Source organism: Spirochaetota bacterium (assembly GCA_017999915.1).
Taxonomy (GTDB): domain Bacteria; phylum Spirochaetota; class UBA4802; order UBA4802; family UBA5550; genus RBG-16-49-21.
Map to the genome: position 1 here is coordinate 1 of JAGNKX010000012.1, position 57387 is coordinate 57387.

Here is a 57387-nt window from a genome sequence, read left to right on the forward strand (position 1 = left end):
GCTATATCAAGGAATTCCCGGTGGAGCGCCTCTACCGCGACGCGAAGCTGGGCGAGATCGGCGAGGGCACCTCGGAGATCCAGCGGGTGCTGATCGCCAAGGATCTGATCAAGAAGTACGCATCGTAATGCCCTCACCCCCAACGCGCCGAGTGTTTTTTGGACATCCTGTCCACACTCGGCACTGCGACCTCCTGTCGGGAGCCTCTCCCGATAGGGGAGAGGGGAGGGAATATATGTCTGGGCATGGCATGCCCTGCCTAGACTAAAACCAACAAGGAGACATGCATGGATTACGAACTCGGTAAATCATACGACGAAATCAACGTAGGGGACAAGGCGTCTTTTTCAAAGACCATCACGGAGACCGACATCGCGCTGTTCGCGGCCATAACCGGCGACTTCAACCCGATGCACATGAACGAGGAGTTTGCGAAGAAGACCCCGTTCAAGACACGGATAGCCCATGGCGGCCTGCCCCACGGCCTTATCGCGCCGGTCTGGGGAACGAAGCTTCCGGGCCTGGGCACCATAGCCCTGGAGATCAAGACCCGCTTCAAGGCTCCCACCTATCCGGGCGACACGATAACCGCCACGACCGAGGTTATCGAGAAGCTTGAGGAGAGGAAGTGGCTCAGGATGAAGCTGACCTGGACGAACCAGAAAGGCGAGATCGTGGGGACCGGCGAAGGCCTGGTAATGCCGCCCCCGAAGCTCAAATAATGCAATCACAGGCGCGGTATGTTGTGCTCCAACAAAACTGCGATCCGACGAAAACGCGCCTATAGTAAGGGCACGGCATGCCGTGCCCCAGAGAGTAAATCCATTAAAATAAACGCTTACAGGGGGGCCTTTATGACGAACAAATCTTCGCTAGAGATGAACCTGCTGCACAGGATGAACATCGGCGACCTCGCCAAGAGGACGGCGTCAAAATATCCGTCGAGGACCGCCATTGTCTTCAAGGACCAGCGGATTTCCTTCAAGGAGCTGAACGAGCGATGCTGCGGCTTCGCCCATTATTTCGAGGAGGCCGGCATCCGCAAGGGCGACCGTGTCGCCTTCATGACGCACAACTGCCTGCAATACATCTACGCCTGGCTCGGCCTCGCAAAGATCGGCGCCATCATCAACCCGCTCAACTTCATGCTGAAGGGCCAGGAGGTCGAAACGATCATAAGCAATTCCGAGCCGAAGATGTTCTTCATCGAAGACGCCCTGATCCCACAGTTGGGGGACTCCATAAAGAACATGAAGTCCGTGAAAACCTTCGGCTATATTCCCATATGGGGAAACGCGAAGCCCGAGGGATGGGTCAACATCAGCGACTACCTCAAGCCGAACCGCTGCTCCGAGGAGCCGGAGGTGGAAATAGAGGACGATGACCCGGCGACGCTGATCTATACGAGCGGGACCGAATCCCTTCCCAAGGGCGTCATGAACACCCACAAGAATTTCTTCATCACCGTCATGAGCGGCCTGGCCGACCTGGACGTCAACAGCGCGGACACGATCATACTTTCCATTCCCCTGTTCCACGTGGCGGCGAAGTTCCTCTTCCTCGAGGCGATAAGCATCGGCGCGAGGGTGGTGCTGGAGTACGCGCCGAACCCGGTGGAGATACTGGAGCTTACCCAGAATGAAAAGATAACCTACTGGGTGTACCCGCCGGCGCTGTACCAGTTCATAGCCGCCATGCCGAACTACACGAGCTATGACATCTCGTCCCTGAAGAAATGCATATCCTTCGGCGCCATGATGCCCCCTGTGCTGTATGAAAAATGGAAGACCATCGCCCCGGGGGCTGAGTGGAGGAACTACTACGGCATGACCGAGTCGTCTCCCCTCGGCTCGACCCTGCTGCCGAAGGATTTCGAGAGGAAGATAAACACCATCGGCGTTCCCCACGCGGGCATAGAGATCAGGATCGTCGACGACCAGGACCGCGAGCTCCCGGCCGGAGAGGCGGGAGAGATCCTCATGCGGGGGCCCTCGGTGATGAAGGGATATTTCCGGAATGAAGAGAAGACGGCGGAGGCGCTGCGCGGCGGCTGGCTCCATACCGGCGACATCGGCATGTTCGACGACGAGGGGTTCCTTTCCTTCATCGACCGCAAGAAGGACATCATCAAGTCCGGCGGCGAGAACGTTTCCTCACAGGAGGTCGAAGGCGTCCTCTACCGCCATGACAAGGTCGCCCAGGCGGCGGTCATCGGTCTTCCCCATGAATACTGGGGCGAGGTCGTCTCGGCCGTTATCGTGCCTAAGCCGGGAGCGGCCGTCACCAGCGAGGAGATCATCGCGTACTGCAAGGAAAATCTCGCCGGGTACAAGGTCCCGAAACGCGTGATCGTCATCGAAAAAATGCCGGTGAGCCCCACGGGTAAAATCCTCAAGCGGCTGTTAAAGGCCGAGTTCCTGAAAGAAGAGTCAGCGGGCAATGTCAACTGACATTCGTTAAAATTCCGAAGTCTCCTGGTTTGTCGGATAACGTTGTTGGAAGATAAGGCCCTGTATCCAGACGGCCCTGCCTTTTTGCCGCAGAGCAAATGGGCAGGGCTTGTTTTTATCTCATTAAACCGTGTCCAATGTTATGTACACTATGTGGATATTTTACAGATAATTTATTGATATTTGTATTGTGTACAATCAAAATAATATTGACTTATACATGCCGCAAAATAGTCTTATGTATTATCATATAACAGATAGCCAACGCGCCTGGACCCTATTTCATGGATCATCGATACCTGCCGCATAACATGTCTCATTGTGAATCCTTTCCCTGTAGACCGGTTATCATTACGACTATTTCCGAACATATACAGCCTGTTATATCCACTGCTCCCGCCGGAGGTATGTTATGGCCGCTGCCAAGATAGACCGGGAAACCGTAAATAGCACCTTTAAAAAGCTGTACCTCTACACCGATGGGGCCAATTACCTGTTCATCATCCCGTGCTTCACGGTTTACCTGGTCTTCCTCCTTGACATAAACAGATCGGGACTGCCGATTTTTTTCGCCATAGTCATCGTAGGGTGTGTTCTTTCATTTATCTTGTCCCGCCACATGTTCTACAACAAGCTCATCAAGCCCATTACGGTTTATCTGGACAAGCTGATCGACGGCCAGGAATTTTCCGAGGAGGAATATGACAGCGCGCGGGAGGCGATATTTTCGCTGCCGCGGAAGCACTCCGTATCCGCCATCGGGCGCTGGATCATCGCCCTTATCGGCGTTTTCGCGGCCGTTAACCTCGCTTTCGACGTGGACTTCCACCAGAATTTCAACAGCGTGGTGATCCTGCTCATCAACTGCATCCTCAGCGGCGTGCTCTTCTATGTAGCCCCGGACCTGCTCCTTGACACCATTTACCGTCACGGCGTGTTTGACAGGAGAATCGAGAAAACCTCCTACAAGGGAAGGCTTGCTATGCGGATATCCGTCATCGTGATGGCGGTCACCTCGATGCTTCTTATAGTCATAGCAACCGTGGTCTTCAACAGCGGCTACCGGTCCCTCAAGCAATCTTATACAAACCAGATGCGCAACATCGCCGGGATAATCAACGAGGACCTCGACCGCTTCTTGGGCGAGCGGGTCAGCGACGCCGAGATACTGGCCGGCAACAGGATCGTCATCAACGGCGCGGCCGGCGGGGACGGGGAATCCCTGGCCCTGCTGAAGAAGATCCACGGCTCCTATGGCGTGTACGAGAACGTCTTCATCGCCACGCCCTATTACGATTCGTCGATCATCGTCGGGACGGCCGCCGGGTCCGCCGGCGTCAGGTACCGACAGGCGGGATTCGGCGACAACATCGACGCGAGCCTGGAGGGGAACACCCGCGTTAGCGGCGGCGGGAAGTCGCCCATCACGGGACGTCCCATAATAATGATAACCGCGCCGATCAAGAACGGCGGACGGATTGTGGGCATCTTCGGGTTCATGATAGAGCTCGATAAGTTCGCCGACAAGATGATCAAGAACATTAAGATAGGCGAGACCGGGTATCCCTTTATTACGGACGGCAGGGTGATTCTGGCCCATCCCAATAAAAAAATGATCCTTACGCCCCTCAAGGGATACGCCTGGGGCAAGAGCGTTCTGTCTTTGAAGAGCAAGTCATCCTTTTCCTACCGCTGGAACGGTGAGAAGAAATTCCTTTACTTCCTGAAAAATGAAAAAAACGGCTTCAACGTGATATCCACCGCGAACCTTGCGGACATAAACAGCGAGGTCTGGTCGTCGCAGCTCTACATGCTGGTCATGAGCATTTTCGGCCTGGCCCTCGTGGGCTCCTTAATGTACTTCCTCGTAAACCGCAAGCTCCGTCCCCTCGTGACCTATCGGGAGATAATCGAGGGTGTTTCCCACGGGAACCTTGACCAGGATATCGTAATCGTGTCCGACGATGAGATCGGCCACATGTCGGCCATGCTCATCCTTTTCATCTCGCGGCTGAAGGATTCGATCAGGAACATCAAGGCCATATCCACGGAGATGGCGACCTCTTCGGGCGAGATGTCGGCGACGACGGTGTCGTTTTCCGATAACGCCCAGAGCCAGGCGGCCTCCGCGGAAGAAGTGACCGCGACGGTGGAGGAGGTGTCGGCGGGGGTCGAGAACATCGCCCACAACGCCTCAGCCCAGTACATGAACCTGACGGCCCTTATCGACATGCTGACCCGGCTTTCCGACATGATCAACTCAATGGGCGCCCGCCTGAAGGAGGCCTTCGCCCAGACCGACACCATAGCGGGGAAGGCGCGCATCGGCGAGGAGCTCATCCGCGAGATGGACACCAGCATGTCCAAGATAATATCGAGCTCGGCGGAAATGGCCAATATCGTCGGCATCATCAACGACATCTCCGACCGGATAAACCTCCTCTCCCTCAACGCCGCCATCGAGGCGGCCCGGGCCGGCGAACAGGGCCGGGGCTTCGCCGTGGTCGCGGACGAGATCTCGAAGCTCGCGGACCAGACCGCCCAGTCGATCAAGGATATCGACACGCATATCAGGAACAATAACGACGAGATCGGCCGCGGCATCGAAAACTCGAGGAAGACCGTGGAAACCATAAGCACGATCATCGACGGGGTTTCCGCGATCAACAACCTGATGAATTCGCTCCTTTCCTCCATGAAGGACCAGCTCGAGATCAACAGCACGGTCAACGCCAAGGCCGGCGACGTGAAGATCGGGGCCGACCAGATACGCGGCGCCACGGAGGAGCAGAAAACGGCGGTAAGCGAGATAGTGCGCTCCGTGTCCAATATCAACGAGCTGACCCAGTCGAACGCTTCGGGAGCGGAGCAGATGGCCAGCACCGCCGAAAACCTCGCCGGCATGGCCGAAACCCTGAAGCAGGCGACGGATTTTTTCAAGGTGTAGAAGACGCCGCCGTCCCATGGCGTCCGGCGGCACCGGACGGACGCGCCGGGTCAGAGGATATCCTCCTGCGGGAAGCCGCTCGGCGGCTGCACGGGGGCGGAGCCGATCAATCGTTTCTCACGCCACTTGCCCTTCTTGTAATACGCGAACATCAGGCCGAGACTGACCAGCGTGGAGAGGAAGATCCCCAGCCATATGCCCGTCTCCTTCAGGGCGGTGTGCCGTCCCAGAGCGTAGGCGAGGACTATCCTGGATGCAATAGATACTACCGAGAAGAGGAGCGGCGCCTTCATGGCGCCGGCGCCCCTCACGGCCGACTGCAGTATGAAAAACAGGGAGAGATCAAGATAGGCCCAGCACATGATCCTGAGATAGAGGGCCGCGTGATCGAGGACGGCGGGTTCGCCGGTAAACAGGGACGTGATCTGCCGCGGCAGGAAGGTGCACAGGATGATGACGGCGATCGATATCGCCAGGGTGAACCGCGAGGCGGAGCCGGTTATCTCCCTGACCCGCTCGAACTTTCCCGCGCCGATGCTCTGGGCCACCATGGTCGACACCGCCATGCCGATGGACATCGCGGGAAGAACCGCGAAGTTCTCCACGCGGAGGCCGATGCCGTACGCCGCGATCACGTTTTCGCCGAAGAGATTGACCAGTCCCATGAGCACGATGCCGCCGAAGGAAACGATGAGCATCTGGAGCGAGGTCGGGAGCCCCAGCGCCGCTATTTTCGCGATGATCGCCCGGTCAAAGCCCCATTCCCACCGGCCGATGTTCAGGAACTTGTTCTTCCGTGAAAGATAGAAATAACCCGCCGCTGTCGTCATCATGTTGGCAAGAACCGTCGCCAGGGCAGAGCCCTTCACCCCAAGGGGAGGGACGGGGCCCGCTCCCTTTATGAGAAAAGGGAGAAAGATGACGTTGAGGAGCACCGAGAGTCCGGTCAGGAACATCGGCGTGCGGGAATCTCCCAGGCCGCGCAGCACTCCCATGAGCCAGTTGTTGATGACCAGGAAGACAAAGCCGGCGGAGAACCAGGAGAGGAAGGCATAGGCGTCTTCCATGAGGTCATCGGGCGTGTTGATCAGGGCGAGCATGCCCCGGCCCCAGAGGATGATCGACGCCGTTATGACGACGCTCACCGACACGTTAAGTGAGAACGAATTCACCAGTATCCGGGAGAGGAGGCCGTGGTCCTTCGCGCCGTAGGCCTGCCCCACCAGGATGACGGCGGCCATGCCGAGACCGATGAGAACGGCGACGAGGAAGAAGATGAGGGGCGTGCTGATCGAGACGGCCGCCAGGGCCCGGGCGCCGATGATCCTGCCGACAAAGATACCGTCGATGATGCTGTAGGCCGACTGGAACATGTTCCCCACGATCATCGGGACGGAGAACGATATCAGCAGCTTGAATACATGTCCTTCCGAAAGGTCTCTCATGGCGCTTGTTGTCCGATTTCGTCACTATTGCGATGTGGAAAGATTATAACAAGAAGTTTTTTGCGATGGTCTGATTACCGAGCGGTTTATTGAATGAAATACTATTAATAAGTAGTAAAACAATTTTAAGTATCAAGGTTATTTATTTGTTTTCATATAATAATTATATTGGTTGAATAGTATTGATATTTATGTATATTAGATAAAACCATGAGTCCATCAATTGCCATTCTAAAGCGTAACCTTCTGCGGCTCGCGCCGATTTTGCCTCTCGCGTTATTCCTTGCCGGCATGCCGGGGTGCGCGAGTTTTTCGGTCGTTGCTCAAAACGATCCCTACAAAGGGGTAACGGATGTCACCGTGGACATGTGGCATACGGTCGTGGACAGCAGGATCGACAACGTCCGGGCCCTGTATCACAAGCAGATCTCCGGCGACAGGGTGTCCGATCCGACGGTCACCTTCGTGTTCGTGGCCGCCGTCGATCCCTACTATTATAATTACCAGGGCGAAAGCCTGAGCCGCGAGGCGTACCTCATGGTCGATTCCGAGCGGTTCCCGGTGACCCTGGTCGACAGCACCAATGTGCCCATGAAGCGCAATTCAGCGGTCTATGATTACTATTTTTACGGGTACAGCCATTTCTTCTATTATCCCGGCGTTATAATATGGAAAGAAACAAACAGCCGCGTCCTCACGGCGAAGATCAGGCTGGCCTCGGAGATCCGGAAGGCCCTGGCGGGCGCCTCATCGTATACCATGCGGTTCTATTGCGGCGATATGCCCATCACCCTCGAGGCCACGCAACAGCAGCTTGATGCCTTGAAGAAATTCCTGGCCTACGAAAAGCAGGCCGGTCCTCCACGGAAGAACCAGCCCGCGGAATGAGGGTAAACCCATTCCGGCTACTTCAGGGTGATCGCCTTTTCAGGGCACAGTTCCTGGCAGCAGAAGCAGGCTATGCACGCCGAAGGATCGACCAGGGGAAGGGCGTCCGCCATGGACAGAGCTTCAATTCACCGATGATTTCCATCCTGCCGATATCATGATCCCCCAGGCCGTATTCCTTCGCCTTCTGCAGAAAGCGGAGCTTCGCCGGGTCGCACCCCATCATGGTCGCGACCACGGCGTCCATGGCGACGGCATTATCCGAGGCAATGACGAGCCCGATCTCCCTGAGGTCCGGGGAGGCCGGCCCGTTCCCCTCCATGCCAACCACTGCGTCCATGATGAAGAGGTCACAGGTCCAGCGGGAACAGCTCGAAAACCCGGTCAACGGACTGGCGGATGCCTTCATAACCGGTGGGAGCTATCAGTACGCGCGCCATGAGCTTATTATCTTCCTTGTTTCAGATTAACGAGACACCGATGAGGTGCCCGATGGAATAAGTGATCGCGGCCGTGACCAGGCCGAAAAGGACCTGGCGCATTCCGGATATGAGGGGATTGCGTCCCGTCATGAGAGTAATAATGGCGCCGATCACGAAAAGTCCCAGGGCGCTGCAGGCCGCGCTTGCGACGATCCCGCTTACGCCGGAAAGGAAAATATAGGGCGTCACCGGGATCATGGCGCCGAAAACGAAAAGGGCAAGGGATGTGAAGGCCGCCTCCCAGGCGGACCCCCCGAGCTCATTCGGATCTATTCCCAGCTCTTCCCGAGCCAGGGTGTCCAGCGCGGTGGAAGGGTCGGATATAAGCCTGTCCGCCATGGCGCGGGCCGTTTCCGCGTCAATGCCCTTGGCCTGGTAGATGAGCGCCAACTCTTCCTTTTCCTCCTCAGGTATCGTGGCCAGCTCGTTCTTTTCCACGTCCAGCTGGTGCTGAAACAGCTCCCGGGAGCTCTGCACGGAAAGCCACTCCCCCAGGGCCATTGAAAAAGCCCCGGCCAGCATGCCGGCCAGCCCGGTCAGCAGGATGGTCTTCGAGGGAATTCCCGCTCCGGCCACTCCCATGACAAGGCAGAATACGGACACCAGGCCGTCGTTGGCGCCGAGGACCGCGGCGCGAAGGGCGTTTCCCCCGGCCGCTCGGTGCCGGCCCTCGAAGCGGGCCAGGTCGCTCCCCTGCAGGCCCCGGGACGTGCTGGCCAGGTAGCCGAAGACGCGGGCGTGGGATTGCTCATCGGAGGGCATGTTGGCTGATTCCGCGTCCTGCTGGCCCGCGTAGCTGGACGCGGCCGACGTTTCGATGGAGGCGAGGGTCGGAATAATGAAGGCCGTTCCGAAGATGCGCGCGAGCCATCCGAAGATCCTGGTGCGCCAGCCGGGCCTGAATTCAGGTATGGCGGCTCCGGCCTCGCGGAGCTTGCCGGTCCAGAATTCAGCGTGCTTTTTTTCAGTCTCGGCAAGCTTCAGGTAGACTGACGCCAGGTCAGGTATTTTCTCAGCTCCCGCCATCCGGGTGTACAGGGCGATGGCTTCCCGTTCCGCCTGGAGGTTCTGCCTGTATCTTTTTATGTCGTCCGATTCCGCCATGGTATAATCCTTAACTTTGGCACTGCCGCCCCGGCAGAGCGGTATATCCCGCCATGCCAATGCCTGTGATATTAAGCAATACTATACCCTCGTAATGAAACCAGGGCAAGAAAAAAATGGCCGCCTCTGATCAATCAAAAAAAGTATTTACAAAAGCCCCGGTGAGGGGTAGTGGTATAATGCCGATTGTCTATATGCCGATATTCCCGAGAGGCTGTCAAGCGAATGAGTATATGTATCAGGAGCCTTGCCGCCGTCATTATGCTGTCTCTGTGCGCTGCGGGTTGCGGCGCGTCGTACTCGGGAAAAAAATCTCCCGCCGCCTCATCGGGAATACTGGACCTCCGTGATTGGAATTTTGACAGGGACGGCTCTGTCCGCCTCTCCGGGGAATGGGAGTTTTACTGGAAACAGCTTCTCGGCCCCGATGATTTCGATCGTTTCGGGACCCCCCGATTGACAGCCTATATCACCCTTCCCGGATACTGGAATGAGCTTTCTGTAGGGGGGAAGGCACTCCCTGTAATGGGCTACGCGACGCACCGCTTGAAGATACTCCTCCCCGAACATACCGGCGCCCTTGCCGTGCGGAACACGGCCATGGCGACGTCATTCCGGCTCTTCGTCGACGGCAGGCAGGTCAGGAGCGCCGGCGTGGTCGGAACGGACGCCGGGTCCTCCAGGCCTGAATATGAACCGGGGGTCTTTCCGGTCGCCGGGGGCGGACGGGAGATAACCTTTATCATGCAGGTTTCGAACTTCCATCATTATCATGGCGGAGCCGGAGAAGCGCTTATTCTGGGAAAGGAGGACCAGCTGCTTTCCCAGTGGAAGAAGCTGGTATTTTTTGAGCTCTTTCTGTTCGGGAGCATTATCATCATCGGCCTCTATCACTTCGGCGTTTTTTTGCTGATGCGAAAGGACAAATCCCCGCTATTCTTCGGCTTGTTATGCTTCTGCATAGCTTTTTTCAACCAGTTTTCCGGCGAGCTTTTTTTCTATAAATTATTTCTTGACGACCTGGGATGGTCTTTCCGCTTCCTTGTCATAAACCTGTGCGTCTATTTCATGGTGCCGAGCCTGCTCATGTTCATCTCCTACCTGTTCCCCGAAGAGGTCCATAAGAGAATAATACCGGCGGCCTGGATCATCGCGGCCTGTTTTTCCGCGGTCGCGCTGGTCACCCCGACGCATATATATGCATGGGGATTCGCCCTGTTCCAGATTCTCATGATCATCGGGTTCACCTACTGCTTCATTTCGCTCCTGCGCGCTTCTTACAGGAGGCGCCATGGCGCCCTGATCATGCTCGCCGGGTTCGCCTGTTTTTTCATTACCGCCATAATAGACGCCTTGAGCTTTAACAATATCATTCCCTTCTACGTCATGAGCTCCGCCGTGGGTCTTTTTATTTTCATTTTTTCGCAGGCCTATCTTCTCTCGGACAGATACGCTTTCGCGTTCCGCGCCGAGGAGCGCCTTGCGCGGGATCTCCACAGCGTCATAGAGAACATCCAGGATGTTTTCTATCGCAGCGACGCCCGGGGCAATCTCATCATGGCAAGTCAGAGCTTCTTACTGTTGCTGGGATATGAATCACTTGATGAATGCCTGGGGAAGCCCATTGCCGAAACCTTCTACTTTGATCCGTCCAGGCGCGAGGAATTCCTCAGGAACGTCACGAATGCGGGAAGGGTCACTGATTATGAAGTTGTTTTAAAGCGAAAGGACGGCGCTCCCGTTCTCGTGGAAACGAACAGCCACCTCTTCTATGACGATTCGGGCGCAGTCGCCGGGGTCGAGGGAGTATTCAGGGATATTACCGAGCGGAAGCGGGCGGCCGAGGCCCTGCTCGCAAGCCAGCGCAAGATGAAGGCGATTGTCGACGGTTCCCCTGTCCCGCAGTTCGTCATCGACAGGAGCCACACTGTCATACACTGGAACCGCGCCCTGGCGGAATACAGCGGCATCAGTGAGGAGGATGTCGTCGGCACGAACCGTCAGTGGCGCGCCTTCTATGGAAGCGAGCGTCCCTGCATGGCCGACCTGCTGGTGGACGGGCTCACGGATGATATCCCCCGGTGGTATGCCGGGAAGTACAGCCGCTCCAGGCTTCTCAAGGACGCCTTCGAGGCCACCGATTTTTTCCCGGACATGCGGGGAGGGACCTGGCTCTTCTTTACCGCGGCCCCGCTTTATGACGAAGAGGGCGGAATCCTCGGCGCCGTGGAGACCCTTGTCGATATCAGCGAGCGCAAGGGTGCCGAAAAAAGGCTTGAGGTTTCCCTCAGCGAAAAGGAGACGCTGCTGCGCGAGCTGTACCACCGGACGAAAAACACGATGCAGGTGATCCGCTCAATGCTTTTCCTTCAGGCGGCGAAAAGCCCGGCCAACGGCGAGCTCCAGAAAATGGTCAAGGACATGGAAAACAGGATCCTGGCCATGTCCCTGGTCCATGAAAAATTGTATCAATCGGGCGATCTTTCGCGGATCGATATGCGGGATTATATCGACGGCCTGGCCCACCTGATCCTGGAGAGCTATAGCCTCACGGAAGAAAAGATCAGCCTGAAGCTGGACGTTCAGCCCATCAACATGCTCCTTGATACGGCCATTCCCTGCGGCTTGATCCTGAACGAGCTGCTCACCAACGCGATAAAGTACGCCTTTCCCGGGAGAGAACGGGGTGAAATATCGATACGATTGTTTCGGAATGAATCGAACAATCTGGAGCTGCGCCTGGCTGATAATGGCGTGGGGGTTCCTGAAGGCTTCGATTTCAGGATACAGGAAACCCTGGGGCTTCAATCGATCATCGCCATCGCCGAGCATCAAATGCAGGGGCGCGTCTCATTCACGGCGGACCATGGGGTGGCATGCGTGATAGAATTCCCTGATACGCTGTACAAGGAGAGAGTATAGCATGGCCCAATCGATTCGGGTGCTCATTGTCGAGGATGAAATATTCATCGCCATGTCCCTTGAAATGGAGCTCAAACAGGAGCGGTACGGCGTATGCAGGCGCGTAGCCACCGGGGAAGAGGCGGTGGCGATAGCGCAGGAAGAATCCCCCGATGTCATCCTGATGGATATCCGCCTGGCCGGCGCGATTGACGGCATTGAAGCGGCGAAACGGATCCGGGCATTCTCCGATATCCCTATTATTTTCATGACCGGGTATCAGAGCAAGGCCATCGAGGAACGGGCGAAAGCGCTTCACCCTCTCGGATTTTTCGTCAAGCCTGTCCAGGTCAACAAGCTCAAACCCCTCATTGATTCAACCGCATAATCACTTGACATGCAGGGAACGACACGGTCATGATATCTCCCGCGGGACCGCTTTGCTGCAACGCCCATGGGGCGCGACGCCAGCGCCTGGGCCCGCGCGGGGAGGCTGACAATGAAAATCATTCGCTATCTGGACGCCGAAGGCCGCATAGGCCATGGCGCGCTCCAGGAAGACGGAACGGCCCTTGTCATCGACGGGGATGTTTTCGGCGATTATTCCGTTACGCGGGAAAAGGCCCGGGTGCTGAAGGTCCTGGCCCCTGTCGCGCCTCCCGCCATCCTCTGCATCGGGCTGAATTACAGGCACCACGCGGCTGAGACCGGCGTAAAGGTCCCGGAGCAGCCCGTGCTGTTCATGAAATCCCCCGGGGCGCTGCAGAACCCGGGGGACCCCATCGAGATCCCGACGCGCCTGAAGAGCGGGATGGTGGATTACGAGGGGGAGCTCGCGGCGGTGATCGGGAAGGCCTGCAAGAACGCGCCGCGCCACAGGGCGCTGGAGTACGTGCTCGGATACACCTGCGCCAACGACGTCAGCGCGCGGGACTGGCAGATACAGCACGGCGGCGGCCAGTGGTGCAGGGGGAAGACCTTCGACACCTTCGCGCCCCTGGGTCCCTGCCTGGTCACCCCCAATGAGATCCCCGACCCCAACCGCCTGGCCCTCAGGACCATTCTTAACGGCGAGACGGTCCAGGACTGGAACACCAACGACATGATCTTCGATGTGCCGGCCCTCATCGAGTTCCTGAGCGGCAGCACGACCCTCCTTCCGGGCACCGTCATCATGACCGGCACGCCCCAGGGCGTGGGCATGGCTCGCAAACCGCCCCTCTGGCTCAAGGCCGGCGACAGCGTCAGTGTCGAGATCGAGGGGATCGGCGTTCTCACCAACCCGGTCGTCGATGAGGCGTGACGGCGCCCATGAATATGATCTCATTGCAATCGGGCAGCAACGGCAACTGCGTCTATGTCGAGGCCGGGGACGTGAGGCTTCTCTTTGACGCGGGCATCAGCGGTAAGCGGGCCGCGGAGCGGCTTTCCCTGGCCGGCCGGGACATGGCCGGCATCGACGCATTGATCATCTCCCACGACCACGCCGACCATGTCCGGTGCGCGGGAATTTACCAGCGAAAGTTCGGCATGCCGATCTGGATCAGCGAAAGGACCCTGGGGGCGGCGCGCTCGTCCCATGACCTGGGCGCCCTTCGGGAGGTATGCCATTTCAGGGCAGGCTGCTCCATGCGCTTCGGCGATGTGGTGGTCGAGACCATCCCCACGCCCCATGACGGCGCCGACGGCTCGGTCTTTATCGTCGACGACGGCCGATCGAGGCTCGGCATCTTCACGGACCTGGGCCATGTCTTCGACGACCTGAAGGGAGCCCTCGCCACGGTGGACGCGGCGCTGGTGGAAAGCAATTATGATCCTGAGATGCTGCGCGTCGGCCCCTACCCGCGGCATATTAAAAACAGGATAGCCGGCCCCGGGGGACACCTGTCGAACATGGAGTCCGCCGAGCTCATTGCCCGGTACGGAACGCGGCTCCGCTGGGCCTGCCTGGGGCACCTCTCCGGAGAGAATAACACACCGGGAATCGCGCTTCAGACCCACCGGCATATTAACGGGACCTTGACCTGCCACATGGCCGGGCGCCACTCCGCCGGTGACCTGCTGACGGTATAGACGCTAATCCTCCTGAAAAAAAATAGAGTATCCGCTGATGCTATTGGAATTCCTCTGTAGTCCAAAGGATTACACCTGATATGTTATCCGGTGTGATGGTTTGGGTCATAGTCTTACATATAACAGGGTAGCGGATCTCGTTTAAGAATTCAGAATCAAAAAAAAATTGAATTTTGGAAAAATAATTTTTAAAATATATTGTTTGTTCCATGAAAGTGTTACATTTTATAATTACACACTGGCTTCATTATCAAAGAAGAAAATAACCATGAGACCATATATACATATAAAAACACATTCATCCAATTCTAATTCTGGGCGACTTCTATGATGTATACGAACTAGTAGCCCATAGTAAAAACAGTTGATGCGTCTCACGTATCAGCGCCATTAAATCATGGGGCTATCCTATGAAAGCGATAAAACATTATATCAATGTGATATATGTTTTATATAACAGTGCGCTATCGGGATTCAGGGCGCTGCTTGAGAAGCGGTCCTATGAAACTCTCATCGGGATAATAGCGACCGGGTTCCTCCTCACGGTGATCCCCTTTTTCCAGGTGAGAAATTCCGCCCTGGATGCCTTCCATACAAGATTTGACCACAACACTTCCATGCGTGCCCACCTCGTCAAGGAGAGACTTGAAGAGTGCCTCCTTGCGCCTAGGACATTGAGACATTACATAAGCACGACGGGACAGATCCGGCAGCGGGCTTTTACCGCGATCATCAGGTCGTTTATCGCCGAACATGTGGAATTGAAGTTGGTTCAGTGGGTCCAGGGCCTGCCGGACCGGGAGCGGGCATCGTTTGAGCAGATAGCGCGGATGACGGACAACCCGGGATTCTTTATTTTTGAACATGATTCGAATAAGAACATGGTGCCGGCCAAAAAGCGAGATTACTATTACCCCGTGCTGTACGCCGAACCCGGGGATACAAAGATCATGTCGGTCCCGGGATTTGATATAGGTTCCACGAAGAGACGTTTCGACGCCCTTAAGCAGGCCCGTGATTCCGGCGAGACGACGGCCAGCGAACGAATACCACTGGCGGAAAAAGAAGGCCGCTTCGGGATCGTCGTGTTCGTGCCGGTGTACCGGAACGGGATGCCGGCGGTGACCATTGAAGACAGGCGGGCCTCCCTGATGGGATTCGTGATGAGCGTATTCTGGGTTGATCCGCTCATACGGTCCACCCTGGAAAAAACAGAGCCGCTGGGCATAAACTTCGATCTTATCGATTTTTCCGCGCCCCGGGATAAACGCCTCCTCAGCCGATGGACCGCCAGGCTGCAGACGATACCAGCCTGGACCTCGGTTCTTATCCCGTCGCCGCCGACGAAGCTGAAAAAATTCACCTTTGCCGGACGCACCTGGGGCATGGATTTTACCGCGACCCGGGGCTACATGGTGCGAAACTATCCGCTGGCCCACTGGCTCATACTGCCCTTCGGTTTTATCCTGACGGCGATCATCGCTTTCTATTTCCATCATATCTCCACGCAGCGCAGGGAGTTGGAGCACCTTGTCACGGTCAGGACAGGAAGGCTCAGGGAAAGCGAGGAGCGGTATCACCGCATCACCAACTCCATCACGGATTATATCTACACCGTTCATGTCGTCAACGGCCATGCGGTCAGGACGGTCCATGGAGACGCCTGCGAGATGATCACCGGGTACAGGTCGAAGGAGTACGACGATGATCCGTATCTCTGGTTCCGCATGATCCATGAGGATGACCGCGCCGCCGTGATGAGTCACCTGAACAGCGTCCTGGCCGGGGAACAGCCGCAGATACTGGAGCACCGCATCGTGCATAAGGACGGATCTATCCGGTGGGTGAGAAACACCCAGGTCCCGCACCGCAACGCCGACGGCGCCCTCGTATCCTGTGACGGGCTTATCAACGACATCACCGAGCGGAAGCGGGCCGAGGAGGCTCTGGCGAAAAGCGAGCAGAAATACCGCACGATGGTCGATTTCACCTATGACTGGGAATTCTGGATCGATCCGGCAGGCTCCTACGTATATGTGTCTCCCTCGTGCGAGCGGATCACCGGACACAGGGCGGAGGAGTTCATTAACGACCCGGCCATGTTCGAGAAAATCGTGGACCCCGAAGACCGCATGGCGGTCCACAGGCACATGGCTGAAAGCCAGAATGCCTGCGGGAATAATACCCTCGCGTTCCGCATACATACGCTTTCCGGCGAAACGCGGTGGATAGAGCACCAGTGCCAGACCGTGTACGATGACAGGGGCACGGTGCTGGGAAGGCGGGGAAGCAACCGCGATATCACGGACCGCAGGGAGGCGGAATGCAAGCTTGAGGAGAGCTACCGGCAGATGGAAGAGCTGCTTTCCGAGCGGACGGAGTCCCTCAAGGAAAAGGAAATGCTCCTCAAAGAGGTCCATCACCGCGTCAAGAACAACATGCAGATCATCATAAGCCTCATCAACATGAAATCCTCGCATATCGATAACGACGTTGTGGCCCGTATTCTCCATGATTGCCAGTGCAGGATCTACTCGATGGCCCTTATCCATGAGCAGCTGTACCGGTCGGAAAACTTCGGGAAGATCGATTTCGAAAAATATATTGTGCAGCTCCTCGACGAGCTTTTCAGGATGCTGGGCGTGGACCGCGGCAGGATAAAAGTCGATCTCGCCACGAAGGAAATCTATCTCGGCCTTGACCAGGCGATCCCCTTCGGCATCGTGCTCAATGAGCTCCTTACCAATTCAATCAAGTATGCCTTTCCACCCGATGTGGGCCGGGAAGGGAACATCAGCATTTCAATTCGAGAAAACGGGGAGACCCTGGAGGCGGTCGTGTCGGATAACGGGATAGGCGTCGGTGAACGGAGGGATGACATGCTTTCCGGAACCTTCGGGCTCACCATGGCCGCCATGATAATAGAAAAACAGCTCAAGGGGACCATGAGCATGTCCAATTCCCAGGGGACTACCTTCATCATAAGGATACCCATTGACGCCAATGCCGACAGCTTCAGAATGCGGAAACTAAGGAGTGCGAGAAGGGATGAAAACTTTGAGACTGCTGATCGTTGAAGATGAGATGATAATCGCCAGCATGCTGGCGGAAATTCTGACCGGCAGGGGACACGAGGTTATCGGCATTGCCGGCACGGGTGACGAAGCCATCGCGCTTATTGAAGCGCTGGGGCCCGATCTGGTCTTCATGGATATCAAGCTCAAGGGCAAAAAAGACGGCATTGAAACCGCGGAGGAGATTTACCTGCGGTATCGGGTGCCGGTAATATACATGACGGCGCACAGTGATAACGAGACGGTGCGGCGCGCGGAGACCACCGTTTCGTACGGCTATGTCATGAAGCCGTTCAGGGAAAACGAGATATTTACTTCTCTTGATGAAGCCCTGGTCAGGATAAAGTCCGAGCGGAAAAATCAGAAGGATTTTTTCGGAAAATAGGGTGGCACCGCGCCCGTTACGGCGGTGAGGGGAAGCAGGGGTGATGGGAATGGGACATTGCTTCCCGTGACTTTCGTCGATGGTTTTTTATTTTGTTAATGATGGAGGTGAGCCATGAAATGGTTCAACAATCTCAGGGTGGGTATAAAGGTCCTTTCCGCATGCATGGTGTTTCTTTTCCTCCTGGTGGTGATGGCGGTATTCGGCATTATTACCATTAATAGCAGCCAGAATGATTTTGACAATTTTTACGAAAACAAGTTTAAGGCGGTCGTTCAGCTCAATGATATCATGAAGCACATGCTTCAGATACGGATCAACATGGCCGTCGAGGAACAGGCGGCCAAGAACGGGGATATCAAGGAAGCCCTGAAAAGGCACGAGGATTCGAAAAAGCGCGCCAAGGAGTATCTCGGCATATGGGGAAATTACAAATCCTCAAAGCTGACCCCCGAGGAGACCAAGCTGGCCGAGGGATGGGTGAAGATGGGAGAGGGCTGCAGGGACGCCAGGGAGCGCTTTGCCAGGGCCATTGAGGCGAGAAATTTCCGAGAGACCGAGGCGGCGCTGAATGATTGGGTCGAAGGATACAGGCTGCTGCGCGACCAGACCGATAAGCTGATCCAATTGCAGAAGAGCGTGGGCGCCCAAATAAGCAGGGACCAGAAGGCCTCGTCGTTCAACATGAGGGTGCTGACCATATTGATCCTCGGTTTTGCCATAGCCATGGGGATCATGATCACAATGGTGCTGGCCCGTTCGGTGTCCCGGCCCGTAGTAAAGGGGCTGGAATTCTCCCGCAGACTCGCTGACGGCGACCTGACCGCCCGCATCGATATGAATCAGAAGGACGAGCTGGGGCAGCTTGCCGACGCCCTCAATACGGCGGCGGGAAGCCTGGACGGCCTCATCTCAAGCGTGACGATCGCTTCGCAGAACCTCTCCCAGGCCGTGGACCAGATCTCCAGCGGGAACCAGAACCTGTCGCAGCGCACCAGCCAGCAGGCCTCTTCCCTGGAGGAGATCGCGTCCACCATCGAGGAGGCTTCCGCCACGATCAACCAGAACGCGGAAAACTCGATCAAGGCCCAGGACCTCACCGAGGCGGGCTCAGCCAAGTCCATAGAGGGGAACAAGATCGCCCTGGAAGCCGTCGCCTCCATCGTCGATATGAATGAATCGAGCAAAAAGGTGGCCGACATCATCGCGGTGATCAATGAGATAGCCTTCCAGACCAACCTGCTCGCGCTTAACGCCGTGGTCGAGGCGGCCCGGGCCGGCGAGCAGGGCCGGGGCTTCGCGGTGGTCGCCGGCGAGGTGCGGAACCTGGCCCAGCGGTCGGGGAACGCCGCAAAGGAGATCGAGGCCCTCATCAAGGACACGGTGAGCAAGGTCTCGAAGAGCACCGATCTGGTGAACCGCACCGGCGAGTCCCTCAATGAAATAGCGGAAGCGTCGAAGACCACGGCCAGGATCATCACGGAGATCGCGGCGGCGAGCCAGGAGCAGAAGCAGGGCATGAACCAGATCAACACCGCCATTTCGGAGATGGACTCCATGACCCAGCAGAACGCGTCCCTGGTGGAGGAAACCGCTTCCGCCAGCGAGGAAATGGCGAACCAGGCCCTGGAGCTCTTGAGCATGGTGGAGAAGTTCAAGATCACCGGCGGCACGGTTGCCGACACCCGGCGTCACCGCGAGATCCATGTGAAGGCGGCCCATGCCCAAGAGAAAGCCCTGCCCGAGCCGCAGGCGCAGCGGATCAAGGACGACGGCAATGGAAGAAAGAAAGAGGCCGCCGCTCCTCGCGCGCCGCTGTTGCCGCACGACGCCAAGGAAGACAACCTCAAGGACCAGATGAAGATGGACGGGTTCGAGGAGTTCTGACAGGGTCCCGCCAAGGGGCGGCGGACGCCCCTTAGCGCGGGAAGGCGGTCCATCGGTCTATGACCTTCCCGCCGCGGACTATTGTTATCTCCCCGAATTCCCGCATGATCCCCTCGCTCTGGCCCGGCCTCAGGAAGATATAATCGTCGACGCCGATGGCGGTGCGAGCCGAGCCGTTGACAATGGACTGGTTCGTGCTCCTGCCATAGAGAGAATTGTCCTCGAGACCGGCCGGGGAGCGGTAAGAGGCGCGCCATCCTCCGCCGTAAATAAAGAATGTCTTCTCCTTGTTCGGGTCCCATAGCCGCCAGGGCCCGGAAAGGAACTCCAGGAAGGGAATGGCGGTCCCGTCAAGCTTCTTCAGCACGGGCGTGGCGATAAAGAGCGCCTCCTCGTGGTCCCTCAGCAGGGGCGCGTCAAAATCAACGGGCATCACCAGGCCCGAACCCACGGCGATATCGTTGATCGGCTCCCGGCCCCGGAAGAGCCGGTAGGTCTGGCTCCCGCCGCTGTTGAAGGTGAGGGCGCCCCGGAAGAGCCCGGGATACTTTTCCCGCCCGTGTTTATGGAAGCCGCGGTACCGTTCGAGCATCTCCTTGAATGCCGAGGCGACGGCCCTTTCCCTGGTGGTGAGGAACGGCGGCGCCGACGCGGTGTAGACATCATACCCCATAAAACCGCTGAAGAGCAGGGCGCCGCCGCTCGAAGCTATGGCGCCGAGCATAGCGTCAAGGTCGGCGTAGTTTGTCACGCCGCCGCGGTGGAGTCCCACGTCCAGCTCGACATTGATCTTCATCGATATTCTTTTTTCCCTGGCGAAGGCAAGATACTGCTTCAGCCGTTCGGGGGTGTCAACGAGCCATTGAATCTGCGCGGCGGGGTTGAATCCGGACCTGCCGGTAAAGGTGCGGTAAAATTCCCGTACGGCGTTTATCGGCATCGGTTTCCCGAAGAGAATGTCGACGCCGCCGCCGAGCTGTTCGGCCAGGAGAGAGCAATCCGGCTGATGGAATACCATGAGACTTCCCGTGCCGGTGTTATCCATGATGTAACGGACCAGCCGGGCGGAAGGCAGGGACTTGACCACGATACGGTACCTCAGGGGCGGCCTGATGACCGATCTGAGGATGGCGAGGTTTTTGTCAAGGCGGTCCAGGTCCACGATGACGCAGGGCCTCCCGGTCCCATTATTTTTCAGATCGGCATTCAACGCGGCGAAATAGGGCCTGTGGGGAGCGCCATGATCAGCGGGCTTTGCCAGGATTAATAACAGTACTGCCGCAATGATAAGGCCTGGGGCCAGGTATTTCCTGCGGATATGTTTTTTATTCATGGATGCGGTCCTCCACGGGTATTTGCCTTAGGGTGCGTCCCAATTTTTGGACGCGCTCTGACTATCGCGGATAAATCGCCCTGTGTCAATTCTTTTGCCGCTCCCTCTGATGCGCGAGGGCCTGGCCGGAAATATTCCAGCCGCCGGATTGAAAATATTCCCATTGACAAATAGTCGGCGGGGGATTATCTTTAAACAGCATTGATTTGTTCCACTTTCCAGCATCATGCCTATGGCTTATTTGCGGAGACCATGCCGGACCTGTTGAAGGGATAATGGATACGCAGCTGATAACCATACCATTGATAATGTCACTATCCGCCCTGTGCGGCATACTCCTCGTGGCGAGCGGACTCTACGTGGGCGTCTTCACCTTCACCAGGACCACGATCTACCTGTCGGTGGCGCTCCTCGGCTTCACCGGGTATTGCTTCGTGGGGTCCGAGACGGCGGTTATCACCTGCGGCCTCCTGGGCCATCCCCGCGTGGGAATGGAATTTCACCGCATCCAGGCCCTTGCCGCCGCCTTTTTCCTCTTTGCCCTGCCGCTTTATCTCGGGTACCTCGTTAACCTCGGACCGGGGTTCAAAAAAGTAAACCGGGTCATCACCTTTGCCGGCGCCGCCATCTTCGCTATCATGGCCGCTGCCGCCTTTGCCTCGCCGGAATGGTTCATCGGCTTTGCGGACCGGCCGGGCGCGGCGGAAATGCCCTGGCGGGCCGGGAGGGGAAACCCCGGCCACCTCTACCGCCTGCGGGACATCCTGATAACGCTGGTCTGTCTTTATAGCGCGTCGGCGATGGCCGTAGACATCAAGCTGCACCGCCGCTTCAACTACGTCCTCTATTCGTTGATCGGCGCCCTGTTCGGCATAGCCTCGGGGATCGTCGATTTCATCCTGGCCATCCGGGAAATGCCGACCGGGCTGTTCAGCATCAGGATATTTTCATTTTTCAGCCTGGGAATCATGGTCTTCATCCTGATGTCGATGTTCGGCGTCATGAAGTGGTTCATCGATCAGAACAGGATGATAGATCGCATGAACAGGGTCGAGTCCCTCGGCATCATGGCGGGCGGCATCGCCCATGACTTCAACAACCTCCTGGCCGGCATACTGGGCAACGCGAGCCTGATGAAGGAGGGGAGCGCCCTTGATCCCGGCGGGAGGCGCCTCCTGAGCGAGATAGAAAAGGCCGCCCTGCGCGCGAAAAGCCTTTCCTGCCAGCTCCTTACCTTCGCGCAGGGAGGCACGCCGATACGCAATACAGCCTCACTGGCGCAGCTCGTCTATGATACGGTCGATTTCATCATGCGGGGATCCAACATCAAGGTGCGCTATGACATAGCCCGGGAACTGGGCTCCATCTCGGCCGATGAGAACCAGATAAGCCAGGTCGTGCAGAACATCATGATCAACGCCAAGCAGGCGATGCCCGACGGGGGCGTCATTGACATCATGCTGGACAACTGCACGCAGTCGTTGAACACGGTTCACCTCGCCGCGGGAGAGTATGTGCGCCTCAGGGTGAGGGACTACGGCGAGGGGATGAGGCCCGAGGTTCTGGCGTCGGTCTTCGATCCCTATTTCACCACCAAGGGGGCCGGAACGGGCCTGGGCCTCGCCATATCCCTTTCCATAGTGAAGCAGCACGGCGGCTGGATCGACGCTGACTCATGGCCGGGGAAGGGATCGGAGTTCACGGTGATGCTCCCCCGGGCGGCCGGGACGCCGGACAGGTCTCCGGCGGAAACGATGACTGCCGGCGTGCTCGCCGGCAGGGTCCTCGTGATGGACGACGAAGAGATCATCTGCAGCCTCTGCTGCAACATGCTCGCCGCCATGGGGCTCCAGTGCGATACCGTGCAGACCGGCGAAGAGGCGGTCGAGGCCTACCGCGCGGCGGCGCGCTCCGGAAGGCCCTATGACGCGGTCATCATGGACCTCACGATCAAGGGCGGCATGGGAGGGCGCGAAGCGGTGGGCAAGATCATCGAATTCGATCCCGCGGTGAGGGCGGTGGTATCCAGCGGTTATTCCGATTCGAACGAGATGGCCCATTACCGGAGGTACGGCTTCGCCGCGGTCATCCCCAAGCCCTATACCTTCGCGGAGCTTAAAAATGTGATGGCCCAGGTGCTAGGTGGTGACCGGGATGGCTAATACGATCCCGCTTTCCGCTCAGGGGGGGGTCGGAGCACCCGCCAGGGCCGATAGTTATCGGTAGAGGGGGGGTCAGAGCACCTGCCAGGGCCGATAGTTATCGGCAGAAGGGGGGGCAGAGCACCCGCCAGGGCCGATAGTTATCGGTACAAAAGGGGTCAGAGCCCCCATCGGCCCCTACACGAACTTCGCCCGGTATGCCTTCAGGGCGATCAGGTTGTTGCTGATGATCTCCTCCTGGTACCGGTAGGCCATCTCCGTGCCCATGGGCACCAGCATAGACTGGGACTGGGTGCGGCACCGCGCTTCCACCTCCGCGAGGCGGGCGATGAGTGAGTCGAGGGCCTCCCGCTGGTTCGCGGTGCCGTGGTCGTTCCGCGGCTGCAGGCTCGATATTTCCCCCGGGAGCAGGTTCTCGCCGAAGTACACTCTCATCTCGTCCTCTATCTCGAGGCGGTTTGCGTCGATGCGCCAGAGGCGGTACCGGTTGGCCAGGCCCATGGCGTTGAAGAATACGCTCACGATCATGACGAGCTGGACGACGCTCGAGAAGGGTATGAAGTCCATGAACAGCGGCGCGTACCGGTCCAGGACCTCTATGCCCTGGTTGTTGAAGTAATCCATGGCGGCCGTCGATCCCGGGAGCCCTGTGGTGTTGGAGAAGAAGCGGTTGTAGTTGATGAACCCCGGGCTCATCTCGGTCATGACCGACAGGAGGCCCATCACCTGGGAGCGCCGCGGCTTCCCGTTGGTGACGATGAGGGTGTCCACCTTCAGGACGAACCTGTCCGATGAGGGGATGTTCTTCACCGGGTCATAGAGGCCCTCCCGGATCACGCCGGTGCGCAGGAAGGGGAGTCGCTGGGCCACGCTGTCTCCCTGGCGGAGGCTGGCGATCTGCATTCCCTCCCGGCACAGGGCGTTCTCGATGAAGGTCGATTGCTCGCTGATGACGAAGACCCCCAGGTCGAGCTTCCTATCTTTTAAAAGCCGCATCTGCTCCTCCGTGGAATGGTTCGACAGGGAGATTCCCAGGGCCTTCAGCTGGGGTATGGAGAAGATCGTTTCCGCCAGGTGGGCGGTGCCGCTTCCCTTCGGCCCGATGCCGATGCGGGCGTTCCGGAGGTCGCTCACCGACCGTATCCGGTCCGCGCCGGGTCCGATCAGGAAAAAGGTCTCCGGCGTGGTGAGGAAGGCCACGAATTCGAGTCCTTCGGGCCAGGGCATGCCGTTCTGCGCCAGGGCGAAGAGGGGCCCCGCGTCCGGGGCGCTGAGGCGCTTGATGTTGTCCATGGAGCCGTTGGTGGAGATGTTTTCAATGACGCCCTTTTTCTTCTTCGCGATCTTCGCCGCCTTGCCTATGACGGAGTAATAGTTGCCGGAGGACGATCCGGAGAGCACCTTCAGGCCGACGTGGGACAGGTCGGGCACGAACTTGATGAAGAAGAGGGCCACGATGAGGGCCACGATCATGAGCACGCTCGCCCCGATCTTGAAGTAGTGCTGGTCGAATATGGACTTCGATGAGACTGGACCCATGGTTTTCGGCTTCAGTGATTCAAGCATACCGTCGTCCTCCCCGGAGATTAAAATGCGATGTATGATTATTGTACACCCCGCGCGGTTGCGCGTCAACCGGTTTTCATGGACTGTTTTGTGCGTCAATGTGGGGAGCAGTATAATTTTAGAGGGGGCATGTAGCCATCCCGGCGAGGTCGCTCACGGGCATCCGTGCCCTTCGCGACACTCCTGCCATCCTGGCAGTAGCAGCGACATGGATGTCGCCGATTCCGCCGAGTCAACATGGTGCGCTGGCCAGGAGGGCCGAGTGCAGAGCCGCGACAGGAGGTCGCATTTGGCTCTGCTTATACAAGGCGGACGAGCGGGATGGCCCTTGCCCCCTAATTTACGACTGCTACTGTCAATGTGGGATGCGGCGATTTCCAGGAAAAAATAAAAAAGGACCCTTCCCCTTTTCAGGGGGAGGGTCTCCAATTGGAGGGTTCATGAAAAAAAATTTTTCATTGATTGTGAAGGTACGCTTTTTTTTGAATAGAATCGACCAGCCCGCTAAGATTGGACTGTTTTTAGTGATTTTCTGACGTAAAAGTGTCATTTTGTCGCGCCTGAACCGCGACCGGAATGGAGATTTAACGGGTTTAGAAGGGAACGGGACGGTTGATTATCCGCTACCGCAAAGCTTTCAGGTCTTCCACTGTTTTGGCGATCGCTTTCCCAAAAGAAACCAGGTCGTCTATGGTACTCACGAGACCGCCGGCGATCTTGGGTATCTTCAGCGCATTCATGCCGGTGAAGTCCGATTTGATCGACGCAGACAGCTCCTGGCCCCTCTTGATCAGGTCCTTGACCCTGTCGATCATGTCCGGGATCGCGGCGAGGAGGGCCACTACGGCCGCCGTTTCCAGCGACGTGTCCAGGTTTTTCGATTTTTTCGCCTTGAAGCTCCCTATCACGGCCTGGGCGAAATTCATCGTGATGAGGATCCTCTTGGAGGCGTCGAAGAAGGTATCGTATTTCTGCATACCGGTGTTGATCCTTTCAACCTTTTTCTTTTTCAGGGGATCGAGGTCGGTGTTTTGAAAGGTCGTGAACGCGCCGGACGCTTCGCAGAGGGCGTAGACCTTCGATGAAGGATCGGCCGAGCAGGGCGGCGATGTTTCCTCGATCGCGCGGGACGAGCCGCCTCTGTTATCAGCCGGGACGGTGTCCTGGCCGAACCGCTCCCGGGCAGACTCCTCCCTTCCGGGTTTGTCCGGGAGGTCGGAGGATAGATCGTTGGACCCCGATGCCCTGGCATAGGAGAGCGCGGAGGAGCCTTCGCTGTCCTTGATAGTCGCGTCGGCCCCCCCGGCGATGAGCCGCTTCGCCACGTCGCCGCGGGAACGCGATAGCTCCGGGGACCCGGCCGGATACTTCGCGGTGTAGATCAGCGCTGTCATGCCCAGGACGTTCCTCCTGTCCACGGCCGCGCCCTTCTCGATGAGGAGGCTCACCGTTTCAGTCATGCCGTTATAGGAGGCGAACATCAGGGCCGTAATCAGCAGGTCGTCCCGGGCGTTCACGTCCGCGCCCTCGTCCACGAGGAGCCGCGCCGTGTCCGCGTGCTTCCCGGCCACGGCCAGGATGAGAGGGGTCCTGCCGTCACGGCGCTTCGCGTCCAGGTCGGCGCCGCCGCGGATGAGGATCCGCGCCGTGTTGGTGTAGCCCCTGGCGGAGGCGTAGTGGAGGGCGGTGCTTCCGTCCCTGGCGGCCGCGTTCACGCCGGCGCCCCGGCTCAGGGCGCTGCGCACGCCCTTGAGGCTGCCCTGTTTCGCCGCTGTGCGCAGGTCCCCGTCCGGTCCCGCCATTGAGGCCGTGACAGGGAGGATGAATATCAGCGAAAAAAGGAGTTTCTTCATGGCGCGGACCTTCCTTTGCCGGGATAAAGCCTGATCATGGAATAACGGGCAAAAAGGGAACTGTCAAGCCCTTTATCAGGACAGGGGATGAGGGATCCGGGCGGCCCGGGAGCAATAATTTTCCGTTTCATGGCTTCGGCATTTTCATCTGAAAGGGGGCGCTGCGGAAAAAGGCCTTTACAGATAAGGATTATTATAGCACAGTTCCGGAAACAACATCTCCCCATGGAAACGACAGCGCTCGAAACGGACCGCCTCATACTGGCAAAGCCCCTCCTGGAAGACGCGGAGGCGATATACCGCAACTATGCCCGCGACCCGGATGTGACGCGGTACGTTATGTGGAAACCCCACGTGTCCGTTGATGAGACGATCATCTTTGTCAACCTTTGCCTCAACAACTGGGAGATGGGAAATCATCTGACCTGGTGCATCCGTGAAAAGGAAAGCGGCGGGCTGATAGGCATGATCCATTTGATCATGGACGCGACAAAGGCCGATTTCGGTTATGTCCTGATGAAGAGCCGGTGGGGCAGGGGCCTCATGACGGAGGCGTTGAGAAGGGTCGTTGAATTCGCCTTCACCCATGACGCCATATACAGGGTCTGGGGCATTTGCGACGTCGACAATGCCGCGTCGGCCAGGGTAATGGAAAAAACGGGATTGACCAGGGAAGGAGTGCTGAGAAAGTTCGCCGTCCATCCCAATATTTCAGACGTTCCCAGGGACGTGTACGTGTACTCGATCGTACGATGAAATAATCCTTGCAGGGCATGGTAAAAGGAGCTTCATATCCGATGGATCGACCCATGAAAAAAGTGTTATTGCTTCTGGCCAACGGCTTCGAGATGTATGAGGCAAGCGTCTTCATTGATGTCATCGGCTGGAACCTTGCCAAGGGGGACGGCACGACAAAACTGGCTACCTGCGGGATGAGCAGGCAGGTGAAAAGCTCCTTCGATCAATGCGTCAATGTCGATCTGACCATTGACGAGGCGGCCGTCGGCGATTATGACGCCCTTGCGATTCCCGGCGGGTTTGAGGTTTACGGGTATTATCGGGACGCCTACAGCGATAAATTTCTTGCATTAATACAAGAATTCCATATAATGAATAAAATTATCGCGTCGGTATGCGTGGGCGCGCTCCCAGTCGGTAAAAGCGGCATATTGAAAGGCAAAAAAGGAACAACCTATGGCGGCGAACGTCAGGATCAGCTCAGGGCCTTTGGCGTTGAAGTAGTGGATGAACCGATAGTGGTCGACGGTTCCATCATAACATCATGGGACCCCTCAACGGCCATCGATGTGGCCTTGTTGGTGCTTGAATTACTGACATCGCCTGGGCAGTCCATGCGTATCAGAACGAAGATGGGGTTTAACTGATTCAGGAAAACAATCGTCCACGCCCGGTTTGGCGGACGGAATAAATTCACAGGAGATATGACCATGAAAAGATTTATGACGATCCTTGTTGCCACGGCCGTTGTAATGACGGGGTTTGTTTTATCGACATCGGTTTCCAACGCCGCTAAAAAAAAGGACCGGGTCTGCATCAACAGGTGCATCAGCGATTACCGGTTCTGCCTGAAGAAAGCTAAAAGCAGCGCCGCCACGTACAAGGAGCGCATATCCTCCGAGAATGAATGCATCAGGCAGAAGAACATATGCATGGGGGTGTGCCCCGACCAGCTTAATTGATGCCCCAACCCGAAGGGTTTGGTGGCGCCCCTTCAGAGCGGATGATGAGGTACTTGCACTATGAAAAGCCCGGAGGCGCATATGGGTCCATCGGTTTCTGGCGAATCAAAGGCGAGGGTTAAATATTTCGGTTTTTATACGTCCCTGGTATCGATGATATGTTATCTCCTTTTTGACATTGCGGCCGCGGCAGGAATGTCCGGCCTCATCTCGTCACCCTTCGTGATATCGCTCTCATGGTACGCTCCTTCATTATTGCTGGCCTATTCTTTTCTGGGAATGATCATAGCGCTGCATTTTGACGAGATAAGCGGCGTGCCGCTTTACTCCTTCTGCGCGATCGTCCTCGCCGTCGTTTACGTCACATTAAACTCATTCGTCTATATCATCCAGGTCCTGATAGTGGCTCCATCATTCATAACCGGGAATTTTGCCGATGTGGCGATGTTCGAAGTCGCCGAAGGCAAGCCGTTCTGGGCCGTCAACGGGCTGGCCTATACAATTATGGGCTTTTCAACCCTTATGGCTTCGTTTTCGATCAGGGGAACCGGATTGAACAGGGCCATAAGAATACTCCTGCTCGTTCATGGGATCGTTGCGCCCGCCGTTCTCGGGGCGGTCATGTTCAAGCCATTCTTCATATTAAGCTCCACGGTCGGTTTGACCTATCCGATTGCCGCAACCCTGGTTTCCATATACATGTGGAGGACGCGAAAAGAAATTTGCAGACAATAAAGGACCCGGGGGCCTGCGCATGGATGGCGATAAAGGAATACTCTGGTATTATTTCAGGACAATCATCCATCCTGTCCGAACCCTGTCATCGTTCATCGGCTCCAATAATCATTATAAATACGGCTTCATCTATATCTGCATTCCGATTGTCGGATACACATTAATGTACGTCTTCCTGACCATCGGCAACGGCGCCCCCTCGGTGTTTGAGCCGTGGTTGAATATACCAAAAGAGCATTATTATCCGATAAACCGCTTTTTATTGGCCCCCAGTCTCGTCATGTGCTGGCTCCTGTCGGCCGGTACAGCGCAAGTGATCGCCAGGATCTTCGGTGGAAAGGGAACCTATGAGGAAACCCTGTCTGCTTTGGCCCTGTGTATCAGCATTGCCATGTGGGGCGGATTGGTCCACGACCTGCCGATGAGCCTGTTAAGCGCGCTGCATGTCATTGACGCCAGGGAGCATGAAATGGCCATGAATTCGGCCACCCTATGGAGGACGCTCCTCTGGATATGCTATTCCTTTTATTTCCTGGCGTTTCTGATTCTGTTTCCATTGTGCGTAAAGGTTGTCCATAAACTGTCCGCTTTAGCGTCAACGGGTATCGGGATTTTCAGTTTTATTGTTTTTCAGATCACATTTTTAATTTTTAACCGATAAGATACATAGATTTGTCGCGCGAGGTCGCATTAACTTTCTTGCCGGTGGCGCCCTATGGACAACAGCGAATTCACAAAGATCTATACCAGCGTATCGGTGGTCGAGAAATCCGCCATCGAGGAAGAGCTCAGCGTTAATAATATCGATTATTACTCCTCGGAAGACCTGGCCATGCTCCTCGGCCATCCGACATGCCATTTTTATGTAAAGACCGCCGATGCCCTTCCGGCCGTTGAGATATTGAAGAAATTATACGTAAGAGGCTCCCTGTCGATTGAATGCGACAGCGCCAAGCTCGATGAAATATACAGGAAATTGAGGTCGGAGCAATCGGTCCGCGCCGACGGGGAAACCGGGTCTTTTATGCGGCAGTTTTTCAAAATGTTTGTCCGTCCCTTTTCGAGGTCGATCGCCTTCGGCGTCTTTTCCATCGCGGCCTATGCGGCAAATATCCGGGTATTTGACAAAAGCGATATTCCTAAAATAATTGGGGCGCTATCGTTACTTGTATTGATAATATCCCTGGCCATCGACATGTATTTCAAAAAAAATAAAACGGAACATTGACGCGGCTCGACCATGGAAAAGAAAAGCGTTATTTATCACATCGTCACCCTGGATGATCTTGTCTCAAACATAATGGGTGAGTATTACACCCCGGCCGGTTTTGACAAAGACGGCTTTATTCACTGCACGGCGGAACGATCCACGACTCTCCTTGTGCTGGAAGATTATTTTTCCGCTGTGGCGGATCAAAAGGATATCCTCGTGCTGGAAATTGATGTTGCCAGTGTGGGATCGGAAGTTAAATATGAGGCTCCGGCGCCCATCGAGGGAGGGGGAACAAGCCATATAAAGGAAGGAGCGCTGTTTCCCCACATCTACGGGAACCTGAACCTTGATGCCGTTACCGGGGCCGGGAAGGTTGAATGGTCCGGGGGACGGTTCCTGTGGCCCTCGCTGTTTCAGGATATAAAAAAGTATTTGTAACATCGCATACATTGAGTATTAACCTGAACCAAGGAAGTGAAGACCATGAGGCAGAAACTGAACCTGATCACCCTCGGAGTGAATGATTTTGAACGGTCCCTGGACTTCTACGAGAAAGGCCTGGGCTGGAAAAAGTCGGCGGCAAGCATGGATGAGCTCGCCCTGTTCCCCCTCGGAGGAATCACTCTGGCGCTGTACCCGCGCAGGGCCCTGGCTGAAGACGCCATGGCGGATGATGAAAAAACGGGATTTTCCGGTATAACCCTTTCTTATAACGCCAAATCCGAAAAAGAAGTGGACGATGTGATGCGTGAAGTGTCGAAATTGGGGGCCACCATCGTCAAGCCGGCCCGGAAGGTTTTCTGGGGCGGCTACAGCGGCTATTTCAGGGACCCTGACGGACACCTCTTTGAAGTGGCCCATAATCCCTTCTGGGAATTCGATGACAGGGACAATCTGAAATTATAACGGCCATACATAGAAAGGAGCATGTTATGAAATATCAGCAATTGCTGAACACATACGCGGGTGGCGTCGAAGCTCTGGACTCGAAATTGAGGGGCCTCACCGGCAGGGAGTACGATTACCGCCCCCACAGGGACGACGCCTGGACGATAAAAGAGCATATTATCCACCTGGTTGACAGCGAGGTGAACGGCTTTATCCGGTGCAAGTCCATCATTGCCCAGCCCGGTTCAGAGTGCTATGTCATGGACGAAGACGTCTGGACAAAGAACATCAGGCGCAAGGACGAGGATATCTATAAGTATATCCGGCTCTTCGGCCTGGTCCGGACAATTGTATGCGACCTGGTCAAAGACGAGCCGGAGGAGAACTGGAGGGGGGATTACTTCATCCGGAAATACAAGGGGGAGACCGTCCAGGTGACCCTGGAAAAATGCATTGAGATCTACTGCAATCATCTCCAGTTCCACCTTGAATACATAGACGCCATACTGGCGGAGCTTGGGTAGCGCCGGTACGGCGCGGAGGAAAGGCCATGGCATTGAACAAAAAGATAATCAGGCTGCTCGCGCCGCACCAGGTCGATTACATAGGCTTCGCCGATATCAGGCCCTATGAAGATGAGCTGGCGCGCCAGGGCGGCTCCATTGTGGCCGGTTACGGAAGCGCTGTCTCTATCGGAATGGCCATCCCCGATTCCATCGCAGACTTCCTGCCGCAGCGGGACGATGTGAACGTGTCGTGCCAGTACCGGACCCATGGGTACGACGTGCTGAATGAGCGCCTGAACATGGCTGCCTCGGTCCTTTCATCCTGGCTGAACCGGTCGGGCCACAGGACCCTTCCCATTGCCGTGGCGAACAGGACCGACATGGAGAACGCCGTTCCCACGGTATCCCACAAGACCGTCGCCCACATCGCCGGCCTCGGATGGATCGGGAAGAACTGCCTCCTGGTCACCGAAGATCACGGCCCAAGGGTCAGGTTCATCTCCGTGCTGACCAGAGCGCCGCTCAGGACCGTGAACAACCCCCTGGAGCAGCGGTGCGGCGACTGCCGGGAATGCGTCACTGCCTGTCCGGTCAAGGCAATTAAAGGAAGGAATTACGTGGCAGGGGAGGCCCGGGAGGAGCGCTTGGATTTCATCAAGTGCCATAACTACTTCGAGGGCCTGAAGAAAAGCCGCGCCTACCCGGTGTGCGGCCTCTGCCTGCACGCCTGTCCCTATGGTAAGCATTGACAGTCGGTTTTCAGCGCCATAAAACCGCGCCGGGGTTTCATTCATTCCTCATTTGTGTCGTTCATTCCCACCGCTATTGACAAAAAGCCAGTCCCGGGCTTATAATTTCATGAATATTTTAAAAATATTTAATCTTTTCCATATCATTGCCGGTCTAATATGTTGCATGTCAAGACCCGGGTCCCTGTGGGACGCGATAGACATAACATTCGTTCAGTTATACGAAAAGACTTGCAAATAATTATCCGGGATTTATCAATGGTTTCACTGGTTTACTGATGGAATACAGAATATACACATCCAACGGCAAGGAGTTGGCGGAGATCATCTCCGGCAACTTCCTCATCAGAACGCCCCAGGACCTGCTGGATATCATGACCAGGGTAAAATCCTCCACGCTTATTTTCAAAAAGGAGATGCTACCCGAGTCGTTTTTTGATCTGAAGTCCGGCCTGGCCGGGGAAATCATGCAGAAAATAAGCAATTACCGCCTTAAAATGGCCGTGGTGGGCGATTTCTCCGGCTACGCCGGCACGAGCCTCCGCGATTTTATCCGCGAGTGCAACAGGTCTAATAATGTCGTGTTTGTCGACGATGTGAACACGGCCATTCAGAAGCTTTCAGTTTAATTTGGGCCTATGGCCCGGCTCTGTTTTTATACCCCTGTCCGGGGTAAAGGATTTTGACCCGGAGCGGGTCGTACAATTGTGCGAGGGGGTAAGGGAGGCTTCCCTTTCCCCCTCGCGCTCCCCCTATCCCCGGTCGCTCAGGCGCCGCGACGGGCTATCGGGTGAACTCGTCGAACCGACTTCGCCGGATTCGACTCAGACATCCACCCTTGTTAGGTTTGTCCGCCTTTCGGCGGACGTTTTGAGGTCTGGCTGGAAAGAGAATACGGATCTTTGCACATTTGACTTGTATTGTCATCGTACTGGCAAAGATGATTGCAATAAGGTCTTTTTCGACTTTCGCTCCGGAAGGCCCATCTGCTAACCACAGGATGTGGTTAGTGCCGGCGGAGACAGGATGTCTAAAAAACCGCCGGCGGCCATCCTCGCAAGTTTATCCTGCTTGTGCTGAGCCTGTCGAAGCAAGCCTGTCGAAGGGCCGGGCCACCTGTCCGATGAAAGATTTCATTCGGTCCAATCCCCCATCGTTGTTTCAAATAATATACATCAAAACATGTTCGTATTTTTGTTATATATGTATTGACATATGGTAAATTATATGTATATATTTACTTATGGAATTTGAGTGGGATGAGATAAAAAACAGTAAAAACTTGGAGAAGCATGACGTTTCGTTTTTTGAGGATCAAGCGGCTTTTTACGATCCTGTCAGGGTCATTGCCGTTGATATCAAGCATTCAACCAAAAATGAAAAACGCTATTTTTGTTTTGGCAACGTCGATGACGTCATTATGACCGTCAGGTTTACCGTGCGATCCGATAAGATTCGGATTATTGGAGCAGGTTACTGGAGAGAAGGGAGAAAGAAATATGAAGAAAAAAATAACGTATAAATCCGCGCCGAAAGACATATCCGATGCGATTATTTCTTCCAGAGTGATAGATGATTTTATACCGGCCCCTGAACAGCTAATAAAAAAAGAAGAGAATGTAAAAGTCACCATTCACTTAAGCAAGAATAGCGTCGATTTTTTTAAGGCAAAGGCTAAAAAAATAGGCGTTCCCTATCAGACGATGATAAAAACCATTCTTGATAAATACACCTCTCATTATCAGAATGATAAATAACGATGCAACCTGGCAGGGGTTTTCCCAACCAGTAGAAATTCGTCATCAATCTCTTCAGTTCACAGGTATCGCCTTTGCCGATCCATATCGCCTGTGATGACGCTTATCCGTTAATCAGAGATCTTATTCTTCCGCAGCCACTCCGTCACTTCGGACCGTGCGCCTTTCACGTCCCTGCCGCGGATGGCGATGCCCTCCAGCAGGGTGGACCGGGGACACCATGTTGACAGGTCCCCGGCGCTGCGTCCCGATCCGCCCCCCTCGTGGGTGCAGAAGGGCGCGATGGTCTTTCCGGAGAGATCGTTTTCCGATAAAAAGGTCGTTATCGGCGCCGGAAAGGTGCCGCACCAGTTGGGGAAGCCCAGGATGATCAGGTCGTAAGAAGCGATATCGGCGCTTTTCGATTTCAGCCGCGGTTTGCGCCCGGATTTAAGCTCCCGGCGCGCCTGGTCCACCACGTCGTTGTACTCCTCCGGATAGGGCTCGGCCGCCTGTATTTCCATAATATCGCCGCCGGCGATCTCATGGATCTGCTCGGCGATGATGCGGGTGTTGCCGCTGTAGGAAAAATACACTGTCAGTATCTTTTTCATAAACACCTCGTGTCTCAGACCATGATCAGCTCATATTGATCGCTGCCCATCTTCATCTCTTTTATGTACGACAGCTGGCGCAGGACCTTGAGTGATTCGATGCGCTCCTTCAGGTCATGCGGACGTGCCGCCCGGCGGCCGGTTCCGCCGGATATATTCTTGATGATAATGTAGCGCCGGAGGATATTTTTTGCAATATTAAATTTATTTTGCCCCGGGGTGGGGTGAGCATTTTTACCAGCGAAGGCGAGGATGTGCCGTTTTATTAAAGGGCTTGACGGGGGGCGGTTGCTGGAGTCACTTTATATGTGAAAATGGAAGTTTTCAATCAATGACTCAGCTTTTCCCGCGCTTTACGCGGCAAAGCGTTGAATGCGCCGGAGGCGCCGTGCCGCCATGAACACGGCGCAGTATATCGCTGTGAAAAATAACATGAAAAGGACAGGTGTTGTATGAAAGTGATGGTGCTGGGCGCCAATGGAGCCACGGGTTTTAATGTTGTCCTCCAATTGTTAAAACAGGGATTCAGCGTTAAAGCGGTGGCGCGAAATGTCGATGTATTTGATTCCATAAAAAGCGGCGCTCCCCTTGAGGTGATTCAGGCTGCCATATTGGAAATGGACGATCAGCTGTTGAAGCGCCATGTGGCTGATACCGATGCGGTTATTTCCTGCCTGGGCCATAATATAACGTTAAAGGGAATATACGGGAAACCCCGTAGGCTCGTGACTGATGCGCTGAAGAGGATCGTTGGAGCGATCGGCGCCCTCGATAAAAGCAAAACCATGAAAATAATCCTGATGAATACCACGGCGTGCCTGAATACAATACAGAATGAAAAGTTGAGCATCAAAGAGAATGCCGTGATGGGGATCATAAGACTATTGTTGCCGCCGCACCGCGACAATGAATATGCGCTTGCCTATTTGATCGACACAGTGGGCGCCCATAATGAGCGTATTGAATGGATCGCGGTGAGACCCGATTCCCTCATCAATGAATCCGAAGTTTCCGAATATACGGTTCATCCATCGACTATTAGAAGTCCAATGTTCGATCCGGGGAAAACGAGCAGGATCAATGTGGCGGATTTTATGGCGCGTCTGCTCGGTGATGTGGAGCTATGGGAAAAATGGAAATTCAAAACCCCGGTTATTTACAACAAGGAATTGAAAAATACAAAATAGGCACCTGATACCACAGATGAAATAACAGGCTTATTGAAAGGGCGGCACGGCCACGGTTTTCCGGCGGGGCAAGGTGGAATCCGCCTCTGCCGCCCGCTGTTCTAAAATAGTATTCGTTGAATTATTTGCGCGCAAAACATTATGCGACAAAATACCCCGTAGCTTGCTGCGTGGTATTTTATCACCAATGCCCTGTTCCCTCAATCCCTCCTATGAGGGTTCCCACCCTTTAAAGGATGACTTGCCGTCAGTGGTCATTTGCGTGCCCGAAGCGCCGGCATTATCGATGGATTTATAATATATATTATTGTTGATCTCATAAAAAATATAATTCCCGTCCTTTGACCACTGGGGGTAATGCTCGTGCTGCGTGGTGTTGCCGGTCAGTTTGGTCCTTTCCTTTGTGGTGAGGTTCAGGGTGTAAACGAAAAAATACACATTGGCGCTGCTATACCGTGAGCTGCAGACCATCTGATAGGGATTGGTCGGGGACCACCGCAGGGAAATCAGCGACTCGTTGCCGGCGGTTGTTGTGTTCCAGCTGAACAATTCCTCGCCATAGGGGCTGGCGCTGCTGCCGTCCGCCCTGACCTTGTATATCTTTGAATTGGAATCCGTATCGAAGTGAACAAAGGCGATTTGCGCGCCGTCCGGCGACCAGGTGGGATACTTATCCATGCCGCTGGCGCAATTGGTAAGCGTAAGAGGGGTGGGGGAGGCGGTGGCGGTAATGACGCTGATATGATTATCCTCATCCACATAGGCCAGCTTCGAGCCGTCGGGGGAAAGGGCCATTGCGTAATCGCCGGAAAAGTCGAAATTGGAAGGAGTAATATCGATGGTGCCCCCTGAGTTCTTGAATTTTATATATGTATCGCCGGTGATGGAGTGAAGATACGCCAGCATTGAGCGGTCCAGGGATGGGGACGGCTGCGCCAGTAATACCGTGGCGGCGCTGGTATCGGCGGGGACGATTTCCAAGGTGGTGATGGGCGTCGTGTCGTTCATTCTCAGGATGGCCGTATCGGTACTGGAACTGCCGTAGGCAAACACGACATCGCTTTTAGAAAGGGCGGTCGAGGCCGGAGTTCCGCCGCCGGAGGGACTGAATCCGTTTTCAACGCCGCCGCTTATGGACTTTATCCAAACGTAATAGGGGGTGCCGTTCGTAAGGCCGGTGATGAGGCAGGCGGTGGAAGTAAAATCGCCACCGAACCTGGTCGCCGCGGCTGAATCATTCGTTGTGCCGTACCATACCTGGTAGCTCTCCGCGCCCGATACGGCGGACCATGTTACCGTCAATTGCCCGGCCGCGGCCGCCACCGTGGGAGCTGCCGGAGCCCCCGGCGCGCCCCCCGACAGGCCCAGCAGGGCAAAAAGCCCGGCGCTTCCATCGGATCCGCCCTTGTCAGAGCACGCCATGAGCGCGGCCAGTGCGATTATCACGGGCATTATTATCATCTTCTTCATCTTCATTCTATGAAGCCTCCTGTTTTTTCCATTGTTAAAGGCGCCCCTGATAATCCGGATTCTACAATTCGCGGGGAATCTGATATTCGAAAATACCCGGGCGCGCTTTACCCAGGTGAGGAGGGAATTCCGATCCCCTTTCCTCACAACAAAGCCCCTTCGCAGGGGCCTTGTGTACAATGAAAAAGATAACATGGTCGTTTCATTCTGTCGCCCATGTTTATAAACCGTGACCGTTTTTTTTATGTCGCTCCTTGAATTCGGTCGGGGTCATTCCCTCCTGTTTCAGGAAGGCGTTGTTAAAGGCGTTTTTGGAATTGAACCCGCACTGATAGGCCACCCGCAATATCCGGATGGCGTCATCTTCCAGCATCATCCGTTTCGCGGCGTTTATCCTGTAGGCGTTGACCAGGGAGCGGAAACCGGTGTTGAGGCGGGTGTTTAAAATCTCGGAGAGCTGATGGGGAGTGATGGAGAGGGCTTCGCTCAGGGACCGCAGGGACAGGGTATCGTCCAGGTACAGGCGCTCACGCTCCATGAGATCCTGGATGCGCTCCACCACCGCTTCCGTGTCCATGCCCAGCACCATGGACCGCTTGTATTTCATCTCGCTGGTATCCTTCAATATGGCCATGAAAAAATCAGGATAGAGCTTTATAAAGTAGTAGAGAATGATGATGAGGCAGTTGATGAGGAACAGCGCTCCCACGAGCAGCTCCTTCTGCTTCATGACATTCGCGGCATAGAGCGCTATGATCGCCCCTATGAATATGAGGTTGCAGGCGACGAAAGCCTTTCTCTGCATGATCAGGCCGATGCCTTTCCGGGACAATAACCTGCGCCCCTGCACAATGGAAAGAAAAACGCAGAACACTGCCCACGGTGCCGCCCCGTATAATATCACGAGATAGATGGCCCGAAAAAATTCATTGTGGACATTGGCGAACCCCACGGACGCGAGCTTCGCCTCCGGGCTTTGCAAAAAAAAGGGGATGAAATACAGGACAGCCAGGACCCCGGGGGTGAACAAGAGCGCGGTAAGGCGGTCGAATTTTATTTTGCCTTCCAGCAGCACCTGGAGGCGCAAATAGAGCAGGGGGCCCAGGAAAAACTCGAAGGGCTGGTTGATATACAGGAGGTCCGGATAGAATGCATAGTAGGAGTATTCCTCCGACATCCAGAAAAGGGCGTTAACCGCCCACAAAACACAGACCGCGAACACGACAATGGTTTCGCTCCGGTCTTTTTTTTCGGTGAAAAACCCCAGGGCGATTATAATGACCGTAAAGCTGCTTCCAAATAGAAGCAAATTCAGGATAGTAGCCATAAGTTTATTCCTGTATTTTTTCGACATTTCCCTGTCAAGTTTATTTACTTTGATGCCCCGATCCGGGGCGGGGTGGTGACCGGGAGCCGGTCGGCTATCTTGCGAGGCGCAGGATGGCGCCCCGACCCGGGGCGGGGGGATTCGCCCCTGAGAGGGGCGTGCAATTGTGCGAGGGCAAGAGGGCTGCGCGCCCTCTCACCCTCGCGCTCCCTCTCTCCCCGGTCGCTCAGGCGCCGCGACGGGCTAGGGGGTGAACTCGTCGATTCGGCTTCGCCGAAATCGACTCGGGCATCCACCCCCTATTGGTGTGTCCGCCCTGCGGGCGGACGTTTTGATGCCTGGTTGGCGGGAGGTTAGTTGTTTGTGGGTATTTGTCTGTATATGACATTGTCATTGTGAAGACGATGGCAATAAAAGCTTTTTCGCCTTTCGCTCCGGAAGCGCGCCGGCTTCTTTTCGCCATCCGTGGCGAAGCCGGCATTGCGACATCCGTGTCGGGAACATCCTGGGCCATCCTCGCGACGCCGGACTTCCTGTCCGGCGCGGGAGAATGTGTAATTTCTTATTTGTGTATATAAAAATTCTATATTATATCCCGCGCAGACATGGGGTGCTATTCAATAAATTAAGCGTCCTGTTATGCGTAAATGGCTTGACGGTAGGGGCTAAGGGGGGTGGGGTGTTTTATAGAAGGATTTCCATCCGGGGGGATGTGTAAGAAAATAACAATTTATCAGGGACGCGCCCTGAGTCTAGACGAGGGGTCGCCATAACATGTTCAGTATAAGATCGGGCCTTTTATGCCGGTTTATTCCTTGCCATGAATTTTGGATTAACATACTAATGAGGCGCATATGAGAATATACGGTGAAAATAACGATTATACAATGACCGATATTCCATTCCAGGTCGAATACTTCAAACATGAAGTTGCAACGAGCAGCTCTGATTTGAACATGCACGATTATATCATCAACAACCGGGAGAAAATATTTGGCCACTATCTTTACCTGCTCCATGAAGCGAGTTTGAGCGCCGAGAGCTCCGTTGATTTGATCGGATTTAATGACGATGGGGCGGTGTTCGTAATCGAGATCAAACGCGCCGGAGATTCAAGAAACAGGCAGGAGGTCATTTCCCAGATTGGCAAATACGCCATGGATTCCATATCCATAAAGGACATCCTGAAGGACGAGGAACTTTTCAATTCCCTGGTGAACGATCCCGGCCTCAAAAACAGGGAGATGCCCTCCGGGCTTATCAGCAAGATAATCAACAACATCAATGAGGGCCTGATGAACCTATTTCTCATAACCGAGGAGGCTACCGATGAGGTGCTTGCGTCGAGCTATTACCTCTCATACGGCAGCCAGTTCCGCAAGATTGCCATTATAGAGCTGAAAAGGGTCAGGATCGGCGAGGAAATGTTTTGCTTCATCAGAAATTACAATAAGCAAAGTATAGCCTCGTCGACGCGGAAGGAGAAATTCGATCTATATCAGAAGCTCGATCTTATCGAAGACCAGAGAATAAAAAGTGAAATCACGCGCCAAATAGACCGGTGGTTCGAGTGGGGCTGGGAGGTTAACCCACGCACTGTTTCAACACCGGAATATATTACGTTTGAATGGAAGACCGACCAGAGTATTTGGGCCTATTTATATATTAAAAATAAAAAACAGAAAAATACATCGGATGAATACAGAAAGAATAGTATTGTCATTCATACGAGAAAGGCTTGGGAATCGGATTACTCGGAAATAATCGAATGGTTTAACACACTGAGGAATACATATAAGGTGTATGTCCGGAATCCGGGAAAGTCAGGGGATTATCTATATTATTGTATCGATATCTCGGATTATGATTCGGATGAGATGGTTATTGTGTTTGAGAAAATGAATAAAGTGGCAGAAATAAGTAAGAAGAATCATAGAAACATGCGGAACATCATCTGAAAAGGGAGTATCAACTGTAATCGCCGAATAGGAAGTTCGGCGTCGCGAGGATGCCCCAGGATGGGGCTTCCGGAGCGAAAGGCGAAATGCTCTTATGGCCATCGCCATAATGCGACAAATTAGCACAGATTTTCAGTGACAGATAAACCTGAATTTATAAACGATATCAAAAGTGAGCCCCTCGCAAAAAAGCCGACCGTCTCACGGTCAAGCCCTGCCCTGGACAGGGGCAAAATTAAAAAGCGCCTTTATTTTATTGTGATAAATAATATTTTTTAAAAGTACCGGAGAAATATTGTGAAGACTAAAATAATATGTATCGTATGTATTCTATCCACACCATTCCTCTGGGGAAAAAATAGAAATGATCTATTTTTAAAAAACTACATGGAAGGAAATCATCTTAATGGCACGGTCGTAATTGAATCATTAAAAACAAAAGAAAGACATGTATATAATGAAAAACGATCAAAAGAATATTTTTTGCCCGCATCGACGTTTAAAATAGTCAATACGCTGATTGCCCTGTGGGAAAAGGTTATACATGATGAAACTGAAATAATAAAATGGGATGGCAAGGACAAGGGGCGCGTGGAATGGAATAAGGACCAGAATTTGAAAAGCGCCTTTGCCGTGAGTTGCGTATGGTTTTACCAGGAATTGGCAAAGAGAATTGGAAATGACAGGTACCTGATATATTTAAGGAAAATCAGATATGGAAATATGAAAACCGGAAGTGGAGTTGATTCATTCTGGCTCAATGGTGATCTGCGAATATCCGCCGTTGGGCAAATCAGCGTTCTTAAAGACATTTATGCGAAAAACGGCCCCTTTGATGGCAGTGCCTATGAAATTCTTAAATCAATAATGATTGTTGATAAAACTGATGATTATATTGTGCGGGCCAAAACGGGTGCTGCTTCAAATGTCGGATGGTATGTGGGTTATCTGGAAACCGGGGATGATGTTTATTTTTTTTCATGCAATATTGATATCGCTGATAACGAACAATTGAAATATCGTAAGGAAATAATATACACGGCTTTTAAAGAACTGGGAATAATCAAATAGTTGTTGATGAAGTGCTCGGGGGTATCAATATCTTAACTGATGCGGTTCGACGCCGGCTGTCAGGCCATAGCCGCTCCGCTCCCCGGCATCGCGCTTATCCCGACGTCTGCGGCGCGGTTCGGTGGAGGTGAGGGCGCGCCTACACTGCGGCGCGCTGCGGCAACCCGCTTCACGGGTTCAGATATGTTTGGAAAACGAGAGAAGATACATATGGATATGCAGAGAATTATCGAAGAATTAATACAAAAGCAGCAGCACGCCCTCGACTGTGGCAATCCGCCCTTTGCCGCGGTTATCGAGTGTGAGGATGAGATCCTTGCGTCTGCGGCAAATGACTCGCGTACAACCGGAAATCCCTTGCGTCATGCGGAAATGCTGGCGATTGAGTGCGTAATTGAAAAGCATGGCCCCGCAGTCCTTCTGAAATCGCATCTCTATTCGACCAATGAGCCCTGTCCAATGTGCGTTGGAGCGTGCATCTGGTCCGGTATTCCCAATGTTACTTACTTTCTCGCGCAGGAGGATGTCGCCAGGATCAGGGGATGGGGTAGGTTTATCCCGGCAAAGACCATAGCCTCGGCGGATGACTCGGGCATATGTATCAATGGTCCGATTATGAATGAAGAAATGCTGCGGATGCATGAAAAATTCTGGAGCGCCGATGGCAATTCGAAGAAAAAGCATTCAATCCATTTATCTTCTTAAGACCTGACGACTCGAAGCAGGGGGCGTTATCCCGCCAGCTGCGGCGCGGTTTTTCACAAAGAGTCACCGGCCAGGAGGGCCGGCCCTTCGACAGGCTCAGGATTAACTTGCGAGGATGGCCCAGGATGGGCTTTCCCGGCTAGGATAAATATCTATTAACAGGAATTCCTCCCATGTTTGACCAATTGAATAAAATCAACGCGCGGCCAAGGCCTTTTGAATATTACACCGCCCCTGAATTATGGACGGACGATCATACGTCGCATAGGATGCTGGAGTATCATTTGAACGGATCGATCGACGTCTCCTCGCGAAACATCAATTTCATCGATAGGTCGGCTCAATGGATAATAAGCCATTTCGGTCTTAATGCCGATTCCGAGATAATCGATTTCGGGTGCGGTCCTGGACTGTACACGACTCGTTTTGCCAGGAAAGGCATCGGTGTGACCGGAATTGATTTTTCTAAGAGATCGATTGAATACGCAAGGCGGGCGGCTCTGGATGAAAAACTGGATATCAACTATATTTGCAGCAATTACCTTGATTTTGAAATATCGCGCACCTTTGATCTGATAACCATGATCATGTGCGATTTCTGCGCCCTGAGCCCGGATCAGAGAATGCTCATGCTCGGCACGTTCAAAAGCATTCTGAAGCCGCGCGGCTCCATTCTGCTTGATGTCTATTCCATGAATTCGTATAATGCGAGGGAAGAATGCTCCATGTACGAGTATAACCAGCTGTCGCATTTCTGGTCGGCCGATGATTACTATTCTTTTCAGAATACATTTAAATATGATGATGTAAAAGTGATCCTTGATAAATATACGATCATCGAAAAATCAAGGAAGCGCGTCGTATACAACTGGCTGCACTATTACAGCGTGGATTCCTTGAAGGAAGAATTCGAGGAAAATGGGCTGATAATTACGGAACTATTTTCTGATGTATCGGGATCGGAGTATGGACCGGAATCATTGGAGATAGCTGTTGTGGCCCAAACCCTCTGACGTCTTCGGTGTTAACCTGGTCCCCGTCAGGGAAGGCGCGGGAGCCTCAACTATAGTCGCCGGCCATGAGGGCCGGCCCTGCGACAGGTTTATCCTGAGCGACGTCGAAGGGCTTGCTTCGACAGGCTCAGCACAGGCAGGGTAAACTTGCGAGGATGCCCGCGTCAGTGCGAAACGCTTTTTGAGAATAAATTGATCACTATTATTCCGGTTATAATTAAGATGATCCCGGCAATAGCCGGAATGTCAAGGCCCTGCCTGTAATAAAAATACCCGATGATCGATATCAAGGTGATCCCCGCGCCGGACCATATGGCATAGGCTATCCCTATGGGAACATCTTTCAGCGTCAGCGATAAGAAAAAGAAAGCGATCCCATAGCCGATGATCACGACGATCGACGGCGCCAGTTTTGTGAAACCTTCCGATGCCTTTAACGCCGATGTGGCGGTAACTTCAGCGACTATGGCGATTGATAAAAGGAGCCATTTCATATAAACATTACTCCTCGAGGAGTTCTGATAGATTGGATAATCTGATAAAATTGATGATGTCATCATTGGCTTTTCTGATGATCAGCTTTTTACCCCTTTTGCTCTGAATTTTATAAAGGCTAATCAGGACTCCAATCCCCGCGGAATCCATATAATCTACGTTTGAGAAATCAAGATCCATAATCTTGTCTTTGGTTTGGCTGATTTCAAATAATGTATTCTTGAAGTCCTTGCTCGTGTAAAGATTTATTTCACCGATAAGGGTGATATAAATGACGTCATCATCTTCGTTGATTTCAAATTCCATCCTAATTCCCTCCAGGTGGTTGATTTTATAACCTTAAAAAACCGCCTGTGTCAAGTAAAATGAATATTTAAATGCTGTGATGTTGTTGAAGGTTACATGTGCTTTGCCGGCCAGGAGGGCCGGCATCGCGAGGGGACCATAGCCCCGGGTTTAAACCCGGGGCTATGGTCCCCTCGCAAAAAAGCAGACCGACTCACGGTCAATTGCCCGCCCCGGCCCCGGGGCAAATAATAAAAAAATCCGTTTGACTTGAATCACGTATTTTTGCATATTAAAAAGAAATCCCTGGGAGCGCTGCGGTATGTCCATACAAGTAAAGGAAGATGACGATGTCGTTACCATCACGGTGCAAGGAGATATTGAAATTTATACGCTGGATGAGTTTAAGAAAGTATTGATCAGCGTCGGCCATTCATCCGATAAAAACATTGTTATTGACGTCTCAAAGGTTAATTTTATCGATTCTTCCGGGATCGGCGCCCTGATAAGCCTGTACAAGCTCCAGAGCAAGAAGGGCAGGAAGCTGACCATCAGGAACGCAAGCCCCGATATACAGAATATCCTCAAGTTGACCACCCTGTCCGATGTCCTTGGATTGGAATAGAAGGGGACGCCATGCCCTGTTCCGGCAAATCGGGAGAGGGCATGTCTTAATCATGGTCATTCTCATTCCTTCCACCGGAATCCCCCGGGACAATGTGTAACATTCGGTTACATTCCTGAAATGAAACAGATACATTGGCATGCTATATTGAAATAGCTCAACACGGGGCTGTGTGAAATTCCCCATTCAATAATTCATATCAAAAATGGAGGTCCGCCATGGGACGCATCATTGCCATTATCTCGGCATCGGTCATTGCCGCTGCCGTAATCCTCTCATTGACAGTTTTTAAGGAGAAGATCAAGTCTGCGTTTTATATAGGTCACATGGAGAGCGACAATCGAATAAGGCAGATGAATATTGATCGGATAATGGACCGGTTAAATATCAGGAGGGGCGATCGTGTCGCCGATATCGGCGCAGGGTCAGGCCTGTTTTCGAGGAAATTATCTTCGCTGGTTTCTTCCGGGGGGAAAGTGTATTCCGTTGACATAAATAAAGAGCTTCTTATGCATATCGATGAGGTCAATGAAAAAGAAAACATAAAGAATATACAGACAGTATTGGCCGGTGAAGACGATCCTGGCATCCCCGGGCCCGTGGACCTGGTCTTTATCTGCGATACCTTTCACTACATGGACAACCAGGAACGATACATTGGAAAGTTGGTTGATTATCTGGATAAAAACGGCAGGATAGCGATAGTAAGTTTTATTAGAACCTGGCCTCCAATGTCCAACAAGTTCACCGATAAGGATCTTACGGCATGGATGGAAAAAGCGGGGATGCAGCTGGCGGGTTATCATGACGATATCATCCAGGATCAGTACCTGGCGATCTATCGGAAGAAATAACATCAAAAAAACGCCGTGCCGCCTTCGGCCCGGGCTGGACATCGGGCCTGGCGCCGGCAAGGATGCGCCGTTCTGCCCGGCAAGCAGTATCGCTTGGCAGATTGCTGTTTTTCAGCAAATTGCTAATATTTATTGACACTGTATTGTTCATTTTTTACAAATCTAAAAAATGAACAGCAAGGATAACATTTACTGTACCGCTCCATCCTTCTCTCCGGAAGACCGCTGGCACCTCGCATCATTGGATTCAATCCTTACCGGCCATGGTTTCGCCGCTTACGTTCCGTCACGGGACGGTATTGATAATCTGATCATCAGCTGCGCCGGAAGGGACCGCGGCGACAGGATGAAGCTGGCGCGGTCGGCCTTTGCCCTGAATGCCTTCCACCTGGTAGCCAGGAGCCGCTGCGTCATCTTTATCATGAACGGCCGCGTCCCCGATGAGGGGGGAACGGTCACTTCAGCCATTGCCGCCATGGTCGGCATCCCCGTGATCCTCCTGAAGGAGGACCACCGGAGCGTCTTTCACGGCAACGACAACTCCATGATCACGGGCCTGAGCGATTTGACAAAGAAGGCAAGAAAGACCAATGACGTCATCGATCTGCTGGAGAGGCGCCTGTCGGGGCCGGCCTATATCCACGGCCGGGGCACCCTGCCGGCGGACCTGGAGCGCGCGGTGCGGCTCGGCGAGTCCCTCCGGCGTTTTCTCGATGAGCAGGGATATCACGGCGGCGGCGAGGCCCCCAAGGGGACCGTCGAAGGGGTCCTTTCCAGGTACGACTCCTCGGAATACGCTGCAGGGGTGATACTGATATGAGGGGCTTCGCATGCAGAGACGCAGATCCTTCGGGGGAGGTGCGTAATGAATGACCGTCCCCTGATTTACTGCTCCGGGCCGCTCTTCTGCCGCGGGGAGATAGACGCCATGGCGGGGATCGCCCGTGTCCTGGAGGACGCGGGGTACGAGACCTTTCTTCCCCACCGCGACGGTCTGGAGGCCTTCGTGACCGGCAAAACCGACGATTACCTGTCAAACCTCTGTACGCCCCTGGTGAGGCTCATGCACCACCTGGCCTTCTGCGTGGACCTGTACTATATCCTGAAATGCGACTGCATGGTCATGAACATGAACGGCCGCGTCCCCGACGAGGGGGGCGTCGCCGAGACAGGCATGGCCTTCGCGGCGGGCAAGCCGGTGGTGCTTTACTGCGACGATACGCGGGCGCCCTTCCAGGGTGTCCCCGATCCGATGGTGCTGGGCGTGTCTGCCCTCTGGGCCCCCGTGGACCGCATCGAGAAGATTCCCGGGGCAGTGGCGCGGTTATCCAAGGATTTCATCCCGGTCAGTGACGCGGATCCCCCGGCATGGACGGGGGGCCTCTCCCCCGATTTCAGGAAAAAGGCCCTGAGGGGCCGGCGGACCGCGCGCATCCTGAAGCGGCTGTCCTTTCTGAAGCCCGCCGATCTGTTTTGATCGCAGCGCGAGTAAACCCCGGAGACCTGCCGCGGGGTTTTTTATTGTTGCAATAAATCCGGTGATATGCTATATTCTTTATAGGCTGTGAGTTTCCGCCAGGAACACGTGAAGTCATGGAAGAAAAGCGCGAATTCAAACGATATAAAATTTTGGCGTCCGCGACGGTGAAGCATAAGCGCGGCACGGTGGATGCCGTTGCCTATGATATTTCCCAGGGCGGCATATGCTTTGTCAATCCCCAGGTATATGAAGTGGGCGATCCCTGCACGATCGTTATCAATTGCGGAGATATCGCCATAACGAAAAGCGGTGTCATTAAATGGAGAGGAATTGTCAGCTCCGTCGACGGCATGCAGAAGTATGGACTTCAATTCGACGCCATTCTCCTGGAAAACGAGCTTGAAATAATATATAAATCAACCAGTAAAACCCCGGGCAAGGCCGGAAAAAAATGAATATTTCTATCCGCCCGCTTCATATCCCGGCAGCCCCTGTTAATTAAAAAAGTTGGTTGCCAATCCATTATTATCCGGTAGTGTTGAATCCATGATGTACGGGGGAGCCGCTTTCCCGGTTTTGCCGGTTATGGCGGAATATGATATTATATGGAAGATAAACGCAAACATTTAAGGGTGAACATATTCGCATTTATCGCGGTTACCCGTAATCATAAAAAGATCGATGCCATCGCCTACGATGTTTCCCTCGGCGGCATAAGCTTTGTGAACTCCCAAATATTCGAGGTGGGGGACGCCTGCTCGATAGAATTCAATTATAACGGCTTCAACCTCAAAAGAAGCGGCGCCGTCAGGTGGAGGAACATTATCAGCAAGGTCGTGGGCATGAAAAAATACGGCTTTGAATTCGAGGCCGTTCTCTCGGACAGCGACTTTGCAAGGATATGTGAATTATTCATCGAGGAATAGCCGGCCATGAGCAGGGCAGCAATTCAAATGAAAGAAGAATACACAATCCATAATTATCCGAAGAGCAGGATCGGCACTTTTGACGTGGGCGCCATGAGCTCAATGAGGCACCATGTTTTCGGCATCATGGAAGTCGACGTCACGGACGCCCGAAAAAAGATCGCGAAATTAAAGAAAGGCGGCCGCCCTGTCTCTTTTACATCCTGGCTCCTCAAATGCATCGGCGATGTCGTGAATAAGCACCCGGTCATTCATGGCGTGAAAAAGGGGAAGAGAAAGATCATCGCCTTTAATAGTGTCGACATCTCCATAATGATTGAAAAAATGGTCGGTTCCGTTCCGGTGCCCATTCCCTATATTGTGCGCGAAGCGAATGGCAAGTCGATTGCGGATATCTATAAAGAGATCAGGGCCGCCAGGGACCAGCGTATAGAAGATGAAGGCGATTATGTTCTGGGTGAAAGCCGGGGCAGGCTCCTGATGTATCTCTATTACCTGCTCCCGGGGTTTATGAGGCGGCTCTCGTGGAAGATCATTCTGTCCAATCCGAAGCTGGTGAAGAATCTCATGGGCTCGGTCATCGTCACGTCCGTGGGCATGGTCGCCAATGTCAGGGGATGGATTATTCCCCGGAGCATTCACCCCCTCTGCTTTGCCATAGGCTCCATCAACCCCAGACCCGGTGTCGTCAATGGAGAGATATGCGTCAGGGAGTACCTGCCCATCACCGTCCTGATCGATCATGATGTGATTGACGGATCCCCTGCCGTAAGGGTGATCAACGAGCTGGTCCGGGCCCTTGAAGGGGGATACCTGCTGTAAGGCTTCGCCGGGCCTTGCGCCGGCATTACAATTCTCCCGGGAGTCTGCTTGAATGATTAAAAAGTGTGATCTGCTGTCAACGACGGTTATAAAAGTATGTTGTGTTGTGGCGCCATTAATCATCATCGGCGCCGGCTCAGCCCTGTTCCTCTGTACCCATGACTTGAATATCTTGTCCGATGGAAAAGTCCCATGGTGGCTGGCGGCTCTTTTTTTCGCCGGTGTCGCCGGGATCTGGCTCTGCGCATTCCCATGTTGCATGCTGGCCCTGTCATACCTCAGGCGGATCAGGGACAAAAAATCTTTCGCCATTGAAGCCGAAATTCAGAAAAGCATCGAGCTGTGCGAGGCAATACTGGGCGGGGCCATCGCCGTCCGCCCTTCGGGAAAATCTGTCTTTGACCTGAGTCTTTACAACGCCCTTGTCGCCAGGGATCCGGGGTTACCGGCCGGGGAGGCCGGGGAGTTATTCAGGTGCAACATGGGCAGGGTGCTGGCGCTTCTGGTCGATGTCGAGAGGAGGTTCGCCGAGCTGGAAAAGATGGGGAAGGACCCCTCCGCGATTTTCGGCCATGGGTATTGCCGCCATCTCATGACGGTCATGAAGTCCTGGATCGCCAGGCAGCGCGGAAACTGCGTCCTCGACACCTATGATAGCTTCGGGGATATCCTCAAGTATTTCGAGGTGAACGTCTAGGATGGAACATGCATTGAGGGACGACCTGCTGGTTATGTCGAAAAATATCAGATAGCATTGTAACCCCATCTATTAATCAAAAAAAAAGCGAAGGCGGGGATGATCATCTCCGCCTTCGCTTTTATCGATCCTGGCCCTGATTCGGGGAAAGAACATCATAAATTGTAAAATAATGTAAAATATAATTGACAAAAAGTATAAAAAACTATACATTATGTATTATATAATATACATCTAGGGGGTGACTTTGTGCCTCATTCAATACAAAATTTAAAAATTGTTAATAAGATCCATGTATATCGCGCGGAAAAAAGGATAACCCAGCAGCAGCTGGCTGACGCGATCGGCGTCACGAGGGGAACCATCGTGGCGATAGAAAAAGGGAATTACAATCCTTCGCTGGAACTGGCGTTCCGCATATCGAGATATTTCGATGCAGACATCAATTCAATATTCAGGATAGAGGAGTCAACCGATGAATAAGATACATTCTTTCATACTCAAATATTTGGTGCTTTCATTCCCCGCGGTCATAATCCTGCTGCTATGGGGCTTCATCCAGGACCAGCTGGATGTTTCGAATATGAATAACCCGGTTATCTACATCATAAGGGAGGTCCTGTCATGGCACCTTATGGCGTGGTTCGTCATACTTATAGGCACCCTTGTCGCGCTTCTACTGTCGCCGAATTTCCGCGACGCCGTGTTCGCGAAACTGGCGCGGATCAGGGACAGGGACGAGCGCGAAAGCCACATCATAGGCAGGGCAAGCAGATTCTCGTTTTTTTCCACCCTGGCCCTCCTCGTGTTCCTGCTGTTTTTTACGACATTGAACGTATCCGTTTCAAGGATTCCGCCCGAAAAGGCGATCGATGGGAAGCGGCACTCCCTGTCCCTGGGACTGTCCTTCAACCTGTGGGAACTAAAGAAGGGCGGGGAAGAGCCTGAATATGTGATCGCATCTACCGAGGCCTATAGCCTGTCGAAGCAGGTCGTGCTCATTCTCCTTATCGCGTGGCACATGGGGACCTTCTTTTATTGTTCTAACAAATTGAAGGCGCGGGAGTAAGTTGAATGCCCGGCCTGTCGATGGATCAGACTCCCGGCAAGATCCCGGCCCTGGAAAGGGCAATAACAATTATCCATTGACCACGTTTCTCTTGATGCCGCCCAGGAAGCTCCTGATATTCTCCGCGATCTCGCCGAGGAGCCTGCGCCGCGACTCGATGCTGGCCCAGGCGATGTGGGGGGTAAGGATAAGATTGGGCGCTTTGAGGAGCGGATCGTCCGCCCGGGGAGGTTCCGTCTCCATCACGTCCAGGGCCGCGCCCGCTATGGCGCCGGTTTCAAGGGCCTCGCGCAGGGCGGCGGGATCCACGATGGGTCCCCTGGCCATGTTGATGAGAAAGGCCCTCTTTTTCATGCGTGAAATGAACTCTCGGTTTACAAGGCCATTGGAATAGTCGCTCAGGGGCATATGGATGGTGATGAAATCCGACTGTTCCGCCAGTTCCGTCAGCCCGGCCCGCCGATAGGGGGACGCCGATGACGTCTCCCCGCGCCTGAGGGCGATGACCTTCATATCGAGGGCCTCGCAGACCTTCGCGACCTTTGTTCCAATGGCGCCGAGACCCATGATGCCCACGGTCTTTCCCTCGAGGTCCGAGAAGGGCCATGTTCCCAGGGTGTATATATTCGACCGGGACCAGGCGCCGTCATGGGCGGCTCTGTCGTATTTCAGGAGGTTCGTGGAAAGGGCCAGGATAAAGGTCATGGTGAGCTGCGCCACGGAGGCGGTGGAATATCCGGGGACATTGGCCACGGTGATACCGCGCCTGCGGGCCTCGGCGATGTCGATATTGTTGTAGCCCGTGGCCGCTTCCGCTATCATCTTCAGATCGGGGCAGCGGGACAGGTTGTCGGCGTTGAACACCACCTTGTTGGTGATGGCCACGGCCGCGCCGGCGCACCGGTCAGCCACCTGGTCCGGGGATGTGAATCCATGGCACTGGAGGTCGCCGATCTCCCGGAAAGGCGAAAAATCGATATCGCCGTAGTCTATGGTGGAGGCGTCAAGAAATACTATTCCGGGCTTCATGGTGTTCACTCCTGTTCATGATTATTGAACCGGAAGGGGGAGGGATTTTCAAGAATAAAAAAAGGAAACTAATCCTGAATATTTGTAAGGGTGGAGGGCAAAACCGCGAAGGCGAGTAAACGCATCCTCGCCTTCGCATTACATGGGGCGTAACCAAAAACATTAAGCTGACACTCAATTAATGCTTGCTAATTTTAAGGATACCCTGTGAGCACTATATATGCCTTGCCTTATACGGCGAATAATCCGGTAAAATAAAAAATTCCTCAGGAATCGAACCATGCATAATTCTCTCTCAAGCCGCATCACATGCATCTCCCTGGCGGTTCTCGCCGCGCTGGCGATCATGACGGCCCGCCCGCCCATCTCCATGGCGGACACCTACAGCGTGGGGGGCTATGTGACGACCCAGTTCGGCGGGTACAACTGGACCTTCAATAAGTCGTCCGATTACGTATATGTCGTGCAAAATCCGCCTTCCTCCAGCACGCCGGTGCTGACCGGCGGCGGCGCGGTCTGGGCCGGGGAATTCCTTGACGGAGAGTTCATGGTCAGGCAAAGCCTCGGTTTTGAGGCGCTCATCGCCGACCGGTTCTCCATGACCCGTTTTTCCTTCGTGAACACCTTCGCCTATGTTCCCTACAGGACCGAAAAGCTTTCCTTCTGGTTCGGGCCCCAGCTGAACCTGTTCTACATCTGGGGTAATGACACGAAGAAGGGCCTCTTCCTCTACACCGATTACCTTGTCACCAATATCCCTTACTACAAGAAAAGGTCTTACAGGCTGCTCCCCGTCGGCACCGGCCTGGCCATGGGCCTGAATTACGACGTCCATCAGAACGTGCTGATGTCCTTTGAATGGGGCCTTCACCTTTCCACGTCCCTGTACGGCAAGTCCCGCGAGGTCGGCAGGGGCAAGGCATCGGTGACGGCCTACGAGGGATATATCGCCATCTCGGCCCTGTACCGCTTCGGCGAGGCATTCAAACCGTCGGAGTTCGAAGAGTAGGGCGGGGCTGATCCCGGGATACATGATGGAACGATATATCGATTATGCCATAATCGCCGCGTACCTGGTCGGCGTGACCGTTTTCGGGATCCTCGCCGGCGGGAGGCAGCGCTCCGTGAAGGACTATTTCCTCGGCGGGAAGAGCCTTCCCTGGTGGGCGGTGGGATTTTCCATCGTGGCCAGCGAGACGAGCACCCTCACGTTCATCAGCATCCCCGGCCTGGCCTACAGTACGGACATGCGCTTTCTCCAGCTCGTCTTCGGCTATTTCATCGGAAGGATCATCGTGAGCCTGGTCTTCATCCCGGCCTACTACCGGGGCGACCTTGAGACAGCCTACGATTTTATCGGAAAGCGCTTCGGCTTTTCCCTGAGGAAATTCTCGTCGTCGGTCTTCATCATCACCAGGGTGCTGGCGTCTGGGGTGCGCCTCTTCGCCACGTCCATCCCCCTCCATATCATCACCGGCTGGAGCTACACCGCCTGCATCCTCCTCATCGGGGCCTTCACCCTGGCCTACACCTACGTCGGCGGCCTCAAGGCCGTGGTGGCCATGGACGTTGTGCAGCTCTTCATCTACCTCGGCGGCGCGGCCCTCTCCCTGTATGTCATCCTGGGACACCTGCCGGGCGGCTGGAGCGACGTGGTCGCCCGGGCAGCGGCGGGCGGGGCCGACAAGTTCAACGTCGTCAATTGGGGCAACGGCGGCGGCATCGCCGGGTTCCTGTCGTCGCCCTATACCCTGGTGGGAGGGGTTCTGGGCGGCACCTTCCTGACCATGGCCTCCCACGGCACGGACCAGCTGCTGGTGCAGCGGCTCCTGGGGTGCCGGTCGAAGGCCGACAGCCAGAGAGCCCTCATGCTGGACGCGTCCTTCATCCTGTTGCAGTTCCTCTTTTTCCTGGTCCTGGGAATCGGCCTCTACGCCTTTTACGACGGCGCGTCCCTGGCGAAGCTTGGCCTTTCATCGTCCGACGAGGTCTTTCCCAAGTTCATAGTGGAGGAGCTCCCGGTGGGCGTCTCCGGCTTCGTCATAGCCGGGGTCCTCGCCTCGGCCATGGGGTCCCTGTCGTCGTCGATCAGCTCCCTGGCGTCGTCCACCTGCCTCGACCTCTTCGCCCTTACCGCGAAGGATAAACAGATCGATGAAAAGAAGGGGATCTTCTGGTCCCGCTTCTTCACCCTGGTCTGGGGGATCGTCCTCATCGGCGGGGCCATGCTCTTCACCGACACGAAGAACCCGGTGGTGGAGCTGGGCCTGAAGATTGCGTCCATTACCTACGGCGCCCTCCTGGGGACCTTCTTCCTGGGCCTCCTGACCAAAACCACCGGGGCCATCGACGCCTTCGCGGGATTCATCGCGGCCCTGGCGGTCATGGCGGCGGTCCTTTTTTTTACTACTATAGACTACACCTGGCACACCTTCATCGGCTGCGCCGTTTGCATCGTCACGGGCATCCTTGTTCATAGGGCCCGGGCCATCTTCACCGGACAGGGAGATAAAAAATGAAACTGACCATTATCGACGGGGCGGTCATCGGCCTTTATTTCGCCTTCAACATCGCCATCGCCCTCTGGCTCCGGAAGCGCGCCACGAAGAGCGTTGACGATTTCTTCGTGTCCGGCCGCAATGTCTCCTGGTGGCTCGCCGGCACCTCCATGGTGGCCACCACCTTCGCCGCGGACACGCCCCTGGTGGTCACGGGCCTGGTCGCCAAGAACGGCATCGCCGGCAATTGGATCTGGTGGAGCATGGTCTTCAGCGGCATGCTCACGGTCTTTTTTTACGCGAAGCTCTGGCGGCGGGCCGGCGTCCTCACCGATGTGGAGTTCGCCGAGATCAGGTACGCCGGGAAGCCGGCCGCCTTCCTCCGCGCCTTCCGGGCCCTCTACCTGGGGTTCCCCATCAACCTCATCATCATGGGGTGGGTGAACCTGGCCATCGTCAAGATACTGATGAACGTCCTGGGCATCGCCAAGGTGGAGGCCCTGGGGATCGTGGTGGTCATCATGGTCATCACCGCTTCAATATCCACCATATCCGGCCTCTGGGGCGTCCTCTGGACGGACCTGTTCCAGTTCGTCCTCAAGATGGGGATGGTGATCCTCCTGGCGGTCTTCGCCGTGGGCGCCAGCGGCGGCATGGATACCCTGCTGGGACGCCTCCGCGAGATAGACTCCGCGCGCAGCACCGGCTCCATCCTCTCCCTGGTGCCGGAGGCCGATTCCGCCTGGATGCCGCTGATCACCTTCTTCGTGTTCATCGCGGTGAACTGGTGGGCCTCCTGGTATCCCGGCGCGGAGCCGGGGGGAGGGGGCTACATCGCCCAGAGGATCTTCTCGGCTAAAAACGAGAAGCACTCCATCCTGGCTACCCTCTGGTTCAACATCGCCCACTATGCCCTCCGGCCCTGGCCCTGGATCGTGGTGGCCCTGGTGGCGGTGGTACGCTTCCAGGACGATCCCCAGTTCGCGGCGGACCCGGAGTCGGGCTACATACGCATCCTCATGTCGGACCTGCCGGTCTACCTCCGGGGCCTCATGCTCGCTGCCTTCGCCGCCGCCTACATGTCCACCATCGGCACCCAGCTCAACTGGGGCGCCAGCTACATCGTAAACGACGTGTACAAGCGCCTCATGGCGAGGGACCGGGACCAGAAGCACTATGTCAGGGTCTCCCAGGGGGTGACGCTCCTCCTCATGGCGCTCTCCCTGGTCGTGACCTTTTACATGGAGTCGATAGCGGAGGCGTGGAAGGTCCTCATCGCCCTGGGGGCCGGCACCGGCCTGGTCTATATCCTGCGCTGGTTCTGGTGGCGGATAAACGCCTGGAGCGAGATCTCCGCCATGTCCGCTGCCTTCATTACATCGCTGACCCTGCAGTTCGGCTTCCATTTCAACGAGCAGGACCCCCGCGATTTCGCCTGGCTCCTCCTGGTCACGGTGGCGGTCACCACCGCGGTGTGGCTCGCCGTGACGCTCCTCACAAAGCCGGAGCCGAAGGAGACGCTCCTCGCGTTTTACCGGAGGGTGCGGCCCAACGCGCGCCTCTGGGGTCCCATCGCCCGGGAAGCAACGGACATCGTTCCCGAGAAGGACGGCCTCTTCAACCTGGCCAACTGGCTCCTCGGCGTTGCCATGATCTATGCCTTTCTCTTCGGCACCGGGAAGGTCATACTGGGCAGCGCCGTCGTCGGCATCCTCTTCATTGCCTGCGGCATCGTTTTCGGGGCTATCATCTATTTCAACATAAACCGGCGCGGGTGGGAGAGCATCGGGAAGTGACGGCCGGGGGTATCACCCCATGCCATTTTTATAACCTGGGAAAATTCTCCTTTACAGAATTTGCCGATTTTGGCTTTTTCGTATTATTACCTTGTGACGAGGTCCCTATACATACACAAGGGCCGTGACGCCCCGGGCCGCGTCGAGGGAAGCCAAGGCTTCCCGCTAAGCGAATAGGAGGTCTGCCTCATGAATCCCATCAAGTACTCCCTGGCCAAAGCCATGGTCAAGCGGAGCGTCAGCCATTCCGATTTCAACGCCGCTGCAGCGGAGCGCAATTTCGACGTGGACCGCGCGGTGAGCGACTACAACAACAGCTATTACTTCGCGTGCCTCGGTGCCGACGGCACGGCCGCGATCCTGCGCCTGGCGGGGCGCGGCAGCGGGGCCTTCGAGCTCTGGTTTTCCCTGAACCTGCCGGGCCGGGGACGGCTTAATGTTCCGGTGACGCTGCAGAAAACGGTGAAGAGCTTCGAGAAGAGCCCCCTCGGAATCATCTGCCGCGAGCCTGAAAAATCATTAGCGATATCCTTTAACGGCACCGTGAAAGACGAGAACGGGAAATCCGCGAAGGTCAAGTTCAACGCGGAGCTCACATCGGATTTCCCCATCTTCCATTTCACCAACGATGCGGACCCCGCGCCGATGGCGCGCTCCATGGCGGAGGAGAAATGGACGAAGCAATGGTTCCTCACCCTGCAGGGCATGCACCAGCATCATTACGAGCAGGGGGGCGACCTTACCGGCACCCTCTCCGTCGACGGAAAGACGCGCACCCTTAAAATGAAATTCTTCCGCGACCACTCCTTTGGACCCCGTTCCTGGGACTCCCTGGACCGTCACCTCTGGCTCAGCATGTGCCTTGACGACGGCTCCTTCATTAACCTGAGCCTTCCGGAATATCCCTTCATCAAGATCAGGGCCGGGTTCCACGCCAAGGACGGCCGCTACACCCCCGTCGTCGGGTCAACGAGCTTCGCCGAAATAGTGGCCGGAACGCCGCCGCCGCCATCCTTCTATTTTGTCCTGTACCTGGCCGACGGCAGGCGCCTTCGGGGTTCCTGCGTCAGGGGACCGGAGTTCACCTGGCTCATGGATGACGTGTACCGCGTCTTCGAGTGGGTGTCCTTCTATACCGTGGAACAGGTCCAGGGCAGGGGGATCTGCGAATTCGGCTACAACGTTCGCCGCTTCGATTATGGCCTCGCCTGAGATCTCCGCTGGCATACCGGCGCTGGTGCGTCTTTGCGACCTTGCCGAGGGAGAAGGGGGCGGCAAGGCGGCCGGCCTCAGGGCGCTCCAGCTTGCGGGCCTGGACGTGCCGGAAGCCCTGGTGATCCTCGACCCGGCCCGGGTCACCGGCGGCGACCTCGCGTCGGTCCCCGGCCT

General features: G+C 54.9%; 59 protein-coding genes (1 of these 59 only partly in view). 47 read left to right on the forward strand and 12 right to left on the reverse strand.

What is annotated here, in order from left to right:
• The 4 genes from KA369_16670 to KA369_16685 form a co-directional block, all read left to right on the forward strand.
• Window positions 1–128 (forward strand): acyl-CoA dehydrogenase (locus KA369_16670; GenBank protein MBP7737617.1); only part of this gene is annotated, 128 nt, incomplete at its 5' end.
• 159 nt (window positions 129–287) lie between these two features.
• Window positions 288–722 carry a MaoC family dehydratase gene (locus KA369_16675; GenBank protein ID MBP7737618.1) on the forward strand — a complete coding sequence of 145 codons (435 nt, stop codon included), beginning with the start codon at window positions 288–290 and terminating at the stop codon, window positions 720–722.
• A 132-nt stretch (window positions 723–854) separates the two neighbouring features.
• Entirely contained in the window at window positions 855–2450 is a 1596-nt protein-coding gene (locus tag KA369_16680; protein ID MBP7737619.1) for a long-chain-fatty-acid--CoA ligase, read from the forward strand.
• A 412-nt stretch (window positions 2451–2862) separates the two neighbouring features.
• Complete coding sequence (locus KA369_16685) at window positions 2863–5397, forward strand: methyl-accepting chemotaxis protein (GenBank protein ID MBP7737620.1); 2535 nt, start codon at window positions 2863–2865, stop codon at window positions 5395–5397.
• 50 nt (window positions 5398–5447) lie between these two features.
• On the opposite strand, the gene KA369_16690 is transcribed toward KA369_16685, so the two are convergent.
• Window positions 5448–6842: an MATE family efflux transporter gene (locus KA369_16690; protein ID MBP7737621.1), complete on the reverse strand. Its 1395-nt coding sequence runs from the start codon at window positions 6840–6842 to the stop codon at window positions 5448–5450.
• Window positions 6843–7052: 210 nt separating this feature from the next.
• Here KA369_16690 and KA369_16695 point away from each other — a divergent pair, with 210 nt between their 5' ends.
• Entirely contained in the window at window positions 7053–7730 is a 678-nt protein-coding gene (locus KA369_16695) for a hypothetical protein (protein MBP7737622.1), read from the forward strand.
• A 70-nt stretch (window positions 7731–7800) separates the two neighbouring features.
• Here the strand turns inward: KA369_16695 and KA369_16700 are convergent, their stop codons facing one another.
• A complete protein-coding gene (locus KA369_16700) occupies window positions 7801–8070 on the reverse strand; it encodes a DUF362 domain-containing protein (GenBank protein MBP7737623.1) in 270 nt (89 codons plus the stop codon).
• A gap of 121 nt (window positions 8071–8191) precedes the next feature.
• Complete coding sequence (locus KA369_16705) at window positions 8192–9316, reverse strand: VIT1/CCC1 transporter family protein (protein MBP7737624.1); 1125 nt, start codon at window positions 9314–9316, stop codon at window positions 8192–8194.
• Window positions 9317–9541: 225 nt separating this feature from the next.
• Here KA369_16705 and KA369_16710 point away from each other — a divergent pair, with 225 nt between their 5' ends.
• From KA369_16710 to KA369_16740, 7 genes are all read left to right on the forward strand, one after another.
• Window positions 9542–12238: a PAS domain S-box protein gene (locus KA369_16710; GenBank protein ID MBP7737625.1), complete on the forward strand. Its 2697-nt coding sequence runs from the start codon at window positions 9542–9544 to the stop codon at window positions 12236–12238.
• A 1-nt stretch (window position 12239) separates the two neighbouring features.
• Window positions 12240–12605 carry a response regulator gene (locus KA369_16715; GenBank protein MBP7737626.1) on the forward strand — a complete coding sequence of 122 codons (366 nt, stop codon included), beginning with the start codon at window positions 12240–12242 and terminating at the stop codon, window positions 12603–12605.
• A 111-nt stretch (window positions 12606–12716) separates the two neighbouring features.
• Window positions 12717–13520 carry a fumarylacetoacetate hydrolase family protein gene (locus tag KA369_16720; protein ID MBP7737627.1) on the forward strand — a complete coding sequence of 268 codons (804 nt, stop codon included), beginning with the start codon at window positions 12717–12719 and terminating at the stop codon, window positions 13518–13520.
• A gap of 8 nt (window positions 13521–13528) precedes the next feature.
• On the forward strand, window positions 13529–14290 hold the full coding sequence (locus KA369_16725) for an MBL fold metallo-hydrolase (protein ID MBP7737628.1): 762 nt from the start codon (window positions 13529–13531) through the stop codon (window positions 14288–14290).
• Window positions 14291–14700: 410 nt separating this feature from the next.
• A complete protein-coding gene (locus KA369_16730) occupies window positions 14701–17367 on the forward strand; it encodes a CHASE domain-containing protein (GenBank protein MBP7737629.1) in 2667 nt (888 codons plus the stop codon).
• Window positions 17339–17749 carry a response regulator gene (locus KA369_16735; GenBank protein ID MBP7737630.1) on the forward strand — a complete coding sequence of 137 codons (411 nt, stop codon included), beginning with the start codon at window positions 17339–17341 and terminating at the stop codon, window positions 17747–17749. Before KA369_16730 ends, KA369_16735 begins: the two co-directional genes overlap by 29 nt.
• 114 nt (window positions 17750–17863) lie before the next feature.
• Window positions 17864–19636, forward strand: coding sequence for a Tar ligand binding domain-containing protein (locus KA369_16740; GenBank protein MBP7737631.1), 1773 nt, complete (start codon window positions 17864–17866; stop codon window positions 19634–19636).
• A gap of 31 nt (window positions 19637–19667) precedes the next feature.
• Here the strand turns inward: KA369_16740 and KA369_16745 are convergent, their stop codons facing one another.
• A complete protein-coding gene (locus tag KA369_16745) occupies window positions 19668–20969 on the reverse strand; it encodes an alanine racemase (protein MBP7737632.1) in 1302 nt (433 codons plus the stop codon).
• A 275-nt stretch (window positions 20970–21244) separates the two neighbouring features.
• On the opposite strand from KA369_16745, the gene KA369_16750 reads away from it, so the two are divergent.
• Complete coding sequence (locus KA369_16750) at window positions 21245–23131, forward strand: response regulator (GenBank protein ID MBP7737633.1); 1887 nt, start codon at window positions 21245–21247, stop codon at window positions 23129–23131.
• Window positions 23132–23308: 177 nt separating this feature from the next.
• Here the strand turns inward: KA369_16750 and KA369_16755 are convergent, their stop codons facing one another.
• Window positions 23309–24697: a hypothetical protein gene (locus tag KA369_16755; GenBank protein ID MBP7737634.1), complete on the reverse strand. Its 1389-nt coding sequence runs from the start codon at window positions 24695–24697 to the stop codon at window positions 23309–23311.
• A gap of 623 nt (window positions 24698–25320) precedes the next feature.
• Complete coding sequence (locus tag KA369_16760; protein MBP7737635.1) at window positions 25321–26550, reverse strand: ankyrin repeat domain-containing protein; 1230 nt, start codon at window positions 26548–26550, stop codon at window positions 25321–25323.
• A gap of 225 nt (window positions 26551–26775) precedes the next feature.
• On the opposite strand from KA369_16760, the gene KA369_16765 reads away from it, so the two are divergent.
• The 13 genes from KA369_16765 to KA369_16825 all read left to right on the forward strand — a co-directional run bounded on the left by KA369_16765 (window position 26776) and on the right by KA369_16825 (window position 34098).
• On the forward strand, window positions 26776–27306 hold the full coding sequence (locus KA369_16765; protein ID MBP7737636.1) for a GNAT family N-acetyltransferase: 531 nt from the start codon (window positions 26776–26778) through the stop codon (window positions 27304–27306).
• A gap of 53 nt (window positions 27307–27359) precedes the next feature.
• Window positions 27360–27935 (forward strand): DJ-1/PfpI family protein, encoded by a 576-nt coding sequence (locus tag KA369_16770; GenBank protein MBP7737637.1) that lies wholly within the window; start codon window positions 27360–27362, stop codon window positions 27933–27935.
• Between the two features lie 63 nt (window positions 27936–27998).
• Entirely contained in the window at window positions 27999–28250 is a 252-nt protein-coding gene (locus KA369_16775; protein ID MBP7737638.1) for a hypothetical protein, read from the forward strand.
• Between the two features lie 81 nt (window positions 28251–28331).
• Window positions 28332–28985, forward strand: a complete 654-nt coding sequence (locus tag KA369_16780) for a hypothetical protein (GenBank protein ID MBP7737639.1) — start codon at window positions 28332–28334, stop codon at window positions 28983–28985.
• Window positions 28986–29004: 19 nt separating this feature from the next.
• Window positions 29005–29646, forward strand: coding sequence for a YIP1 family protein (locus tag KA369_16785; GenBank protein ID MBP7737640.1), 642 nt, complete (start codon window positions 29005–29007; stop codon window positions 29644–29646).
• 54 nt (window positions 29647–29700) lie between these two features.
• Complete coding sequence (locus KA369_16790; protein MBP7737641.1) at window positions 29701–30213, forward strand: hypothetical protein; 513 nt, start codon at window positions 29701–29703, stop codon at window positions 30211–30213.
• 12 nt (window positions 30214–30225) lie between these two features.
• On the forward strand, window positions 30226–30636 hold the full coding sequence (locus KA369_16795; GenBank protein ID MBP7737642.1) for a DUF952 domain-containing protein: 411 nt from the start codon (window positions 30226–30228) through the stop codon (window positions 30634–30636).
• Window positions 30637–30681: 45 nt separating this feature from the next.
• Entirely contained in the window at window positions 30682–31104 is a 423-nt protein-coding gene (locus tag KA369_16800; protein MBP7737643.1) for a VOC family protein, read from the forward strand.
• Between the two features lie 26 nt (window positions 31105–31130).
• The gene (locus KA369_16805; protein ID MBP7737644.1) at window positions 31131–31610 is read left to right on the forward strand and encodes a DinB family protein; all 480 of its coding nucleotides are present in this window, start codon (window positions 31131–31133) and stop codon (window positions 31608–31610) included.
• Between the two features lie 26 nt (window positions 31611–31636).
• On the forward strand, window positions 31637–32341 hold the full coding sequence (locus KA369_16810) for an epoxyqueuosine reductase (GenBank protein MBP7737645.1): 705 nt from the start codon (window positions 31637–31639) through the stop codon (window positions 32339–32341).
• Between the two features lie 278 nt (window positions 32342–32619).
• A complete protein-coding gene (locus KA369_16815) occupies window positions 32620–32970 on the forward strand; it encodes a DUF4180 domain-containing protein (protein ID MBP7737646.1) in 351 nt (116 codons plus the stop codon).
• 614 nt (window positions 32971–33584) lie between these two features.
• Window positions 33585–33863 carry a BrnT family toxin gene (locus KA369_16820; protein MBP7737647.1) on the forward strand — a complete coding sequence of 93 codons (279 nt, stop codon included), beginning with the start codon at window positions 33585–33587 and terminating at the stop codon, window positions 33861–33863.
• A complete protein-coding gene (locus KA369_16825) occupies window positions 33841–34098 on the forward strand; it encodes a BrnA antitoxin family protein (GenBank protein MBP7737648.1) in 258 nt (85 codons plus the stop codon). Before KA369_16820 ends, KA369_16825 begins: the two co-directional genes overlap by 23 nt.
• A 110-nt stretch (window positions 34099–34208) precedes the next feature.
• On the opposite strand, the gene KA369_16830 is transcribed toward KA369_16825, so the two are convergent.
• On the reverse strand, window positions 34209–34691 hold the full coding sequence (locus tag KA369_16830) for an NAD(P)H-dependent oxidoreductase (protein ID MBP7737649.1): 483 nt from the start codon (window positions 34689–34691) through the stop codon (window positions 34209–34211).
• Between the two features lie 452 nt (window positions 34692–35143).
• Here KA369_16830 and KA369_16835 point away from each other — a divergent pair, with 452 nt between their 5' ends.
• Window positions 35144–35878, forward strand: coding sequence for an SDR family oxidoreductase (locus KA369_16835; protein MBP7737650.1), 735 nt, complete (start codon window positions 35144–35146; stop codon window positions 35876–35878).
• A 210-nt stretch (window positions 35879–36088) separates the two neighbouring features.
• Here KA369_16835 and KA369_16840 read toward each other — a convergent pair whose 3' ends face one another.
• Both KA369_16840 and KA369_16845 read right to left on the reverse strand, forming a co-directional pair.
• Window positions 36089–37354 carry a DPP IV N-terminal domain-containing protein gene (locus KA369_16840; GenBank protein ID MBP7737651.1) on the reverse strand — a complete coding sequence of 422 codons (1266 nt, stop codon included), beginning with the start codon at window positions 37352–37354 and terminating at the stop codon, window positions 36089–36091.
• A gap of 214 nt (window positions 37355–37568) precedes the next feature.
• A complete protein-coding gene (locus KA369_16845; protein MBP7737652.1) occupies window positions 37569–38675 on the reverse strand; it encodes an AraC family transcriptional regulator in 1107 nt (368 codons plus the stop codon).
• A gap of 854 nt (window positions 38676–39529) precedes the next feature.
• Here KA369_16845 and KA369_16850 point away from each other — a divergent pair.
• The 5 genes from KA369_16850 to KA369_16870 all read left to right on the forward strand — a co-directional run bounded on the left by KA369_16850 (window position 39530) and on the right by KA369_16870 (window position 43567).
• Window positions 39530–40633 (forward strand): hypothetical protein, encoded by a 1104-nt coding sequence (locus KA369_16850; GenBank protein ID MBP7737653.1) that lies wholly within the window; start codon window positions 39530–39532, stop codon window positions 40631–40633.
• A 297-nt stretch (window positions 40634–40930) separates the two neighbouring features.
• Window positions 40931–41704, forward strand: coding sequence for a class D beta-lactamase (blaOXA, locus tag KA369_16855; GenBank protein ID MBP7737654.1), 774 nt, complete (start codon window positions 40931–40933; stop codon window positions 41702–41704).
• 210 nt (window positions 41705–41914) lie between these two features.
• On the forward strand, window positions 41915–42409 hold the full coding sequence (locus tag KA369_16860; protein MBP7737655.1) for a nucleoside deaminase: 495 nt from the start codon (window positions 41915–41917) through the stop codon (window positions 42407–42409).
• 173 nt (window positions 42410–42582) lie between these two features.
• Window positions 42583–43422 carry a class I SAM-dependent methyltransferase gene (locus KA369_16865; protein MBP7737656.1) on the forward strand — a complete coding sequence of 280 codons (840 nt, stop codon included), beginning with the start codon at window positions 42583–42585 and terminating at the stop codon, window positions 43420–43422.
• Window positions 43403–43567, forward strand: coding sequence for a hypothetical protein (locus KA369_16870; protein MBP7737657.1), 165 nt, complete (start codon window positions 43403–43405; stop codon window positions 43565–43567). Before KA369_16865 ends, KA369_16870 begins: the two co-directional genes overlap by 20 nt.
• 19 nt (window positions 43568–43586) lie before the next feature.
• Here the strand turns inward: KA369_16870 and KA369_16875 are convergent, their stop codons facing one another.
• Together KA369_16875 and KA369_16880 are read right to left on the reverse strand one after the other, a co-directional pair.
• Window positions 43587–43916 carry a multidrug efflux SMR transporter gene (locus KA369_16875; GenBank protein MBP7737658.1) on the reverse strand — a complete coding sequence of 110 codons (330 nt, stop codon included), beginning with the start codon at window positions 43914–43916 and terminating at the stop codon, window positions 43587–43589.
• A gap of 7 nt (window positions 43917–43923) precedes the next feature.
• A complete protein-coding gene (locus KA369_16880) occupies window positions 43924–44223 on the reverse strand; it encodes an STAS domain-containing protein (protein MBP7737659.1) in 300 nt (99 codons plus the stop codon).
• Between the two features lie 301 nt (window positions 44224–44524).
• On the opposite strand from KA369_16880, the gene KA369_16885 reads away from it, so the two are divergent.
• The 10 genes from KA369_16885 (at window position 44525) to KA369_16930 (ending at window position 50675) form a co-directional block, all read left to right on the forward strand.
• Entirely contained in the window at window positions 44525–44827 is a 303-nt protein-coding gene (locus KA369_16885) for an STAS domain-containing protein (GenBank protein MBP7737660.1), read from the forward strand.
• A 218-nt stretch (window positions 44828–45045) separates the two neighbouring features.
• Complete coding sequence (locus tag KA369_16890) at window positions 45046–45681, forward strand: class I SAM-dependent methyltransferase (protein ID MBP7737661.1); 636 nt, start codon at window positions 45046–45048, stop codon at window positions 45679–45681.
• Between the two features lie 169 nt (window positions 45682–45850).
• Window positions 45851–46501, forward strand: a complete 651-nt coding sequence (locus KA369_16895; GenBank protein ID MBP7737662.1) for a hypothetical protein — start codon at window positions 45851–45853, stop codon at window positions 46499–46501.
• 45 nt (window positions 46502–46546) lie between these two features.
• Complete coding sequence (locus KA369_16900) at window positions 46547–47158, forward strand: nucleoside 2-deoxyribosyltransferase (GenBank protein MBP7737663.1); 612 nt, start codon at window positions 46547–46549, stop codon at window positions 47156–47158.
• 116 nt (window positions 47159–47274) lie between these two features.
• On the forward strand, window positions 47275–47616 hold the full coding sequence (locus KA369_16905) for a PilZ domain-containing protein (GenBank protein ID MBP7737664.1): 342 nt from the start codon (window positions 47275–47277) through the stop codon (window positions 47614–47616).
• 150 nt (window positions 47617–47766) lie between these two features.
• Window positions 47767–48087: a PilZ domain-containing protein gene (locus KA369_16910; protein ID MBP7737665.1), complete on the forward strand. Its 321-nt coding sequence runs from the start codon at window positions 47767–47769 to the stop codon at window positions 48085–48087.
• Window positions 48088–48114: 27 nt separating this feature from the next.
• Window positions 48115–48909 (forward strand): 2-oxo acid dehydrogenase subunit E2, encoded by a 795-nt coding sequence (locus tag KA369_16915; protein ID MBP7737666.1) that lies wholly within the window; start codon window positions 48115–48117, stop codon window positions 48907–48909.
• A 52-nt stretch (window positions 48910–48961) separates the two neighbouring features.
• A complete protein-coding gene (locus KA369_16920) occupies window positions 48962–49606 on the forward strand; it encodes a hypothetical protein (GenBank protein MBP7737667.1) in 645 nt (214 codons plus the stop codon).
• 276 nt (window positions 49607–49882) lie between these two features.
• On the forward strand, window positions 49883–50089 hold the full coding sequence (locus KA369_16925) for a helix-turn-helix transcriptional regulator (protein ID MBP7737668.1): 207 nt from the start codon (window positions 49883–49885) through the stop codon (window positions 50087–50089).
• The gene (locus KA369_16930; protein MBP7737669.1) at window positions 50082–50675 is read left to right on the forward strand and encodes a hypothetical protein; all 594 of its coding nucleotides are present in this window, start codon (window positions 50082–50084) and stop codon (window positions 50673–50675) included. Before KA369_16925 ends, KA369_16930 begins: the two co-directional genes overlap by 8 nt.
• Before the next feature lie 69 nt (window positions 50676–50744).
• Here KA369_16930 and KA369_16935 read toward each other — a convergent pair whose 3' ends face one another.
• Window positions 50745–51704 (reverse strand): D-2-hydroxyacid dehydrogenase, encoded by a 960-nt coding sequence (locus KA369_16935; protein MBP7737670.1) that lies wholly within the window; start codon window positions 51702–51704, stop codon window positions 50745–50747.
• Window positions 51705–51984: 280 nt separating this feature from the next.
• On the opposite strand from KA369_16935, the gene KA369_16940 reads away from it, so the two are divergent.
• The 5 genes from KA369_16940 to KA369_16960 form a co-directional block, all read left to right on the forward strand.
• Window positions 51985–52713, forward strand: a complete 729-nt coding sequence (locus KA369_16940; GenBank protein ID MBP7737671.1) for a hypothetical protein — start codon at window positions 51985–51987, stop codon at window positions 52711–52713.
• 25 nt (window positions 52714–52738) lie between these two features.
• A complete protein-coding gene (locus KA369_16945) occupies window positions 52739–54223 on the forward strand; it encodes a sodium:solute symporter (GenBank protein MBP7737672.1) in 1485 nt (494 codons plus the stop codon).
• Window positions 54220–55998 carry a Na+:solute symporter gene (locus tag KA369_16950; protein MBP7737673.1) on the forward strand — a complete coding sequence of 593 codons (1779 nt, stop codon included), beginning with the start codon at window positions 54220–54222 and terminating at the stop codon, window positions 55996–55998. Before KA369_16945 ends, KA369_16950 begins: the two co-directional genes overlap by 4 nt.
• Window positions 55999–56187: 189 nt before the next feature.
• Window positions 56188–57210, forward strand: a complete 1023-nt coding sequence (locus tag KA369_16955; protein ID MBP7737674.1) for a hypothetical protein — start codon at window positions 56188–56190, stop codon at window positions 57208–57210.
• Window positions 57197–57387: the 5' end (the start) of a pyruvate, water dikinase gene (locus tag KA369_16960; GenBank protein ID MBP7737675.1), read on the forward strand. The gene runs 2233 nt beyond the window's last position; the window shows 191 of its 2424 coding nt (coding positions 1–191); it begins with the start codon at window positions 57197–57199; its stop codon lies beyond the right edge, outside the window. Before KA369_16955 ends, KA369_16960 begins: the two co-directional genes overlap by 14 nt.

What these genes read in the sequence shown, in the direction of transcription:
- KA369_16900 (MBP7737663.1), top strand. Translation starts at nt 46,547, where the DNA reads ATGAATGACCGTCCCCTGATTTACTGCTCCGGGCCGCTCTTCTGCCGC.
- KA369_16885 (MBP7737660.1), top strand. Translation starts at nt 44,525, where the DNA reads ATGTCCATACAAGTAAAGGAAGATGACGATGTCGTTACCATCACGGTG.
- KA369_16875 (MBP7737658.1), bottom strand. Translation starts at nt 43,916, where the DNA reads ATGAAATGGCTCCTTTTATCAATCGCCATAGTCGCTGAAGTTACCGCC.
- KA369_16700 (MBP7737623.1), bottom strand. Translation starts at nt 8,070, where the DNA reads ATGGACGCAGTGGTTGGCATGGAGGGGAACGGGCCGGCCTCCCCGGAC.
- KA369_16690 (MBP7737621.1), bottom strand. Translation starts at nt 6,842, where the DNA reads ATGAGAGACCTTTCGGAAGGACATGTATTCAAGCTGCTGATATCGTTC.
- KA369_16835 (MBP7737650.1), top strand. Translation starts at nt 35,144, where the DNA reads ATGAAAGTGATGGTGCTGGGCGCCAATGGAGCCACGGGTTTTAATGTT.
- KA369_16730 (MBP7737629.1), top strand. Translation starts at nt 14,701, where the DNA reads ATGAAAGCGATAAAACATTATATCAATGTGATATATGTTTTATATAAC.
- KA369_16780 (MBP7737639.1), top strand. Translation starts at nt 28,332, where the DNA reads ATGGGTCCATCGGTTTCTGGCGAATCAAAGGCGAGGGTTAAATATTTC.
- KA369_16705 (MBP7737624.1), bottom strand. Translation starts at nt 9,316, where the DNA reads ATGGCGGAATCGGACGACATAAAAAGATACAGGCAGAACCTCCAGGCG.
- KA369_16740 (MBP7737631.1), top strand. Translation starts at nt 17,864, where the DNA reads ATGAAATGGTTCAACAATCTCAGGGTGGGTATAAAGGTCCTTTCCGCA.
- KA369_16850 (MBP7737653.1), top strand. Translation starts at nt 39,530, where the DNA reads ATGAGAATATACGGTGAAAATAACGATTATACAATGACCGATATTCCA.
- KA369_16950 (MBP7737673.1), top strand. Translation starts at nt 54,220, where the DNA reads ATGAAACTGACCATTATCGACGGGGCGGTCATCGGCCTTTATTTCGCC.
- KA369_16720 (MBP7737627.1), top strand. Translation starts at nt 12,717, where the DNA reads ATGAAAATCATTCGCTATCTGGACGCCGAAGGCCGCATAGGCCATGGC.
- KA369_16745 (MBP7737632.1), bottom strand. Translation starts at nt 20,969, where the DNA reads ATGAATAAAAAACATATCCGCAGGAAATACCTGGCCCCAGGCCTTATC.
- KA369_16765 (MBP7737636.1), top strand. Translation starts at nt 26,776, where the DNA reads ATGGAAACGACAGCGCTCGAAACGGACCGCCTCATACTGGCAAAGCCC.
- KA369_16805 (MBP7737644.1), top strand. Translation starts at nt 31,131, where the DNA reads ATGAAATATCAGCAATTGCTGAACACATACGCGGGTGGCGTCGAAGCT.
- KA369_16880 (MBP7737659.1), bottom strand. Translation starts at nt 44,223, where the DNA reads ATGGAATTTGAAATCAACGAAGATGATGACGTCATTTATATCACCCTT.
- KA369_16910 (MBP7737665.1), top strand. Translation starts at nt 47,767, where the DNA reads ATGGAAGATAAACGCAAACATTTAAGGGTGAACATATTCGCATTTATC.
- KA369_16695 (MBP7737622.1), top strand. Translation starts at nt 7,053, where the DNA reads ATGAGTCCATCAATTGCCATTCTAAAGCGTAACCTTCTGCGGCTCGCG.
- KA369_16830 (MBP7737649.1), bottom strand. Translation starts at nt 34,691, where the DNA reads ATGAAAAAGATACTGACAGTGTATTTTTCCTACAGCGGCAACACCCGC.
- KA369_16795 (MBP7737642.1), top strand. Translation starts at nt 30,226, where the DNA reads ATGGAAAAGAAAAGCGTTATTTATCACATCGTCACCCTGGATGATCTT.
- KA369_16810 (MBP7737645.1), top strand. Translation starts at nt 31,637, where the DNA reads ATGGCATTGAACAAAAAGATAATCAGGCTGCTCGCGCCGCACCAGGTC.
- KA369_16940 (MBP7737671.1), top strand. Translation starts at nt 51,985, where the DNA reads ATGCATAATTCTCTCTCAAGCCGCATCACATGCATCTCCCTGGCGGTT.
- KA369_16710 (MBP7737625.1), top strand. Translation starts at nt 9,542, where the DNA reads ATGAGTATATGTATCAGGAGCCTTGCCGCCGTCATTATGCTGTCTCTG.
- KA369_16890 (MBP7737661.1), top strand. Translation starts at nt 45,046, where the DNA reads ATGGGACGCATCATTGCCATTATCTCGGCATCGGTCATTGCCGCTGCC.
- KA369_16820 (MBP7737647.1), top strand. Translation starts at nt 33,585, where the DNA reads ATGGAATTTGAGTGGGATGAGATAAAAAACAGTAAAAACTTGGAGAAG.
- KA369_16790 (MBP7737641.1), top strand. Translation starts at nt 29,701, where the DNA reads ATGGACAACAGCGAATTCACAAAGATCTATACCAGCGTATCGGTGGTC.
- KA369_16920 (MBP7737667.1), top strand. Translation starts at nt 48,962, where the DNA reads ATGATTAAAAAGTGTGATCTGCTGTCAACGACGGTTATAAAAGTATGT.
- KA369_16840 (MBP7737651.1), bottom strand. Translation starts at nt 37,354, where the DNA reads ATGAAGATGAAGAAGATGATAATAATGCCCGTGATAATCGCACTGGCC.
- KA369_16915 (MBP7737666.1), top strand. Translation starts at nt 48,115, where the DNA reads ATGAAAGAAGAATACACAATCCATAATTATCCGAAGAGCAGGATCGGC.
- KA369_16725 (MBP7737628.1), top strand. Translation starts at nt 13,529, where the DNA reads ATGAATATGATCTCATTGCAATCGGGCAGCAACGGCAACTGCGTCTAT.
- KA369_16945 (MBP7737672.1), top strand. Translation starts at nt 52,739, where the DNA reads ATGGAACGATATATCGATTATGCCATAATCGCCGCGTACCTGGTCGGC.
- KA369_16785 (MBP7737640.1), top strand. Translation starts at nt 29,005, where the DNA reads ATGGATGGCGATAAAGGAATACTCTGGTATTATTTCAGGACAATCATC.
- KA369_16895 (MBP7737662.1), top strand. Translation starts at nt 45,851, where the DNA reads ATGAACAGCAAGGATAACATTTACTGTACCGCTCCATCCTTCTCTCCG.
- KA369_16860 (MBP7737655.1), top strand. Translation starts at nt 41,915, where the DNA reads ATGGATATGCAGAGAATTATCGAAGAATTAATACAAAAGCAGCAGCAC.
- KA369_16955 (MBP7737674.1), top strand. Translation starts at nt 56,188, where the DNA reads ATGAATCCCATCAAGTACTCCCTGGCCAAAGCCATGGTCAAGCGGAGC.
- KA369_16815 (MBP7737646.1), top strand. Translation starts at nt 32,620, where the DNA reads ATGGAATACAGAATATACACATCCAACGGCAAGGAGTTGGCGGAGATC.
- KA369_16715 (MBP7737626.1), top strand. Translation starts at nt 12,240, where the DNA reads ATGGCCCAATCGATTCGGGTGCTCATTGTCGAGGATGAAATATTCATC.
- KA369_16685 (MBP7737620.1), top strand. Translation starts at nt 2,863, where the DNA reads ATGGCCGCTGCCAAGATAGACCGGGAAACCGTAAATAGCACCTTTAAA.
- KA369_16770 (MBP7737637.1), top strand. Translation starts at nt 27,360, where the DNA reads ATGAAAAAAGTGTTATTGCTTCTGGCCAACGGCTTCGAGATGTATGAG.
- KA369_16760 (MBP7737635.1), bottom strand. Translation starts at nt 26,550, where the DNA reads ATGAAGAAACTCCTTTTTTCGCTGATATTCATCCTCCCTGTCACGGCC.
- KA369_16675 (MBP7737618.1), top strand. Translation starts at nt 288, where the DNA reads ATGGATTACGAACTCGGTAAATCATACGACGAAATCAACGTAGGGGAC.
- KA369_16845 (MBP7737652.1), bottom strand. Translation starts at nt 38,675, where the DNA reads ATGGCTACTATCCTGAATTTGCTTCTATTTGGAAGCAGCTTTACGGTC.
- KA369_16800 (MBP7737643.1), top strand. Translation starts at nt 30,682, where the DNA reads ATGAGGCAGAAACTGAACCTGATCACCCTCGGAGTGAATGATTTTGAA.
- KA369_16775 (MBP7737638.1), top strand. Translation starts at nt 27,999, where the DNA reads ATGAAAAGATTTATGACGATCCTTGTTGCCACGGCCGTTGTAATGACG.
- KA369_16825 (MBP7737648.1), top strand. Translation starts at nt 33,841, where the DNA reads ATGAAGAAAAAAATAACGTATAAATCCGCGCCGAAAGACATATCCGAT.
- KA369_16935 (MBP7737670.1), bottom strand. Translation starts at nt 51,704, where the DNA reads ATGAAGCCCGGAATAGTATTTCTTGACGCCTCCACCATAGACTACGGC.
- KA369_16735 (MBP7737630.1), top strand. Translation starts at nt 17,339, where the DNA reads ATGAAAACTTTGAGACTGCTGATCGTTGAAGATGAGATGATAATCGCC.
- KA369_16680 (MBP7737619.1), top strand. Translation starts at nt 855, where the DNA reads ATGACGAACAAATCTTCGCTAGAGATGAACCTGCTGCACAGGATGAAC.
- KA369_16750 (MBP7737633.1), top strand. Translation starts at nt 21,245, where the DNA reads ATGGATACGCAGCTGATAACCATACCATTGATAATGTCACTATCCGCC.
- KA369_16865 (MBP7737656.1), top strand. Translation starts at nt 42,583, where the DNA reads ATGTTTGACCAATTGAATAAAATCAACGCGCGGCCAAGGCCTTTTGAA.
- KA369_16930 (MBP7737669.1), top strand. Translation starts at nt 50,082, where the DNA reads ATGAATAAGATACATTCTTTCATACTCAAATATTTGGTGCTTTCATTC.
- KA369_16755 (MBP7737634.1), bottom strand. Translation starts at nt 24,697, where the DNA reads ATGCTTGAATCACTGAAGCCGAAAACCATGGGTCCAGTCTCATCGAAG.
- KA369_16905 (MBP7737664.1), top strand. Translation starts at nt 47,275, where the DNA reads ATGGAAGAAAAGCGCGAATTCAAACGATATAAAATTTTGGCGTCCGCG.